Consider the following 57,276-nt stretch of genomic DNA (forward strand, 5'->3'; position numbering starts at 1 on the left):
CGAGCGTGGGCGCCGCCGAGGCGACCCGCAGCACCCGGGTCACCAGCGCCGTGCCCGCGCCGAAGGACAGGGCCCCCTGGACCGCCGCCGCCGCGAACAGCGGCAGAGTCGAGGAACTGGTCACGGCCAGCGACGCCCACCCCAGCGGGAGGGCGCACAGCAGGAGCACGAGCCCGCGGCCGAGCCGCCCGTCGGTGGCGCGTCCCGCCGCGGTGACGCCGAGGAAGGCGCCGGCGCCGAAGGCCGCGAGGAGCGCGGGCACCGCGCCCTCGGGCAGGCCGGTCACGTCGGTGGCGATGACCGCGAGGTAGGCGAAACTCGCGAAGGTGGCCGCGTTGACGAGGGCGGCGAGCAGGAGGGCCTGCCGCACCCGCGGCGCCCACAGCGCCCGGACCTCCCGGCCCAGCCGCGGCACCCCCGCCCCACCCGCGCCCCCCGCACGACGCGCGCCGTCCGGATGCCTCGCCTCGGTGGGGGCGGAGCGGGAGACGAGGGCGAGCGCCGGCAGGCACAGGGCGGCCACGGCCCAGAACGCGGCCCGCCACCCCCAGCCGTCGCCGAGCAGCGCCCCCGCCGGGACCCCGGCGACGCAGGACAGCGTCACGCCGGAGAGCAGGACGGCGGTGGCCCGGCCCCGCCGGGCGGCGGGGACCAGGGCGGTGGCCACGGACATCGCGACCGCGAGAAACCCGGCGTTGACGACCGCGGCCACGACCCGGGTGCCGAGGAGCACGGCGAAGTCGGTGGTGAGCGCGCCGGCCACGTGCACGAGGACGAAGGCGGCGAGGAAGCCGGCCAGGGCGCGGCGCCGTGGCCAGCGGGCGCTCAGCGCGGCCGCGGCGGGGGCGCCGACGATCATGCCGGCGGCGTAGGCGGAGGTGAGGCTCGCGGCGGCACCCACCGGGACGGACAGGTCGCGGGCGATGCCGGGCACGAGGCCGGACAGCATGAACTCGGAGGTGCCCTGGGCGAAGACGGCCAGGGCGAGGACGTAGAGGAAGGCAGGCAAGGCTGGCTCCGGCGAGGCGGGGGCGGGCGTGGACGCCGCGCGCTGCCCGCCGGCCCGCGCCGTCAGGAGGGCACGGCGGAAGCCGGAAGGGGGCCGAGAGGACCCGAGGGCGTTCGAAAGGGCCGAAGGAGCCGTGAACGAGCCGGGCAGACGCGCGGGGCGTGTCCGGTCACCGGAGGCGGGAGCGGCCGGGCGGTGGGCCGCCCGAGGCCAGGCCGCGTCGTTTCAGAGAACGTCGCGCCGCCGCGGGACCGGCGGCCGGGCTCTGTCCGACTCGGGGCTGTTCATGGGCCGCACGGTAGGCGCCCGGGCGGCGCCGGGGCAAGTGGATTCTGCGGAACGGGACGGTGGCAGGCGCGGCACCCGGCCGACGGCCGGCGGCAATGTGCGGTGGATCGGCGGCGTCCGACCCCTTCCCTTCCAGGGGGTTTCGGGTCACCCTTCCTTTAAATGGTGCACGCGGTTCCCAGGTCACGGAAGGTGGCCCGGCTCACGAGGCCCAGGTGGGAGCGTGCGCGGCACGGCGGGCGAGGTCATTCCGCCCGTACCGGCCATTTCCGGGAGGAATTGCCTCCCTCGGCTCGGCACTACCGGCAATGGGAACCGGGTAGTAGTGTTCCTTTTATTACAGAACTGATACTCGACCAAACCGAAGATGCGTTCCCAACCCCGATGGCATCTGCAAGTATGTGACGAGCCGTTGGGTATCGGCAGGTCCACAACCGGCATGACGCATGGTCCGACGGCGCGTCAAAAGGGGTGAATTTTCCATGACGAGCAGATGCCCTTCGAGGTGCGACAGCCTGCGGGTCCCCCGCGGATGTCATGGCGCCGAAGGCGGTGCGCCGCTTCGGTGATCGCCTGAGGGGTCAGGCTCATGGATGGCTTCGCGGGGCTTCGCCGGATTTCGGCGGGGCCCTTCTCCGTGTCGCCACCTCGGCGGGAATTCACCCGGGCCCCTTTGCCGGACGCCCACCCGGCCGGCCCCCGGGGTCGCGCGGCGCGCGGCCCGGCCCGAACCCGGGCCGGTCGCGGCGGCGCCGATCGGGAATCAGGCACCCCGCCGCCCGGCGGGCCGGAAAACGGAAATCCGGGGGATTCCGGGGGACATCGGGGAAACCCAGGGAAACCCGAGGGAACCGGCGGCAAGCGACCCGGGGCAATGCCGGGGAGGCCGTTGATGCCCCTCCGGCGGAGCCTGCGAAACGGGGAATGAACGGGCAATATCGAGAGGAATGCAGTGGGAGTGAAGGACCTGGTGGCGCGGCAGTCACCGGCCGAGGCCGAGGCGCCGGCGGACGGCGTCCTGGTCGACGCCCGCGTCCTGGCCGAGGAGGCGGAGAGGTGGCTCGGTGACCCCGAACTCCCCGCCAACACCGTGTCGTTCGCGCGGGCGCTCGAACTCGACGAGCGGGAGGAGCTGCCCGCGGACGGCGTGCGGCGGCTGCGCGCCTTCGGCTTCCACCGGTACTTCGTGCCCGCCGCGCACGGGGGCGCGCTGCGCTCCTGCGAGGAACTGCTGTGGCTCTCGCGGGTGGTGGCGCGGCGGAACATGAGCGTCGCCGTCAGCGAGAGCACCCAGCTGTGGATGATGCTCGTGTGGATCGGCGGCGACGCCGCGCAGCGCGCGCGGGCGCTCCCGCCGCTGCTGCGGGGCGAGGTCGTGCCCTGCCTGGCCTACTCGGAGCCCGGCCACGGCGCCGACCTGGCCGCCAACGAGTTCCTCGCCCTGCCCGAGGGCGGCGAGTACGTGATGAACGGCAGCAAGTGGCCCATCAACCGGGGCGCCTCCTCCACCCACGTGGTGCTGCTCGGGGCGACGCGGGCGGACGCGGCCCCCGACGACGTCTCGGCGCGGCGCAGGCAGTCCCTGTTCCTGGTGGAGAAGGCCGCCGTGGCCTCGGGCCGGGTCGAGGGGATGCCGCGGGTGCCGACGTACGGGCTGCGCGGCTGCGACATCAGCGGCGTCTCCTTCGAGGAGGCCAGGGTGCCCGCCTCGGCGCGGCTCGGCGCGGAGGGCGAGGGCCTCGAACTGGCCCTGCGCGGGCTGCTGGTGACCCGCACCTTCTGCACCGGCCTGTCCCTCGGCGCGGGCGACACGATGCTGCGGACGGTCGGCGGCTTCCTGTCGCGGCGGGTGCTGTACGAGGGCCCGGCCAGCCGCATACCGTACGTGGCCGAGTCGCTGGCGAACGCCTACCTCAGCCTGCTCGTCGCGGAGTGCGTCAGCCTGGTGGCGATGCGCGGACTCCACCTGTACACCGAGGAGTTCAGCATCTGGGCGAACCTCGCCAAGGTCGAGGTGGCCCGGCTGGTGGACCACAACGGCAAGGTCCTGGCCCGCACCCTGGGCGCCAGGTACTACATGCGGGAGGCCGAACACCAGGGCGTCTTCCAGAAGATGCTCCGCGACGCGGCGATCGTCTCGGTCTTCGACGGCAGCGAGCCGGTGTGCCTGGACAGCGTCGCCCTCCAGCTCTCCAGCATGGTCAAGGCCCGCCGCAGGCCGCGCGAGGAGGACTGGAGCGCCCTGTACGACCTGCGGGCGGCGCTGCCGGAGTTCGAGCCGGCGCGGGTCGCCGTCTTCGGCCGCGGCAGGGACGCCACCTTCGCGAGCCTGCCCGCCCTGTGCGAGCGGCTGGCGGCGCTCGCCCCCTCGCCCGGGTGCGGCGAGGAGCGGCTGGCGGCCCTGCGGTCGCTGGCGGAGCGGCTGCGCGCGGACGTGGAGGCGCTGTTCACGCGGGTGGCGGAGGCCAGGCGCCGCCCGGCCGGCCGGGCGCCCCACCCCGCGGCGGCCCCCGGGGAAACGGCGGCCACGGCAACGGCGGCACCCGCAGCGGCGGCACCGGCGACGGCCACGGCAACGGCGGCCGCGGCGACGACGAAGACGACGTCGACGCGGCTGATCAGGCTCGCCGAGGAGTGCTGCGCGCTGCACGCGAAGGTCGCCGCCCTGGGGATCTGGCTGTACAACCGGGACCACCTCGACGCGTTCTTCGCCGAGGGCGGCTGGCTGCAGGCCGCGCTCGCCCGCGAGCAGGTCCACACCTACGAACTCGGCGAGCTCGACGAGGAGATCGCCGCGCGGCTGTGCGCCCGCCTCCAGGCCCAGCACGAGGCGGGCGAGTTCTTCTCGCTGCGGCCCGTGCGCCAGGCGGCGCCGGGCGCCCGGGAGGAGAGCGGCATCCGTCAGGGGCCGCCGGGCGGTCCGCACCTGCCCTGAGGGAGGGGGCCCGCCCCGCCGGGTCCGGCCCGCCCTCCCGCTCCGCCTCCGGGTTCCCTTGCCCCTTGCCCCTTGCCCCTTGAGTGACTTCCTTCGAGACACGCCCATTCGGAAGGTTCTGCTACCGACATGAGTGACCAGGCCCAGACGATAGACGACGTACGCGACGTGCTGATCAAGGCGATAGCGAGCGAGGCCGGGTACGCGCCCGCCGAGCTGCCCACCGACCGGCCCTTCACCGAGTTCGGCCTCGACTCCATGGCCGCCCTCTCCGTGGGCATGGAGATCGAGGAGACCTGCGGCCTGTCGGACCTGCCCGTCACGCTGCTGTGGGACCACCCGACCGTGGACGCGCTGACCGAGGCCCTGTGGGCCCTGATGCAGGGTGAGCTGACGGCCACCGCCGCGGAAGGGCAGTGATGGCGGAGGAAACCCAGTCGCCCGCCGCGGCCCCGGCGGTGCGCGTCCCCCACATCTCCTCCCAGCAGGTCGGGCTCTGGTTCATCCACCGGGCCGACCCCGGCTGCGCCGCCTACCACCTGGTGTTCTCCGCCCGGATCACCGAGGACGGCGGCCTCGCGGCCAAGGCCGCGGGCGTACTCGCCGACCTGGTGCGCGAGCACGAGGCGCTGCGGATCTGCTTCCGGCCCGGGCCCGAGGGCGGGCCCGAACAGTGGGTGCAGGACAGCGTGCCGCTCGACGTCGAGACCCACGAGGCGCGCGGCCTGGGCGCCGACGAGCTGAACGCGCGGATCAGGGCCGACAGCCGGGTGCCCTTCGACCTCGGCCGGCCCCCGCTGTGGCGGGTGCGCCTCTACCGCACCGGCGCACGCGAGTGGGTGCTGACGGTCGTCATGCACCACATCGCCTTCGACTTCTGGTCCCTGGCGCTGCTGCTCACCGAGGCCCGCCGGCGCCTTGAGGTCACCCCGGGCACCGCGGGCACCGCGGGCACCCCGGGCGCCGCGGAGATCGACGGGTCCGCGTTCCGGGCGTACGCGGAGCGGCAGGACGCCTTCCTGGAGTCGCCCGAGGCCAGGGCGCTGCTCGCCGCCGAGACCGCGCGCCTGGCGGACGCGCCGCCCAGCCTGGACCTGCACGGCGACCTGCCCCGGCCGCCCGAGCCCAGCCACGAGGGCGGCTCGGCGGCCTTCTCGCTGTCCGCCGCCGCCAGCGAGGCCGTCAGGCGGCTGGCCCGCGAGACGGCGAGCACCCCGTACATGGCGCTGCTCGCCGCGTACGTCGTCTTCCTCGGGCGGCTCAGCGGCCGGCGGGACGTCCTCGTCGGCACCCCCACCTCGGGCCGCCTCCAGCGCCGCTTCCGCAACGCGCTCGGCAACTTCGTCAACACCGTCGTGGTGCGCGGCGAGGCCGACGAGGAGGCGACGTACCGCCAGCTGGTGGCCGCCGCCAAGGAGCGGGCGCTGGACGCGATGCGCGGGCAGGAGATCCCCTTCCCGCGGCTGGTCAAGGAGCTGGCGCTGCCACGCGACCCGAGCCGCACCCCGCTCTACCAGGCGGGCTTCGCCTGGGACCGCCTGCCGCTCAGCCCGGAACTCGGCCAGTTCTTCCTGCTCGAACCCGACCTCGGCACCGAGGTGCGCATCGCGGGCGCCGTCCTGCGGCCCCACCCGCTGCCGCAGCAGGAGGGCCAGGCCGACCTGTGGGTGGAGATGGGCGGCGAACGGGACGGCGGCTACGTCGGCGTGCTGCGCTTCACCACGGACGTGTTCACGGCCGAGACGGGCCGCGAGCTCGCGGCGGCCTTCGCCGCGACCGTGGAGACCCTCGCCGCCCGGCCGGACGAGCCGGTGCGCACCCTGCCCCGCGGGGACGCCGGGCAGCTGGCGCGGCTGAACGCCTGGGGCACGGGGCCCCGGCGGGAGCTGCCCGAGGACACCCTGCCCGGCCTGCTGCGCGCGCAGGCCAGGCGGACGCCGCAGGCCACCGCCCTGGTGGCGGACGGCGAGGAGTGGAGTTACGGGCGGCTGCTGGGCGCGGTGCGGGCCGTGGCCGGGGCGCTGCGCGCGGCCGGGGTGCGCCGGGGCGACCGGGTGGGGGTGCCGGCCGACCGCGGGGCGCCGCTGGTGGCCGCCCTGCTCGGGGTGCTGGAGGCGGGTGCGGCGTACGTGCCGCTCGATCCCCAACTGCCCGCGGACCGGCTCGGGTACATGGCCGAGGACTCGGGCGCCAGGCTGCTGCTCACCCAGGAGTCCCTGCGCTCCGCCGTGCCCGGCGGGCTGCCCGTCCTGTGCCTGGAGGAGGTCCTGGGCGGGGCCCGGGGCGGAGCCGGCGGCACGGGCGAAGGCGCCGGGACCGCCGGGGCGGGCGAGGGCGCCCCGTGGGACGGGGAGCCGGCGCCCGTCACGCCCGCCGACCTGGCGTACGTGCTGTACACCTCGGGCTCCACGGGCCGCCCCAAGGGCGTGGCCATCCCGCACGGCGCCCTGGTGAACCTGCTGCTCGCCATGCGGGACGACACCGGCTTCTCGGCGGACGACGCGATGCTCGCCGTCACCACCGTCTCCTTCGACATCGCCGGTCTTGAGCTGTACCTGCCGCTGGTGGCGGGCGGGCGCGTCCTGCTCTGCGACAGCGCGACCGCCGCGGACGGCGCCGCCCTCGCGGCCCGCATCGCGGACTCCGGGGCCACCTGGATGCAGGCCACCCCCACCTCCTGGCGCATGCTGCGCGAGGCGGGCTGGGCGGGGCACCCGGGGCTGAACGTGCTGTGCGGCGGTGAGGAACTCCCCCGGGAGCTGGCCGAGTTCCTCGCCCCGCGGGTGGCGAGCCTGCGCAACGTGTACGGCCCGACGGAGACCACCATCTGGTCCACCTCGGGCCGCGTGGCGGCGGGGCGCGGCGTGGACATCGGAGCGCCGATCGCCAACACCCTGCTGTACGTCCTGGACGAGTACGGCCGCCGCGTGGAACCCGCCTTCCCCGGCGAGCTGTACATCGGCGGGGACGGCCTGGCCCTCGGCTACTGGGACCGGCCCGAGCTGACGGCGGAACGGTTCGTCACCGGGCTGCCGGCCGCGCCGGAGCAGCGCCTCTACCGCACCGGCGACCGCGCCAGGTGGACGGGCGACGGGCGGCTGCTGCACCTGGGCCGCCTGGACAACCAGGTCAAGCTCCGCGGCTACCGCATCGAACTCGCCGAGGTGGAGGCCGTGTTGCAGGCCGCCGAGGGAGTGTCCGCCGCCGTCGTCGTGGTCAGGGAGGACCGGCTGGTCGCCTATGTGGTGGCCGAGCCCGGCGCCGAGCCGAAGCCCGCCGAACTCAGGGCGCTGGCGGCGCGCTCGCTGCCGCCGTACATGGTGCCGGGACTCGTCGTCCCCCTCGCCGAACTGCCGCTGACGGCCAACAAGAAGGTCGACAGGAAGCGGCTGCCCGCGCCGAAGGACGCCGGGCTCGACCGGTCCGCGCCCTTCGAGAAGCCGCGGGACGCCACCGAGATCACCCTCGCCAGGATGTGGACGGAGCTCCTGGACCTGCCCGAGGTGGGCGTCCACGACGACTTCTTCGAGGTGGGCGGCCACTCCCTGCTGGCCGTCAGGCTCGCCGCGGCGATCCGCGCCGAGTGGGACGTGGACATCCCGGTGGCCACCCTGCTGCGGCACGGCACCATCGCCGAACTCGCCACCGTGGTGCGCCAGGGCGGCCAGGAGGCGGCGCGCGGGCCGATGGTGACGCTGCGCCGGGCGGACGGCGGGCGGCCGCTGTTCCTGTTCCACCCCTTCGGCGGCACCGTCTTCTGCTACGTCGAACTCGCCAGGCACCTGCCGCCGGGGCGGCCGGTCATGGCGGTGCAGGCCCCGGGCCTGGACGCGGAGGGCGAGGCCGAGGTGAGCGTGGAGGAGATGGCCGCCCGCTACCTCGGCCACCTCAGGGAGGTGCAGCCGGAGGGCCCCTACGCCCTGGGCGGCTGGTGCTTCGGCGGGGTCATCGCCTTCGAGGCGGCCCGCCGGCTGCGGGAGGCCGGCGAGGAGGTCGATCTGCTGGTGGCGATCGACAGCCGGGCCCCGATCCCGGAGAACATCCCCGAGTCGGCGGACGACGCCACGCTGCTCTCCTGGTTCGCCCGCGACCTGGCCGTGCCCTACGGCAAGGAACTCGACATCCCCGCGGACGAGTTGCGCGCGCTGGGCGGGGACGCGGCGTTCGACCACATCCTGGCGCGGGCCGCGGCCGCCGGGGTGCTGCCCGAGGACGCCGACCGCGCCCAGGTGCTGCGCTACTTCGAGGCGTACCTGGCGAACGGCATCGCGCTGCAGACCTACCTGCCCGAGCCCGCCGACGTGGACCTGCTGCTGCTGCGCGCGGTGGACGAGCCGGCCGACTACGGCCCCGCCCTCGGCTGGGACGGGCTGGTCAAGGGCGCGCTGCGGATCGTGGACGTCCCGGGCGACCACAACTCGGTGATGTACCCGCCGCACGCCGCCGTCGCCGCCGGGGCGATCGCCCCGCACCTGCCGGGCCCGCCGGGGGAGGCGCGGCAGGCGGGAGGCGGCGCGGGAAGTGCCCCGGAAGGAGCGGGAAGTGCCCCGGAAGGAAGAGAAGAGCCCCGGCAAGCACCGGAAGCACCGGAAGGAACCCAGAGGGACGATGAACGACGATGATTGAGGCCACACACGAGTTCCGGCTCCCGGTCTCGCCCGAGGAGGCGTTCCGGTGGCTCTCCGACCCGGCGCGGGACCCCGAGTGGCAGTCGGCCTGCCAGGAGACGCGGCTGCTCAACGGCCCGGCCCGGCCCGGCTGCCACTACGAGATCGTCTTCCAGATGGTCGGCAGGCGGCTGGCGTTCTCGGTGGAGATCACCGATTTCGAGCCTGGCAGGCACTCCAGGTTCGCCGTGCTCGACGGTCCCTTCCGCTACGTCGGCAGCTACCGTTACGCCGAGCAGGAGCCGGGGACCACGCAGGTGCGCTGGACGTTCGACGTGGACCCGGGGGACTACTTCGGGATCATGCCGAAGTCGCTCCTGAAGAAGGTCCTCGTGACCCAAGTGAAGAAGGATTCCCGCGCGCTGGCCGAACGGCTGGCGCAGGCGTCGCCGACGCAGCCCTGACCCCCGACCCCCACGACCGTCCAGAGGTCTGAGCCGCCGGGCCCGCGGGCCCGGCGGCCAGCCGGAGGAACTCATGTTTCATTGGGCTTCATTCGTAGTTCGTCACCGCTGGCGAATCATCGCGGCCAGCATCGTGTTCGTCGTCGCCGCCGGGGCGCTGGGCGCCGGGGTGGCCGACCACCTGCTCTCCGGCGGCTATCTCAACCAGGACTCCTCGTCCGCCCGCGCCGACCGCGACCTCGCCGAGCGCTTCGACGCGGGCTCGCCGAACCTGGTGCTGCTGGCCGACGCCGGCGAGGGCGGGGGCGGCGCGGGCAACGCGGTCGACTCCCAGGCCGCCCGCGCGGCCGGCGTCGAGCTGGCGGAACGGCTGCGCGCCGAGGACGTCGTGGAGTACGTGCAGTCCTACTGGGACCAGGAGGGCGGCAACCCGGCGCTGCGCAGCGAGGACGGCGACAAGGCGCTGATCCTCGCCCGCGTCGCCGGCGACGAGACCGAGGCCAAGGAGCGGGTCGAGGAGCTGCACGACGACTACGTCTCCGACGAGGGCCCGCTCGCGGTGTCCATCGGCGGCCAGGCCCAGGTCGACAACGAGGTGGACGACCAGTCGGCGAAGGACCTGGCGCTGGCCGAGATCGTCGTGATGCCGATCACGCTGATCATCCTGATATGGATCTTCGGCAGCCTGGTGTCGGCGTTCCTGCCGCTGGTCATCGCGGCGGTCGCGGTGGTCGGGACCCAGTTCATCCTGCTGGCGCTCACCTACCTCACCGACGTCTCCATCTTCGCCATCAACCTCACCACCGGCCTCGGCCTCGGCCTGGCCATCGACTACAGCCTGCTGATGGTCAACCGGTTCCGGGAGGCGCTGGCGCAGCAGGCCGCCGACGGCGAGGAGGCGGACGTGGAACGCGCCCTCGCCCAGACCATGGCGACGGCCGGGCGCACCGTCATCTACTCCTCGATCACGGTGGCCTGTTCCCTGGCCGGCCTGATGGCGTTCCCGACCTTCTTCCTGCGGTCCTTCGGCTACGCGGGCATCGCGGTCACCGCCCTGTCCGGGGCGGCCTCGATCGTCGCCCTGCCGGCCGTGCTGGCCGTGCTGGGCACCCGCGTCAACCGGTGGCAGGTGCCGCTGCTGAACCGCAGGGCGGACAGCCGGCGGGCGGCGGGCGCGTTCTGGGCCTCGTGGGTCGGCCGCGTGATGCGCCGCCCCGGCTGGTTCGCGGTCGGCGCGCTCGCCGTGACCGTGGTCCTGGCCCTTCCGGTGCTCGGCATCAAGTTCAGCCTCGCCGACGACCGGGCGCTGCCGAGCGACGCGCCCGCCAGCGAGGTCTCCCAGACCCTCAGGGACGAGTTCGCGGTCCAGCAGGTGAACAACCTGACCGTCGTCGCCCACGGCGCCGAGGGCGCCTCGCCCGACCTGGTGTCCGCGTACGCGGAGGAACTCTCCCGGGTGCCAGGCGTGCTGAACGTCGAGGCGCTGACCGGCTCCTTCGCCGAGGGCGAGCAGACGGCCCAGGCGACCGCGGAGTCCGCCCGCTTCGCGGCCCGCGAGGGAGAGGGCTCCTACCTGGTGGCCGAGGTGGAGCCCGACCCGCTTTCGGGCACGAGCCGCGCCATGGTGGCCGAGGTCAGGGCTCTGGACGCGCCCTTCGACGTGGACGTCTCCGGCACCGGCGCCCAGTTCGCCGACACCCTGGCGGACGAGCGCGACGGGCTGCCCTGGGCGCTCGCCGTCATGATCATCGCCACGCTGATCATGCTGACGCTGATGACGGGGAGCCTGGTGGTGCCCGTCAAGGCCGTCCTGCTCAACGCGCTGAGCCTGGCGGCGGCGTTCGGCGTCATCGTGTGGGTCTTCCAGGAGGGCCATCTGCAGTGGCTGGTCGGCGACTTCCAGGTGACCGGCTACGTCGTCTCCAACATGCCGCTGCTGCTGCTGTGCGTCTCCTTCGGCCTCTCCATGGACTACGAGGTCTTCCTGCTGTCGCGGATCAAGGAGGAGTACGACGCCACCGGCGACAACGCCAGGGCGGTCTCGGCCGGCATCTCCAGGACGAGCCGGGTGATCACCTCGGCCGCGCTCCTGATGGCCGTCGTCTTCCTGTCGTTCGTGACCTCGGGCGTGGTCTACCTGAAGCTGATCGGCCTGGGCACGGCGCTGGCCATCCTCATCGACGCGGTCCTCATCCGCGGGGTCCTGCTGCCGGCCGTCATGATCCTCATGGGCCGGGCGAACTGGTGGGCGCCGAAGGCCGTCAAGCGGCTGGTGGAGGCCATCGGCCTGGGCGAGCGCGAGCGGCCCGCCCTGGCCGGCGCGACGGCGGGCGGCGCCCCGGCGGACGCCCCCGCGGGCACCGCGGCGGAGAGCGGCGGTGCGGAGGCCGGCCGGGCGCAGGCCCCGGAGCCCGAGGCCGAACCGCAGGCCGCCGAGGCCGCCGAGGCCGCCGAGGCCGCCGAGGTCGCCCAGGGGAGCGAGCAGAAGACCCCCTGAGCCCGCCCCGGCACCGGCCGGCCGCGGCCCCCGCCCCGTCGGGCGCGGGCCGCGGCCGGTCCCGGGGCCGCGACGCGCCCGCACCGGCCGCGGCCCGCGCACCGCACGAAACAGGAGAGCAGATGGAACGGGGAACACCCCTCTCGTCCGCCGCGTCCGCCCCGCCGCCCGGCGGCCCGCGGCCCGCGTACCGGAAGGTCGTCGTCACCGGCCTCGGTGCCACCACCCCGCTCGGCGGGGACGTGGCCGCCACCTGGGAGGCGCTGCTGCGGGGCACCAGCGGCACCAGGCTGCTTGACGAGCCCTGGGCGCAGGAGGTGCCCGTGCCGCTGGGCGCCCCGGCGCTCGTGGACCCGAAGCCGGGACTCACCCACATCCAGCGGCGGCGGCTGAGCCGCGGCAGCCAGCTCGCGGTGACCGCCGCGGCCGAGGCCTGGCGCGACGCCGGCCTTGAGGGCGCGGAACTGCCCCCGGCCCGGGTCGGGGTGGCCGTCTCCACCGCCTTCGGCGACGTGCCGGTGCTGCTCGACTCCTGGGAGATGCTGAAGGAGAAGGGCGCCAGGCGCATCCACCCGCTCGGGGTGTCCATGCACATGGGCAACGCACCGGCCGCCGCGGTCGGTCTGCTGGTGCACGCCCGCGCCGGCGTGCACGCCACCGTCAACGCCTGCTCCTCGGGCACCCAGGCCCTCGCGCTCGCGGCCGACACGATCCGCCTGGGCCGGGCCGACGTGGTGGTGGCGGGGGGCGCGGAGGCGCCGCTGCACCCGCTGGTGCTCGGCGGGTTCGCGGCGATGCGGGTGCTGTCCACCCGGGTCGGCGAACCGGCCGCCGCCTCCCGGCCGTTCGACGCGGACCGCGACGGGATGGTGCTCGCCGAGGGCGCCGGGATCCTGGTCCTTGAGGCCGAGGAGCACGCCAGGGCCCGCGGCGCCAGGTGCTACGCCGAGCTGGCCGGGGTCGGCATCTCCTCCGACGCGCACCACACGGTGCAGCCGGAGCCGCACGGCGAGGGCAACGTCCTGGCCCTGCGCGACGCGCTCGCCGAGGCGGGCGCCGCGCCGGGCCAGGTCGCGTACGTCAACGCCAACGGCACCGCCACGGGCCCGGGCGACACGGCCGAGGCGCACGCCCTGCGGGCCGTCTTCGGGGCGGAGGGCGGGCCCGCGGTGTCGGCCCACAAGTCGATGCTGGGGCACAGCATCGGGGCCGCGGGCGCGGTCGAGTCCGTGGCCACCGTGCTGTCGGTGCACCACGGCCTGGTCCCGCCCACCCCCCACTTCGAGCGCGCGGACGAGGGGGCCGCCCTCGACATCGTGCGGGGGGCGCCGCGGAAGCTGGCGGGCGGCGAGATCCTCGCGGTGAAGAACTCCGCCGGTTTCGGCGGCCACAACGTGGCGCTGGTCTTCCGCACGGCGCACGACGGCCCCGCCCCCGCCACCCGCGCCGGCTGAACCGCCCCGCCGGCCGGTCGCCCGGCCGCTCCTCGACCGCCCCCGGCCCGTGCCCGCTCCTCGGGCGGCGGGGCCGGCCGGGCGGCGGGCGCGGCGGGGGCGCTCGGGCGCGGCGGGATCGTTCGGGCGATGGGATCGTTCGGGCGATGGGATCGTTCGGGCGGCGGGATGGTTCGGAGGCCGGGGCCGGGGGCCGGGGCCGGTCAGGCGGCCGGGTCCGCGGGGGTGACCTCGATGTTGGTCAGGCCGCTGCCCGCGCCGGTCACCGTGTTGTCGGCGGTGACGACCTGGGGCGCCGCCGCGCAGCGGGACTGGTTGGTGACGTGGATCGCGTAGCCTGCGGCCCCGCCCAGGTCCGAGTCGTTGGCGCGGAAGGTGTTGCCGCAGCCGTACCCCTCGACGGCCGTATGGGTCTGGTAGCCGTCGAGCAGCGCGCCCTCGCCGCCGAAGCTGCCGGTGTTCGACTCGATCAGGTAGCCGTCGCCCTTGACGTCCACCCAGGAGTCCGCGTAGTTCTCGCCCGACATGCCGTCGCCGACGAAGGTGTTGCCGCGCAGCACCCCGTCCCTGGTGCCCTCCTTGACGTCGACGTGCTCGGCGGCGACCCCGGGTCCGAAGGTGTTCCCCAGCACCTGCACCCGGTCGCTGCGGTCGGGTCCCGTGCCCCCGTCCTCGCCGAAGTCCCCCCAGTGGCTCACGGCCGAGCCGATGTAGACGCCCTCGCCGTACTGGGGCTGCGTCAGGCCGGTGTCGTGGATGAAGGAGTCGCGGATGACGCCGTCGGCGCTCCCGGACCTGAAGTGGACCGCCTCGGTGCCGGTGTGGGAGACCTCGACCTCCGCGATGAGCACGTGGTCCGCCTCGTCCAGCACGATCCCCTTGGGCGCGCCCGACACCGTGAACCCGGTGAGCGTCCAGTGGTCCGCCCCGTCCAGGTGCAGGCCGTAGCCGCTCGCCGCGGAGAGCACCGCCTCCCGCGGTCCGGTGAGGGTGATGGGCTCCTCCTCGGTGCCGGAGGCGGTGGCCGTGAACGGCCCCGCGTACTCCCCCGGCGCCAGGCTGATCGTGTCGCCGGGTTCCGCGCCGGCGAGGGCCGCGGCCAGCTCCGCGGCGTCGGCGACCTCGACCGTACGGGCCGCCCCCGGCTCCGGCGCGGCCTCCTCCTCCGCCTCCTCCGCCGCCTCCGCCGCCTGCGGGGCCTGAGCGGCGTGCACGGCCTGTGCCGCCTGCGGGGCGTGCGCGGCGTGGGCCGGGAGCGCGGGGGCAAGGAGCGCGGCGGCCGCCGCGGCGAGTACGGCAAGGGCCCTGCGGATGCCGGGAGTTGACACGATCTCTCCTCGGATGAGCGGGTCGGCGCGCCGCGGCTGCCCACGAGGCGCCCCGGAGCCTGCCTGCTCTTTGTAACGCTCCCGGGCGCTCCCGCCAAGCAAGGGTGTAAGCACGCCCACGAGGAAGGGGGCTACCCCGAGGTGAAAGAACGCACCAGAAACCGCAGCGGGCCGGCGGAGGCCGCGAAGGACCCCAGGGCCTTCGAGGAGTTCTACCGCAGGCACGTGGACGCGGTGACCCGGTTCCTCTCCCGCCGGGTGGACGATCCGCACACCGTGGCCGACCTGACCGCGGACGTCTTCCTCGCGGTAATCGACTCCGGGCACACCTACCGCAGGCAGCTCGGCGACGAGCGGCTGTGGCTCTACGGCGTGGCCCGCAACATCGCCTCCTCGGAACGCCGCCGTGCGGCCCGCGAGTCCGACCTGGGCCGGCGCATCGCCGGGCACCGCCTGCTGGAGGCCGACGACATCGCCAGGCTGGAGGACCGGCTGGCCACCGAGAGCGCGGGACGGCAGGCCCTGGCCTCGCTGGCCGGACTGCCCGAGGGGGAACGCGCCCTCATGGAGCTGATCGCCGTCGACCAGCTCACCACCGCCGAGGCCGCCAAGGCGCTCGGCATCAGCAAGGTGGCCGCCAGGGTCCGCCTGCACCGGGCGCGCAAGACGCTGCGCGCCGCCGCCGAGGCGCCCGCGGGCGCCGCCGACGCCCACCGACTCACCATGCCGAGGAGTGCCTCATGACCAGGACCTTCGAAGACCGCCTGCTGACCGAGCTGAAGCGGGAGGTGGTGCTGGCCGCCGCAGAACGGCAGGAGGCCACCGCGCGCCACCGCCTCCTCACCCCGGCCAGGGCCGGGTTCGGCCTGACGGCCGCCGCCGCGGCGGCCACCGCCTTCGTCCTGCTGCCGGGCGGCGGGGCCACGGCCGCCTACGCGGTGGAGCCCACCGGAAACGGCGGCGTCGACGTGACGATCGCCGACTGGCCCGAAGGGGAGGACGGCGTCCGGGACTTCGCCGACCAGCTGGAGGCCAACGGCATCGCGACCGTCTACAACCCGCCCGAGGGCTACCTGTGCCGGCCGCTGGAGGGCAGCGACGGCGGGGCGGCGCCCGAGCTGCCCGAGGCGCCCGACGGTGCCGAGACCTTCGGCTTCGCGGGCTACGCCGGCGGGGCCGAGGTGATCGGCCCGGTGTTCGCCAGGAACCACCAGGGCGAAGGCCCCGGCGAAGGGGACGGGGCCGAGGGGGGCACCCACAGCCGCAGCGAGAGCGGGGACGACGACGGGGAGGGCTCGAACCAGACCGGCCCCGAGGACTTCGTGTACCACCTCCACGAGGGGGACACCGTGATCCTCTCCGAGGACTCGGGCCAGGGCTCCATCACCTTCATCGACGGGGCCTGCCTCCCGGTGGACGCCGCGTGACCGCGTAGCCGCCGGCTCCCCCGCGCGGCCATGGGCGCCCCCGGCACCCTCGCCGCCACGGGAGCCCCCGCGCACCCACGGGTCCCCACGGGTGCCCACGGGTCCCCATGGGTGCCCGCCGCCCCGCCCGGCCGACCGCCGGGCGGGGCTCCGGCGCGCCACGGCGTGCCCACGGACGCCCGGTTTCGACCGTTCGGTACCGGTAAGGAGCGCGTTATGGACCATTCGCGCGCACCCGTACTGGAAGCGCTGGCCGCCTACCACCAAGGCGGGCAGCTCCCGTTCACGCCGCCGGGGCACAAGCAGGGGCGCGGCGCCGACCCCCGGGTCACCGCGGTGCTCGGCGAGGCCCCCTTCCGCTCCGACGTGCTGGCGATCAGCGGGCTCGACGACCGCAGGTCCACGCACGGCGTGCTGAAGGAGGCCCAGGAGCTGATGGCCGATGCCGTGGGCGCGGAGCACACCTTCTTCTCCACCTGCGGCAGCTCCCTCTCCGTGAAGGCCGCGATGCTGGCGGCGGCGGGCCCGCACGAGAAGCTGCTGGTGGGCAGGGACGCCCACAAGTCGGTGGTCTCCGGCCTCATCCTCTCCGGGGTGCGCCCGATCTGGGTGGAGCCGCAGGGGGACCCGGAGTTGCGGCTCGCGCACCCCCCGGCCCCCGCCGCGTTCGAGGCCGCCTTCGAGGAGCACCCCGACGCCCGCGGCGCCCTGGTCACCTCCCCCACGCCGTACGGCACCTGCACCGACCTGGCCGCCCTCGCCGCCCTCTGCCACGCCAGGGGCAGGCCGCTGCTCGTCGACGAGGCATGGGGCGCCCACCTCCCCTTCCACCCGGACCTGCCGGCCTGGGCGATGGACGCGGGCGCCGACGTGTGCGTGACCTCGGTGCACAAGATGGGCTCCGGGCTCGAACAGGGCTCGGTCTTCCACCTCAGGGGCGACCTGATCCGGCCCGAGGTGCTGAAGGCACGCGCGGACCTGCTGGGCACCACCAGCCCCTCGGTCCTCGTCTACGCGGCACTCGACGGCTGGCGGCGGCAGATGGTGGAGCACGGCCGCGCCCGCTACGACGCGGCCCTGGCGCTCGCCGCCGGGACCCGGGCGCGCCTCGCGGAGATCGAGGGCCTGCACGTGCACGGCCGCGAGGACTTCTGCGGCCGGGGCCGGGCGGCGGACCTGGACCCCTTGCAGATCATCGTGGACGTCACCGGCCTGGGCACCGGCGGCTACCGCGCGGCCGACTGGCTGCGGGAGACCCACGGGGTCAACCTCCACCTGGCCGACCACCGCCGGATCAGCGCCCAACTCACCCACGCCGACGACGAGAAGACCACGGACGCGCTGGTGCGGGCGCTGTCGGACCTGGCGGCGCACGCCCCCGGGCTGCGCCCCGCGCCGGCCGTCGAGGTGCCGGAACCCGCCCGGCTGCGGCTGGAACAGGTGGTGCTGCCGCGCGACGCGTTCTTCGGCCGCGTCGAGCAGGTGCCGTGGCGGGAGGCGGCCGGGCGGATCGCCGCCGAGATGCTGACGCCCTACCCGCCGGGCATCCCGGCCGCCCTGCCGGGCGAACGCCTCACCCCCGAGGTCGTCCGCTACCTGCGCTCGGGCGTCGAGGCGGGCATGGTCGTGCCGGACGCCGCGGACCCCGAGGTACGCAGCGTGCGCGTGCTGCGAGAGGACTGAACCCCGCCCGCCTCCCGGCGGACCCGCACCGTTCGGCGTCGTCCTCGCGCCCGGCCGGGGCCGTCACGGCGCCGGGACGCGGGTGCAGCGGGTGAGTTCGACGACGAGCTGGTTCGCGACGAACCAGGGCGCGGCCCGGTGGCCGTAGGGCAGGTGGTCGTCCCCGCTCGCGGCGAGCCCACCGCGCGGGCCCGGCACGAAGAAGCCACCGAACGCCCCCCACACGCGCGGCTTCCGCGACCGCACGAACACCGGCTCGCCCAGGTGCGGGCAGTGCGCCACCGCCAGGTGCGCACACGGCGCGCACACCGGCGGCTTCGTGCACAGCAGCCCCTCCGGCCAGCCGGGCACCTCCTCCGCGGCCCCCGGCCGCCGCAACGCGAACAGCCAGCCCCGCCCGTTGCGGTCGGCCGGGCCGCCGCAGACCTGACAGAGCCGCTCAAGCATCGCCCGCCGCTGCCGCACCGGATGCATGCACCGGAACTCCGGCTGCCCGCTGCCGGGTTCCTCCGTCAGCCGGGCCCACAGCACCCCGTGCCGATCCCGGTCCCCGGCCCGCTCGTCACGGTAGGCCAGCCCGCGCCCCTCACCGCCGACGGTCAACGCCTCGTCCGTGACGACGAGTTCCCCACTCCACCGCACGGCCCACGGCACGGGCAGCCCCCGCGGCCCCCAGGTCAACGGCGTTCGGGGGCCCCCGCCGAGTGCCCCGGACCCCCGTTCGTCTCCCCCGCTCACCGGCCCCGCCCCTCCCCCGCGGGCCACCGCATGTGGCACTCGTGCGTGCAGGGATCGAACGCGATCCCGTTCTCCGGCTCGGGCGGCCGCTGCTCGTGCTGCGTACATTCCACGCAACGGCGTCCCGCGCACTGCGGGGAGATGTAACGGCCCGCGGTCGAGGCGGGCGCCTGGTCGTGCTTGCTCATCAAGGTCAGCTCCTCGGGAAAACGGAGTGACCGTGACGCTAAGCGTATGGTCGATTACCCAGCAATGGCACTCTGTGGCCCTCCGGAGGCGAAGTGCCACGAAGGGTCACAGCGGCAAGCGCATCGTGTCCGCGAGTCGCCGCATGTCCCCGGTCAGGGTGCGCCGCTTCGCGATGATCTGCGCCAGCACCTCTTTCGCGTATCGCTGGTGCGGCAGCCACTCCGGCGCGTCCCGCTCGACCAGGAGCAGCGTCTCCATTGCGTCCGCGTGCTGACGCACCAGCACCTGGGCGTGGGCGACATCGAGCAGGTGCCGGTTGCGGTTGCCCACCGTCGGCGGCAACTTCTTCGCTCCCACCTGCCGCGCCACCCGGAGCACCTCCTCCGGCCGCTCCTCGACCATGGCCTGTTCGGCCCGCTGCATCCCCACCGTCAGCCGCGTGTACCGTCGGATGAACCCGGCCCGGCTCAGCGTCTTGCCGGGGCGCGGCGGCGGCATCGTCACGGCCGCGGCGGTCGCCAGGCGGAGTGCCTGCGCTGCGTCGTCCGGCCGCGAGTCCCTGCTCGCGGTCGCGGCGGTGCGCAACAGCAGCCAGCCCCAGGCGCTCAGATCCTCGGGCGTGGCCCGGGACAACTTGGGCTCCAAGGTCTCCGCCCACCGCGCGGCGAGCCTGCCGGCCTCCTTCAATCGGCCACGCCTCAAGAGGAGCCAAGTGGTGTTGTTCGCGAGCGCGGCGGCGTGCAGTTCATCCGGCAGTTCGGCCTGCGCGAGCCCGAACGCCACCTCGGCGGCAGCGTAGTTCCGGGTCTGGGTCATGAGCCGCCCGGTGATCTGCATGACCTCCATGCGCAGCGGGCGACCTCGATCGGTGAGCCCCGCCAAGGCGTTGACGTCCTGGATCAAGCCGGGCAAAAAGGCGGCGATGGCCGCGAGGTTGCCGCTGGTGTAGTGCGCGATGGCCAGGTCGAGGCCCGCGCGCACCCCTTCGACGGTGGGTGCCTCGTCGAGGTCCCGGGAGTCCGCCACGTCCGGGTCGAGGGCGGCGTGGACGGCGGCCCAAGGAGCGGCGCGATCGCCGTCGGCCGGGTCCGCGTCCGTGGCCTCCGCGCTGATGAGCAGGGTGGTCGGGACGTGGAGGGCCGCGGCCAGCCGCCGGGCCGTCTCCAGCCGGGTGTCGTGCCGTTCCCCCTGCTCCAGCTTGCGGATCAGCGAGAGGGAGACGCCGGACTCGGCGGCGAGGGTTCGTTGCGACAGCCCCGCGCGCTTGCGCGCCTTTTGCAGCCTGTCGCCGAAGGTGGCGGGCATGGCGGTATGGGCTCCGTTCTGCTGCGACACCAAAACGGTACCCCCGACCACACTGAGCGCCCAGCGAAACGGCCTCGCCACCACCCTGGCGAGGGCAGTTGGCTTGCCGCCTGCTCAGGTCATCGCCGGTCCGGTGAGGGCGAGTTGCCCGATGAGGGCGAATTCCGCCTGGTCGACGGGTGCGCCCGGGCACATGGCGGGCACCGGGTCGCGTGCCCGGCCGCCGGAGCGTCCGGGGCCGCCATCGCGAGCAACGCGCCGCACCCACACCGCGCCCAAGGCGGCGAATCCGCGACCCCGGCCGCCGCGTCGGCCATGCGGGCACGGCGAGTTCGTGGGCCTCCTCCGCGCGCCCCGCCCGCCGCGGGCGGCGGGCCCTGCGTCATCGTCATGGTCGGCTCCTCCGGAAAGTGAAAGGAGAGGCGACCATGACGCTAAGAGATCAGCCGACTACAGGTCAATGACATTCCCGACCCGGCGCAGGGGAAGTACCACACAGTGTCACAACGGAAGGCGCACTACCCCGGCGAGCTGACGCATCTCCGGAGTGAGAGTACGCCGCCGCTCCACGATGGACCGCACGATGTCCCGGGCGTACCGCTGATGCGGCAGCCACTGCGGGGCGTTGCCGTAAATGCTCATCAGCGTCTCGACGGCAGGCCCGTATCGGCGCGTTCGCGTCTGCGCGTTCGCCACGTCGAGCAAGTGCCGGTTGCGTGAGCCGCTGGTCGGGCTCATCTGCTCGACGCCCACCTGCGCCGAGAGACGCAGCACATCGTCGGGGCGGTCGCGGACCATGGCGTACTCCGCGCGTTGCATCCGCACGGCGCTGACGCTGAACGTGTGGATGAAGCCCAGTTGACGCAGCTGGTGAGGACGTCCCGCCGCCACCGCCGCGGCCTCCGCCAGCCGCAGCATCCCCTTCGCCTCGTCGGGCCGGTTGTCACGTCCGGCGGCCGCGGCGCCACGCAGCAGCAACCAGCCGTAGAGCGACAGCTCGGTGGGGGTGGCTCGCGGAAATCGCGGCTCGATCTGGTCGGCCCACTGCGCCACCAGCTCAAGCACCTCCTCCACCCGGCCGCGCCGCAGGAGCAGCCAGCACCGCAGATCAACCGCGGCCACCGCGAAGGGGGTATCGGGCGCATAGTGCATCGCCCGGCTCAGCGCGGTATCGGCCACGGCGTACTGCCGGGTCTGGGTCATCAGCCGGCCGGCCATGGTCAGCGCCCGCACGCGCAGGGGGCCGCCCTGTGGCGTGATCTCGGCCAGCGTGTGCGAGTCGCGGATGAGTCCGGGGAGGAGAACGGCGAGGGCGTCATAGTCGGTGCTGCGGTAAGCGCGCACCGCTGCTTCGGCCAGTTCCTGGACGCCTCGGAGGGTCGGCGCCTCAGCCACGTCGGTGGCCGTGTCCGTCAGGGCGTCCTGCACACCATGCCACTGCGGGGGCGTCGAGTGGCCGTCCGCAGAAGGATCGTCGACGGCAGGCTCGGTGAGCAGGGCGGTGGTCGTCGTGTCGAGGACGCGGGCGAGTCGGTGCAGGGTCTCCATGCGGGTGTCCCGGCGCTCGTCCTGCTCGATTTTGGTGATGAGGGAGTAGGAGACGCCCGAGTGGCGCGCGAGTTCACGCTGCGACAGACCGGCGCGCTTGCGTGCCTCGCGCAGCCTGTCGCCGAGAGAGGCAGACATAGTGAGGTGACTCCTTGTCTCGGCCAGACACCTCGAAACGGTACTCCTGACACAACGTCGGGAACAGCGAATGCCCTCGCCACCACCCTGGGGTGGGCGTCGCCACCGCCCTGGGGTGGGCGTCATGCCCAGTCGGCCAGGACGTCGGCCACTTCCGGGACGTCGTCGTGCTCGCGAAGCCTCCGTACCAGCAGTTCCCCTCGCGCCGCGGCACGGGCCGACGGCACGGTGGCCGACAGCTCCAGCATCTGCCTGGCCACGCCTGCTGCTTCTTCCGGCTCGTTGGCGTCCAGCAGGGCGATGGCCAACCAGGATCGGTAGAGCGCGAGTTCGCGGGTGTGGGTCGCCGGGTAGCTGTGCAGCACCGTCCGCAACAACGGCACGGCGTGAAGGGGACGGCGCGCCTCCGTGTACACACGGGCCTGCATCACCGTGCGCTCGGCGTGGCTCACCCAGTACAGCCACCGCCGGTTGTCGTCCTCGCCCGGCTCGAACTCCTCCAGGTCCTCGATGGACTGCTCGACCGCCCGCAGCGCGGTCTGCGTATCGCCCAGGCGTACCGAACACCAGGCGATGCGATCCGAGGCCACCGACCGGGCGCGCGGCGGCGCCTCCTCGCCGGACTCGCCTCGCAACGTGTGGGCGATCTGTGCTCCCAGCGCGGTGTTGCCGCGGTTGGTCTCGTAGTAGGCCAGCGAGCCACGGAGGTGCCCCAGCAGCGGGCGGTCGCCCGCCTCCTTGGCCGCCGCTGCGCCCAGCCGGTAGAGCCGCGCGGGGTCGGCCCCCGGCAGCCCTTCGGCATCCGAGGCCACCCAGCCCGCCAGCTGTGCCAGTTCGGCGATGCCGGTGAGCAACGCGCGGCCGACGGCCCCGGTGTGCGCGGAATGGGTGTAGAGCTCCTTCGCCGCCTTCAGCTCCCGCATCACCGGGGCGACGAGATCGCCCCCCGCCACCACGTCGTCGGCCAGCCTGAACGCGTGGCAGCGGCGCAGGATCAGGTCTGCCTCGCGCATCCCGACGCGCCGCCCTCTCTCGGTGGCCGGAGGCGCGAGCGATTCACCCTCCGGGAGGAGAGAGGTCAGCACCTCGTCAACCGGCGCGGGCCGACGCTGCGCCTGCGCCCCGCGTGCCGCCCGAGGCGGGGAGTCCGCGACCCCGGCCGCCGTATCGGATACGCGGGCACGGCGAGTTCGTGGGCCCTCTCCGCAGCTCCCGCCCGCCGCGGGCGCCGGTTCCTGCTGCATCTTCATGGTCGGTTCCTCCCGAGGACACCACGCTATGAGTCCGACCGACCACGGCTCAATGCCAATCCCGGCCAGGCGCAGCGGAACAACAGCCGACCGGTGCGGCCGTGGCCTTGGCTGCGGGGAACGTCCCCCATCGTCACGCGGGACGGCGCGCTCAGACCTGAGCGGCCATGAATCCGGTAGCCACCAGGCACGGTCTCTTTCCTCAACGCCATCGGGAGCGCTCATGCCCGACTACACCGTGCCGTCAGGCCACTGGGAAAAGGTCGAATACCACTGGCACCCGTATGCCTGGACCCTGCGCGAGCACCCGCCCGCGGCTCCGATCGCCACCTACCTCGCCAGCCGCAAGGCTGACGGCCCTGCCTTCGGGGCCGGCCAGCGCGACCAGGCGATCGCGTGGTTGCGGAAAGCGATGGACGAGCAGCCGATGCCGCCGCACTCGGTGCCCGAGTGGCGCCGGGAAGACCCGACGGGCTGGGTCATCGAGTGCGCCGAGACGCGTCTCGCGCAGCCTGCCGACGTGATGTTCGGCTACACCTCGGTGCACAACAACTACGCCTGCCGCGCCCTGTTGCTGTGCCCTCGCCCCGACATCCCCTGCCCCACCGGCAGCCGGTAACCCTCGCGCCCGTGGCCCGCCGCGGTCGAGGCGGCGGGCCGGGGCGGCGGGCGCGGAGCGCAGGTGCGGGGTCAGGCGGCCACTGCGACCGCGGCGACGGCCGGGACGCGCAGGCCGCGGCGGGCCGTGGCGACGGCGGTCACCACCGTTGCGGCGACGGCGACGGCCACGATGCCCAGCCAGATCCACGGGGCCTGCCCCGGCAGGGCCTCGTCGGCGCGGACCAGGGTGAAGGGCACGAGGCCCGCCAGGCCCGCGGCCGTGCCCAGGAGCACGCCGGTGACCGTCAGCAGCGTGGCCTCGGCGCCGACCATGCCGATCACCTGCCGCGGGGTGGCGCCGGTCAGCCGCTGGCGGCCGAACTCCCGCACCCGGTAGGCGGTGGCCGCGTACAGGCTGTTGATCAGCATGACGCAGGCGAAGACCACGATGATGCCGACGACGATCAGGTTCAGCGTCTCCATGTTCTTGTCCTCGACCGACTTGGTCAGGCCGGACGCCTCGATCGCGTCGCTCTCGACCGCCTGCATGCACAGCGTGGCCGTGGCGATGCCGGTGAAGAGCACCAGCGGCATCAGTATTCCGGCCAGCCGCGCCGCGTTGCGCCGCAGGTTGAGCACCGCCAGGTAGCCGCTCGGCCCGGCGAGGGCCGCGAACGGCCGCCCCAGGCAGGCGAGCAGCGCCCGCAGCAGGGCCGGCGAGAAGGCCGCAAGGCCGATCGACAGCAGGATCGCGCCCTCGGCGGCGGGCGCCATCAGTATCGGGTCGGTGGCGTCCAGCGCGAAGGTCGTGGAGACCCCGGCCGCGCCGCCGAGCAGCGCCAGGGCGCCGCCGAGGGCGCGCAGGCGGGTGCGCGGGGCGCGCCGCCCGGCGCGGGTGGCGCGGCGCACCGCGAGGAACGCGGCGCCCACCGAGGCGAGCAGCGTCACCCCGAAGCCGGCGGAGAGGGCGATCGGCCCGAAGGCGTAGTCCACGTCCCGCGCCACCTGCCCGCTGTCGTGGAACATCCCCAGCAGCACCCGGCCGCCCAGCATGGCGGGCAGGATGGCCAGCACGGTGGCGGCCAGCGCCACCACCGCGGCCTCGCCGACCACCATCCGGCCCAGCTGCCGCGGCGTCGCCCCGGTGCGGCGCAGGAGTTCCATCTCCTCCTCTCGCTGCCGGACGGTGACGGTCAGCGTCGAGGCGATGGCGAAGAAGACCAGCAGGGTGCCGTAGCCGCCGACCACGCCGCCGGACAGGTTCAGCGTCTCGGCGCTCGCGTCGTCGATGCCGGGCGCCGCCGCCGTGTCGTGCAGGGAGTTGAACGTCATGGTGATCGCCGCGCCCAGGAACGCGGCCAGCAGGGTGCCGGCGAAGCGGCCGGGCCGCTGCCGCAGCGAACGCATCGCAAGCAGGAACATCCCTCACACCCCCGCGCGGAACTCGGGCCGGCCGGCGGCGTACACCTCGTCGCCCAGGTGCGCCAGGCGTTCGGCGACCGCGTCCACCGTCGGGGCCGCAAGGCTCCCGGCCAGGCGGCCGTCGGCGAGGAACAGCACCGCGTCGGCGTACGAGGCGGCGACCGGGTCGTGGGTCACCATGACCACGGTCCTGCCGTGCCGGCTCACCGCCTCACGCAGCAGCGCGAGCACCTCCCGGGCGCTGCGCAGGTCGAGCGCGCCGGTGGGCTCGTCGGCGAAGATCACGCTCGGCTCGGTGACCAGGGCCCGGGCGATGGCCACCCGCTGACGCTGCCCGCCGGAGAGCTGATCCGGCAGGTGCCCCAGCCGGTCCCCGAGACCGACCTGGCCCAGAATCTCGCGCGCCCTGGGCAGGTTGACCCGCCGCCTGGCCAGCCGCAGCGGCAGCGTGGTGTTCTCCAGCACGGTGAGCGTCGGCAGCAGGTTGTACTGCTGGAAGACGAAGCCGATCCGCAGCCTGCGGAAGACCGCAAGCTGTGCCTCGTCCCCGGCCGTCACCTCCTCGCCGTCCACCACGACGATCCCGCTGTCCGGCCGCTCAAGCCCGGCCGCGCACTGCAGGAGCGTCGACTTGCCCGAGCCCGAGGGGCCCATCACCGCGGTGAAGCTGCCCGTGGGCAGGCTCAGCGTCACGTCGTGCAGGGCGGTCACGGTGCTCTCCCGGTCCCCGGCCTCCCCCGGCTTCCCGGCGTCCTGGCCGCCCGCCCGGTACACCTTGCCGACCTTGACCAGCCGCAGCGCCTCCGCGCTGGGGCCGTGCCCCCGCTCCCGGTTCCTTCGGAACATGGTCTCCCTCGTCTTCCTCGCCGCCCGCCTCTTCGGCGCCCGCCGCATCGGGTCCTGTGCGCCTCCTGTGCGCCCTGTCCTCGACGCTACGGAGCGCGGCGGGCCGCGGCACTGGGCTCACGGCCCGAACCGGGGGTGTCGCTACGTACACCCCCGGCGGGGGGGCGCGCTCCCGAGGGCGCGCACGGGGGTGGCCGGCGGGGACGAGGCGGGCTGTGGGGAGGGTGGTCCGGGCGCCCTCGGGGGCCGGAGGGGGGCGCCCGGACCGGTCGGTGCCCGGCTCAGGAGGCCGGGAGGATCTCCAGGGCGTTCAGGTGTCCCGTCTCGCCGGAGATCAGGACGTTCAACTGACCGTCGGAGACGGTGATGCCGCTGAACGTCTGGACCGCGGCCGTGCCCGAGGCGGGCGCGAGCCGGCCGGAGACCGCGTTCTCGAAGGTGAGGTTGGTGCGGGCCGAGCCGGTGGCGTCGCCGACGTTGACGCGCACGTCGTACACGCCGTTCGGCAGGTCGGCGCGGAACTCGTACTGGCTGTTGAACAGGGCCACGAAGTCCCGCTGGAGCGCGTTCATCGCGCTGCCGCGGTCCCGCTCGATCGGGGTGGCGCCCACCAGCCCGAAGCCGCGGGCCGCGGTGTAGGTGGTGGCGGCCGTGACCTGCGTGTAGGAGGAGGCGACCGGCCCGGAGGAGGGGCCGAGGTCGTACACGTCCGCGGTGGTGCCGAGAACCTGGGCGGAGAGCGGGAGCCCCTCGCCGGCGAGTTCCCTGGCGACGAGGCGGGCCATCTGCAGCGCGCCGTAGGTCTGGAAGTGCGTGTTGTCCTGGGTGCCGTCGGGGCGGTTCGGGTACTCCCCGGGATCGGTCCACAGGAAGACGTCCTTGGCCGCCTCGGGGCCGATGGAGTCCAGGTAGGCGCGGCTGGATGCGGAGAGGTCGATCAGCGGGACGCCCTCCTCCTGCGCCACCTCGACGGCCTTCTGCACGTACGCGGCGAAGGAGACGTTGAACTTCCCGGTGGCCGTGTCGTAGTCGCGGCGCGAGACCGGGGTGACGATCACCGGGGTGGCGCCGCGGGCCAGGGCCCCGCCGATGTAGTCGTTGCGCAGGTACTCCTTGTAGTCCTCGGGCGAGGTGTAGCGCTCGGGGATGCTGGCCGAGGCGTCGTTGTGGCCGAACTGCACCAGGAGATAGTCGCCCGGCTGGATGACGTCGAGGATCGCCTGGAGCCGGCCCTCCTCGACGAAGGTGCGCGAACTGCGCCCGCCGATGGCGTGGTTGGAGACCGTGACCGCGTCGGAGAAGTAGCGGTCGAGGACCTGGCCCCAGCCGGTCTGCGGCGCGTAGGAGGAGGTGTAGGTCTGCGCGGTGGAGTCGCCGGCGATGTAGACGGTGGGCCCGGAGGCGGCGGGGGCCGCGGCGGCGGAGGTGGGCAGCGCCACCAGCGCGGCCACCGCGGCCACCGCGGCGGCGAACACGGCCGGCAGCGCGGCGGCGGCCTTCCGGAGGGCGCCGCGGATTCCCCTCGGGGTCGGCGCGTGCCGCGGGGTCTCGCGGGGCGTTCCTTTCATTGCTCGCTCCTGTGTGCTGGGTCGGAAGGGCTTCGGAGGGCACCCGAAGAGCGGTGCGGAGGGGTGGTGCGGGGGGTGGTGCGGGGGCGTGCGGGGGTGGTGCGGAGCAGTGCGGGGGTGGTGCGGGGTGGTGCGCGGCTCTGGCGGCAAGGGCTTGCGCGGGCGTCGAATATGAATCGATTCATCACCTATGCACGCTTTGGCAAGCGCTTGCACCTACTCGCCACTATGACCGCGCACGCGCCCGGCGGCAACGCGCGGGCCGCCCCGGAGCGCCGAACGGTCGTCCCGCGCGGCGAACGGCCCGCCCGGCGGTCGCCGTACGGCGCGATCCGCCGCGCGGCGACCGCCGGGGCGGCGACGGGCCGGCCGCCGGGCCCCGGCGGCCGGTCGGGTCCCGGGGCGGGCCGGGCGCGGGTCAGTCCGGGACGGGCAGCGCCTCGCGCTCGCCCGCGCCCCCGGCCGCCCCCGCTCCCCCGGCCGCCCCGGCTCCCCCGGCTCCGGCCGCCCCGGCGGCCCGTGCCGGGGAGCCTGTGGCGGGCAGGACGATGAGGGCGAGCAGGACGGCGGCGAGCAGGAGCGCGGCGCTGAGGGCGAAGCCGAGCGCGTACCCGTCGTTGAGGGTGGCGGGCGTGAGTGTCCGGCCGGTGCGCTCGTGGGCGGCGGTGCCGAGGGCGGCGAGTCCGAGCGAGGCGCCGATCTGGCGCGAGCTGTTGAGCAGTCCCGAGGCGGTGCCGCTCTCGTGGGGCGCGACGCCCGCGGTGGCCGTGGAGACGACGGGCCCCAGGCAGAGGCCGAAGCCGACGCTGGCGACGATCGAGGGCCCGAGGACGTCGGCGGCGAAGGAGCCGTCCGGGCTGATCAGGGCGAACCAGGCGAGCCCCGCGGCGGTGGTGAGCGCGCCGCAGATCAGGAGGGTGCGGGGGGCGAATCGGTACCCGAGCCTGATGGCGAGCACGGAGCCGGCGACCACCCCGAGGGCGAAGGGCAGGAACATGGCCCCGGTCAGGGCGGGGCCCTTGCCCAGGACGCCCTGGAGGTAGAGCGAGGCGAAGTAGAAGGCCGAGGCCATGGCCGCGCCGATCAGGAGGTTGCAGGCGTTCGCGCCGGCGACCGTGCGGTGGGCGAACAGGCCGGGCCGCACGAGCGGTTCGCGGGTGGTGTGCCGCTCGGCGAAGGGGAACGCGGCCAGCAGCGCGGCGGCGAGCGCCAGGGTCGTCAGGGTGACCGGGGAGGTCCACGGGTACCGGTCGGTGCGCACCACGCCGAACACCAGCAGGCTCATGCCGCCGGTGGCCAGGACGGCGCCGAGCACGTCGGGGCGGCCGCCGCGGGCGGCCGGCGGCTGGGCGGCAACGCCGCGCCTGGCCAGGGCCAGGGCCCCGGCGGCCATCGGCACGTTCACCAGCATCACCCAGCGCCAGCCGGCGTACTCGGTGAGCAGGCCGCCGACGAGGACGCCGAAGGCGCCCCCGGCCGCGTTCGCCGCGCTCCAGATGCCGAAGGCCCGCACGCGGGCGCGGCCGGTGGGGAAGGTCGCGGTCAGCAGCGCCAGCGCGGCCGGCGCCAGGGCGGCGGCCCCGACGCCCTGGGCCGCGCGGGCGGCGAGGAGCTGTCCCGGCTCGCGGGCGAGGCCGCCGGCGAGCGAGGCGAGGCCGAACAGGCCGAGCCCGAGCAGCAGGACGCGCCTGCGGCCGTAGCGGTCGGCGGCCTTGCCGCCGAGCAGCAGCAGCCCGCCGAAGGTGAGGGCGTAGGCGTGGATCACCCAGGTCAGGCCGACCGGGTCGAAGCCGAGGCCGGTGGCGATGCGCGGCAGTCCGACGTTCACCACCGAGAGGTCGAGCGACACCATGAACTGCACGACGGCCACGGTGGCGAGCGTCAGCCCCGGCCGCCCTCCCGTGCTCTTTCCCATTCCGAACTCCCTTTCCGGCGCCGTCTTCCCGACTTTTCGAACGCGTTCCGAAAGTAGCACCGGATCGGACCGCTGTCGAACGCGCACGGCCGGGCCGTGACCGTTTCCCGGCGGGGGGCGGGGGGACGGCATGATGGGGCGATGGCCCCACCGCCCCCACCGCCCGCCTCCTCCGCCTCGTCGGCCTCCTCGGCGTCGCCGCCGCCGCAGGGCCGCACCGGCCGCCCCCGCCTCACCTCCAGGGCGCAGATCCTGGCGGCGGCGCGCCGGCTCATCGACCGGGACGGCTGGGAGAAGCTGACGATCCGCCGGCTCGCCGCCGAGGCCGGCATCGGGGCCACGACCCTGTACCACCACATGCGGGACAAGGGGGATCTGCTGATCCTCCTGCTCAACGACTACGTCGACCGGCTCGAACGCCCCCCGCTGCCCGAGGAGCCGCGCGCGCGCATCCTCGCGTCCGCCACCGCGCTGCACGACGCCCTGGCCGCCTGGCCGTGGGCCGCGGAGGTCGCCACGACCGACGGGTTCGTCGGGCTCCTCGACGAGTCGGCGCTGTGGATGGTGGAGGGCATCGTGTCCGGGGCCGTGGGGCACGGCTGCACGCAGGCCCAGGCCGTCGGCCTCTTCCGGGGCGTCTGGTACTACACCGTCGGCGAGATCCTGGTGCGCGCCCACTCGGCCGGGCGGCGGGCCGCGGGCGGGCGGCCCACCGGCTTCGGCAGCCTCGACGCCTCCCGGGTGCCGCACCTGGCCGCCATCGGCGCGCGGTGGCCCGAGTTGGCCGCCCGCGACACGTATCCCGAGGGCCTGCGCGCCCTCGTCGACGGGCTGCTCGCGGGGGCCACGCCCACCCCCTCCGGCGAGGCGGGCCGGGCGCGCGGCGACGCGGGCTGAGCCACCGGCGGTGCGCGGAGGCCGCACGGGCCCGCGGCGGCGCCCGGCCCGCCCGGCCCGCGCGGGGCCCCTTGGCAGCCCCCAATAATTCATATTTAATGGCGGCGCTGGTCCCCTTCGGGACCCCCGGCCCGGAGGTCCCCCCGCCTGGAGGTCCCCGTGCCCGCTCTGCCGCCCCTCGCCCAGGCCAGGTTCGAAGGCCGCTGCATCCTCGTCACCGGGGCCGCCTCGGGCATCGGCGCCGCCACCGCGCGGTGGCTCGCGGCCGAGGGCGCGGGCGTGCTGGTCACGGACGTGGACGACGCGGGCGGCGAGGCGGTGGCCGAGGCGATCGGGCGGGACGGCGGCGAGGCCGCCTTCGCGCACTGCGACGTCTCCGACGAACGGCAGTGGCAGCGGGCCGCCGAGGCCGCGACCGCGCGCTTCGGCCCGGTCTCCGGCCTGGTCTCCAACGCCACCACCGTCACCCTCGCCGCCGCGGACCGCACCCCGCTGCCCGACTGGAACCGGCAGCTCGACGTGGGCCTCACCGGCGCGTTCCTCGGCTTCCGCGCCTGCCTGCCCGGGTTGCGCGCCACCGGCGGCAGCGCCGTCCTCGTCTCCTCGGTGCACGCCCTCGTGGGCCTGCCAGGCCGCCCGGCCTACGCCGCGGCCAAGGCCGGACTCACCGGCCTGGCCAGGCAGTTGGCGGTGGAGTACGGGCCCGAGGTGCGGGTGAACGCGATTCTCCCGGGGCCGGTGCTCACCCCCGCCTGGGACGGGATCGGCGAGGAGGACCGCCGCAAGAGCGCCCTCCAGACCGCGGCCCGCCGCCTCGGCCGCCCGGAGGAGGTGGCCCGGGCGATCGCCTTCCTGCTGCACGAGGACGCCTCGTACGTCACCGGCGCCTCCCTCGTCGTGGACGGCGGCTGGAGCGTGCTGAAGACCAGCTCGTGACCGGCGCCCGCGCCCGGGAAACGGCGCACCCCCCGCCCTCCGCGCCCCTGCCCCGCGTTCCGCACGCCCCCCTGCGCATCCGCCCCTCGCGGCCCGCGCACCGCGCCCGTCGAGCCTGGAGCAATCCGTCGTGAAGATCACCCGTGTCGAGACCTTCTCCGTGCCGCCGCGCTGGCTGCTGTGCCGGGTGGAGACCGACGAGGGCCTCGTCGGCTGGGGCGAGCCCGTCGTCGAGGGCCGCGCCGCCACCGTCCGCACCGCCGTGCACGAGCTGGCCGAACTGCTCGTGGGCAAGGACCCGTTGCGCATCGAGGACCACTGGCAGCTGATGACCAAGGGCTCCTTCTACCGCGGCGGCCCGGTGCTCTCCAGCGCCGTCGCCGGGCTCGACCAGGCGCTGTGGGACCTCGCGGGCAAGGCGCTCGGCGTGCCCGTGCACGTCCTGCTCGGCGGCCCGGTGCGGGAGCGGGTGCGCGCCTACTGCTGGGTGGGCGGGGACGAGCCTGGCGAGGTGGCCGACGCGATCCGCGCCCAGGTGGAGGCAGGTTTCACCGCGGTGAAGATGAACGCGAGCGGCCGGATGAACCGCCTGGCCACCGTCACCGACCTGAACCTGGTCGTCGGCCGCGCCGAGGCCGCCCGCGAGGCCCTGGGGCCCGACCGCGACTTCGCCGTCGACTTCCACGGCAGGTTCGCCCTCGCGAACGCCCGGAAGGTGCTGCCGCTGCTCGCGCCCACCAACCCGCTGTTCGCGGAGGAACCGCTGCTGCCGGAGTACACCCCGCTGCTCGGCGGGCTCGTCTCCGCCTCGCCGGTGCCGCTGGCCACGGGCGAGCGGCTCTACTCGCGCACGGAGGTGCTGCCCGCGCTCCAGGCCGGGATCGCCGTCCTGCAACCCGACCTCTCGCACGCGGGCGGCATCTCGGAGGTGCGCCGCATCGCCGCGCTCGCCGAGACCTTCGACGTGCCCCTGGCGCCGCACTGCCCGCTCGGCCCGGTGGCGCTGGCCGCGAGCCTGCAAATCGCCTTCGCCACGCCGAACTTCCTCATCCAGGAGCAGAGCATCGGCATCCACTACCACACCGGCGCGGAACTGCTGGACTACGTGGTGGACCGCGAGGTGTTCCGCTTCCACGAGGGGCACTTCCGCCGCCCCACCGGCCCCGGGCTCGGGGTGGAGGTGGACGAGCGGGCCGTGCGGCAGGCGGACGGCCGCGAGCCGGACTGGCGCGGGCCGATCTGGCGGCACCCCGACGGCTCCTTCGCGGAGTGGTGAGGAGCGGGCAGGGACCGGGCGGGGCAAGGACCCGGCGCGTAGCGGGAAAGGCAGGAACCGGCCAGGGCGAGGACCTGGGAAGGCAACGGAAGGGCACCATGGACATCACCGCCTTCGAGACGCGGCTGCGCGAGGAGCGGCTGGCCGCCGTGGTCCGCGGCCGGGACGCCGCGGCCGCGCTGCGGGCCGTGCTCGCGCTCGCCGAGGAGGGCATCGGCCTGATCGAGGTCTCGCTGACCACCGCGGACGCCTGCCGGGTGATCGCCGACGCCGTCCGCGAGACGGCCGGCGCGGCGCGGGTGGGCGCGGGCACCGTCCTCACCCGCGAGGACCTGCTGCGGGCCCGCGAGGCCGGCGCGGAGTGGATCGTCACCCCCGCCCTCTGCGCGGGCGTGACCGCGGCCGTGGAGGCCGAACTCCCCGTGCTCGCGGGCGCGTTGACGCCGACGGAGGTGGTGGCGGCCCGCGCGGCCGGGGCCACGGCCGTCAAGCTGTTCCCCGCCTCGGCGGTGGGCCCCGGCTACGTCAGGGCGCTGCGCGACCCCTTCCCCGGGCTGCCCCTCGTCCCGGTGGGCGGCGTGGACGCCGCCTCGGCGCCGGACTACCTGGCGGCCGGCGCGGTGGCCGTCGGGGTGGGCGGCCCGCTGCTCGGCGACGCCGCAGAAGGCGGCGACCTGGCCGCGCTGCGCGAGCGCGCCCGCGCCCTCAGGGCGGCCTGCGCGGCGGGAGGCGCGCGGTGAGCGGCCCGGCGGGCGTGGACGTGCTCACCTTCGGCGAGGTCATGCTGTCCGTGCAGGCCGAGGGGCCGCTCGCGGTGGGCGGCGGGGCCAGGCTGACGCTCGCCGGCGCCGAGGCGAACGTCGCGGTGGGCCTGGCCCGGCTCGGCCACCGCGCGCGCTGGGCCGGGCGCCTCGGCGCGGACGAGCCGGGGCGGGTGGCGCTGCGGGCCCTGCGGGGCGAGGGGGTGGACGTCGCGCACGCCACCCTCGACCCCGGGGCGCCGACGGGGGCGATGCTGCGGGAGGCCCGGGTGGCCGACCTCGCCAGGGTGCACTACTGGCGGGCGGGCTCGGCCGCCTCCAGGCAGCGGCCGGAGGACCTGGCGCCCGCCCTGGCCGCCGGGGCCAGGATGCTGCACCTGACGGGGATCACCGCGGCGCTGGGCGAGGGCCCGCTCGCCTGCGTGCGCGAGGCGGCACGGCACGGCCACGCCCACGGCTGGACCGTCGTCCTCGACGTCAACCACCGCACCCGGCTGTGGCCGGCCGAGGCGGCCGCCGCCGCGCTGCGGCCCCTGCTGCCCCACGTGGACGTGCTGATCGCCTCGGAGGACGAACTGCCGCTCGTCGCCGGTCCGGAGGCGGCGGCCGAGGAGGAGCAGGTCGCCTCCCTGCTCGGCTCCGGGGTGCGCGAGGTCCTGATCACCCGGGGCGGCCGGGGCGCGGACCGGTACGCGCGGGAGGCGCCCGGCGGGGTGCACGCCGCGGCCCCGGCCGTGCCGGTGCGGGACGTGGTGGGCGCCGGGGACGCCTTCTGCGCCGGGTACCTGTCGGGGCTGCTCGACGGGCTCGGGCCCGCGGAGCGGCTGGCGCGGGCCACCACCTGCGGCGCGTTCGCCGTGGCGACCTCGGGCGACTGGGAGGGACTCCCCCACCGCGACGAACTGCCCCTGCTGCACACGCCCCCGGGCACCACCCTGCGCTGACCGGCCGGCGCCGGGCGGCCGGTCCCGGGCGGCGAGTCCCGGGAGGCGGGTGCGGGGGCGCGCGAGGGGTGGGGGCGCGGGCGCCGGGAGCGCGGGCGCCGGGGCGCGAGCCTCAGCCGCGGAAGAGGGCGTTGCACTCCCGCTGGAGCGCCACATCTCCCCACATCGCGTGGTGCGGCGCCGCGTTGGAGCACACCAGGGTCCCGCGCGCCCCCACGCGTGCGCTCTCCGCCACCGCGCGCCGGCAGAACTCCGCGCCCACCGGCCCCTCCTCGAAGGTGCCGAACCGCGGCGTGTACCCGATCCAGCCCTCCCCGAAGACCAGCGGCACCCCGGCCCCCAGGGCCCAGTCGGCCGCCGCCGCGATCCACTCGTGCAGCCGCTGCTCCATCGCCACCCGGTGCGCGCCGTAGCGCGCGTACAGCCAGGCGTCCCACTTCGCCGGGTCGCACCAGTCGTGGACGTACACCTCGCGCGGCCCCACGATCGTGGCCGCGAGCCGCCGGCGTTCGGCCTCGGGCGGCGCCCAGTCCGCCAGGTCGGGGGCGCCCGGCCGCAGCAGCGCCCGGCGGGCCTCCTCCTGCGGGAAGAGCCGCTCCTCGTCCCGCAGCGCAAAGGTGCCGATGAGCTCGTCCAGCACGCCGTAGACGTACGGGTGGAAGACCGCGACATCCACGCCCGCCGGGATGCCGCGCAGCGAACCCACGGGTACCCCGGCGTAGTTGACGGTCACGGGCAGGTCGGGGTGGCGCTCCTTGAAGCGCGCCACGCCGCGCGCCAGGCGCGGGCCGAGCTCCACCACCGGGTCCTCGCCCGGCAGCCCGTCGGCGAGGTGGCCCGCCTGGACCTCGTTGTGCAACTCGGTGAAGGCGATCCGGTCGTGGAGGCCGCCGTGGGCGGCGAGGAAGTCGACGAGGTCGGCGAGCGCCTCGGCCAGCGCCTCCGGCCTGCGCTCGGGCGCCACCGCCGTCAGCGCGTCGAACCAGTCGCGGTCCCGGCAGAAGGAGGGGCTCTGCTGGTACTCCCAGCTGGAGAGGATGACGAAGCAGTCGTGCCGCCGCGCCGCCTCGAACAGGGCGAGCAGCCGGGCGCGCCCGTCGATCTCCGTGTTCCCGGCCACGTCGTACCAGCGGACCCGCTGCCCGTAGGCGCCGCCGAGCGGCCCGAGCCGCAGCCGGGTGGTGTCGAGGCCCGAGCCGAAGAGGAGGAACGGCATCGCGCAGATCCGGACCGTGTTGTAGCCGCGGTCCACGGCCTCGGCGAAGGCCAGGTCCAGGTCGGCGAAGGGCTCGCCTGGCCCGCTGCGGGTGTACCAGGTGAAGTCCCACAGCGAGATGGTCAGCTTGTCGGGCAGGTGGCCGGGCAGCGGGGTGGGCACGGTGCGGGGGCCTTTCAGTCGGCTGCGGACGGTGAACGGTGAGCGGGGCGGCCGGTGGGCGGGGGCCGGTGGGCGGCGCCGTCCCGCGGCGCGGGGTGGCCCAGGCGGAGCCGGAGCCGGTGCAGGGGATGGAGGGAGACCCGGTCCACGCGGGCCGTGGTGCGGGCCGCGTCGAGGCCCGCCCGCGCCGAGGGGTCGACGTACACCTCGCTCCCGGCCGCCAGCGGCAGCACCCGCAGCTCCACCCCGTGCACAAGCGCCTCCTCGGCGTGCGCCCGCAGGCCGATCTCCCAGTCGGGGCCGTACCAGAAGTGGTCGGCGACCAGCCGGCCCGCCACATAGGCGCGGGCGGCGTCGCCGGTGTAGCGGACGCGCAGCAACGCCTCGCCCTCGGCGGCGAAGGTGTCGGGGGGCAGGGTGACGTGGTGGACGGCGGCGTGCGCGAAGTCGGCGTCCGTGGGCGCCGAGGCGCGGCCCGCCGGGCCGCCGGTGCGCGCCGGGGCCGCACGCGCCCGCTCGCGCAGGCACGCCACGCGCGGGGCGCCGGGGGCGGCGGGCGCCCGGAGCGTGAACCGGGTGAACGCGCCGTCGGCGCCGCCGGGTTCGAGGGTGGCGGGGCCGAAGGCGGCCGGCGCCGCCGGGGCGGGCAGGAAGCGGAGTTCGACCTCGGCGGCCTCGGTGTGGACCCGCACCTCCCCCGGCTCGCCGCCGCCTTGGCCCGCCCCGGGGGCGTCCTCGACGAGCAGGCCGGCGCAGAGCACCAGGCTGTCCGCGCCGCCGGCGCGCAGCCGCTGGACCAGCGGGACCTGCGCGGCGGCGAGCACCAGCAGCCTGGCCCGGCCGCCGGGCCCTGCGACGTCGAACAGCGCGCCGGTGCCGGGTTCCGTGACGGTCACCACCGTGCCGTCCGGCGTCTCCTCCCGCCGCGCCAGGCCGCCCTCGGGCAGGCGGAGGCGGGTGCCGGCGGGGAAGCCGAGTTGCGGGGTGATCCCGGCGGTGGCGCCGAGCACGGTCAGCGGCAGGCCGTCCACCGTCAGCCGGGTCACCGGCTGCGCGCTCGCCCAGTCGAGCCTGACGCCCCCGCCCAGGTCCAGGCCGACCGGCCACACGAAGTGGGCGCCGGTGGGCACGGTCACCGGGGCCGCCGGGAAGGTCACCGTCCGGCCGGGCAACTCCACGGTGAACCGCACGCCGTGGTGGTCGGGCAGCGGCTCGTGCGGCTGGTGGTTGTTGACGAAGACGAACGCCCGCTCGCCGCCGGAGCGCACCGCCCAGCGCAGCGTCTCGCGGTCGTCCAGGCCGGCGGGCCGCTCCTCGGGCAGGGCGGAGGGCAGGGTGGCCAGCTCGCCGCCCCACTCCCGCAGGAAGAGGTGCTGGGCGCGCAGCGCCGCGAAGGAGGGCCGCACCTGGCCGAACTCCCCGAGCGGGGCCTGGAAGTCGTAGGTCACGCGCGGCAGGTCGTTGGGGTAACCGGTCGCGTGGGACTCCTGGTTGGGCAGCCGGAGCCCCTGCCGCTGCGAGCAGCCGTGGTACAGGTAGTAGCCCTGCCACACCGAGCCGCTGCCCAGCTTGGTCAGCGCCAGCGCGGCCACGTCGGCGGCCGGCACGAGGGGGCGGCGGTGGTAGGCGATGGCCATGCCGCCGCCGAGTTCGCAGGTGGCGAAGGGGTGGCGGGCGTCGTCGGGCCCGCTGCCCGCGGGCGTGGCGTCGCGCAGGTCGGCGCCGATGGCGTGGTCGTCGCGGATCGGCGTGAAGAAGTAGTGCCGCCGCATCTCCCGGGCCCAGCCCGCCGAGGCGTCCGCCCAGAACGCCTCCGGGTAGCCGCCGTACAGCGGCAGCAGCACGTCCCTGGGCAGCTGCGCGTTGCCCCAGGCGGTGGCGGTCCACAGCGGGGCCCGCAGCCCCGCCTCCTGGGCCAGCCGGCGCAGCGTGGCCAGGTGGCCCGGCTGGTCGTAGAGCTCGTTCTCGATCTGCACGGCCACCAGCGGCCCGCCCTCCTGGCAGGACAGGCCGCGCAGTTCGTGGGCGATGCGCGCGTAGTAGGGGCGGACCAGCGCCAGGTAGGCGGGATCGTCGGTGCGCGGGCGGCAGCCGGTCTCCGCGAGCCAGTCGGGGAAGCCGCCGTTGCGGCACTCGCCGTGCGCCCAGGGCCCGATGCGGGCCACGGCGGCCAGGCCGAGTTCGTGGCACAGCAGCAGGAAGCGCCGCACGTCCAGGTCGCCGTCGAAGCGGTGGACGCCGCGGCACTCCTCGTGCTGGTTCCAGAACAGGTAGGTGGCGACGGTGTCCAGGCCGCCGGCCCGCATCTTCAGCAGCTCCTCGCGCCAGTCCGCCGCCCGGTAGCGGCTGAAGTGGAACTCGCCCATCACCGGCAGCCAGGGGCGCCCGTCGCGGGAGAGCTTCACGCTGTCCACCTCCACCGTCCCGGCGGCGCCGGCGGGGCCGCCCATCGCCAGGTGGCCGGTCAGGGGCGGGAGGGGGACCCGTCCTCGCGCGGTCGGCATGAGCGGCTCCCTGCGGTTCGGCGGCGGTTCGGCGGCGGTCGGGCGGCTCGGTCGGCGGTGGGTTCATCGTCGGGGCGGCACCCCGGGCTGTCAAGATGTATTCATAAATAATGGACAGGCTAGGATGAGGGGCACGCGAGGGGCCCGGAAGAGGCCGTGAACAGGCCGCAAGGCCGAAAGAGGCCGGGGAAGGGGGGCCGGGATGGCGCCCTACTCGAACCGCGGGGTGCACGGGCAGGTCGTGCACCACCTGGGGGAACGCATCGTCCGCGGCGCGTACGCGGAGGGCGACACCCTCGACGTGCGGGCCCTCGGCCGGGAACTGGACGTCAGCCTCACCGTGTTGCGGGAGTCGCTGAAGGTGCTCGCGGGCAAGGGGCTGATCGACGCCAGGCAGAAGCGCGGCACGTTCGTCCGCCCCAGGGCCGCCTGGAACCTCCTGGACCCCGACGTGATCCGCTGGCGCGCCGAGGGCGGCGAGTCGGAGCAGCTGATGCGCGACCTCGCCGAGGTCCGCGCCATCATCGAGCCGGCCGCCGCCCACCGGGCCGCGCTGCGCCGCACCGAGTCCGACCTGGCGGCCCTCGACGCCGCCTTGGCCGCGATGGAGGAGGCGGGCGGCGACTGGGCGGCGGCGGCCGAGGCGGACGCCGCCTTCCACCGCGCCCTGCTGGCCGCCACGGGCAACGAACTCCTGGACCGCCTGGAGCTGCTGCTCGAACCGGGGCTGCGCGAACGCGACCGACTGGTCCACTCCCACCCGGCGGCCGACGACCCCGCCCCCAGCCACCGCGCGGTGCTCGACGCGGTCCACGCCCAGGACGCCCCCCGCGCCCAGGCGGCCATGGTCGAGCTGCTGGCCAAGGCGGCCACCGACGTCGACCTCCTCGCCCCCGGCACCGCCGCGCCCCCCGGCGCCGGGTCGAAGCCCACCGCCTGAGCGCGGCAGGCCGCCGCGCGGGCCCGCGCCCGAGGTCGGGCCGTACCCGCGCCTGGCGAACCGCGCCTTCAGCGCTTCACCCCATGGGGTTCCCTGTGCGCGACGCCCCCTGCGCGTCCGGTACGCGCGCGCCACCACGCCGGAGAAACGCCGCAGAAGCAGGGCTCTGACCTGCACATACGACGAACATGAGCCTTGGCTTGTCAACTTTCATGGGGCGGTGTATATAAAGAAGCAACGAGCATCTCGTCACAGGTCGCAGACGGAGGGAGATGACCGCGATGCTCATGCGTACCGACCCGTTCCGGGACCCATTCCGGGAGTTCGACCGGCTCGCCGACCGCCTCTTCGGGACGGCGTCCGCGCCGGTGGGCATGCCGATGGACGCCTACCGGTCGGGCGAGGAGGTGGTGGTCCACTTCGATCTGCCGGGCGTGGACCCGGAGAGCATCGACGTGGACGTGGAGCGGAACGTGCTGACGGTGACGGCCGAGCGCACCTCGCCCGCCCCCGAGGGCAGCCAGGCCCTCGCCACCGAGCGCCCGCGCGGGAGGTTCAGCCGCCAGCTGTTCCTCGGCGAGACGCTGGACAGCGAGCGGATCGACGCGGCCTACGACGCCGGCGTCCTCACCCTGCGCATCCCGCTGGCCGAGCAGGCCAAGGCCCGCAAGATCCCGATCAGCGGCGGCAAGCGCAAGGCGCTCACCCGCTGACGCCCGCCCGGCCCACGGCCCCGCCGCCCCGGTGGGGCCGTGGGCGGCGGGGCCGCCGTACGCACGGGGCGGCGGCGTGGCGCATCCGGGCCGCGGGCGGGGGCGGGTCAGGCGTCCAGGTCGTCGTCGAGGAGGGCGAGGTCCGGGGGCACCAGGGTGGTGGACTCGACCAGGCCCTTGAGGAGGTTGTGCAGGAGGTTGTTGTCGCAGGGCCCCGCCTCGTCCTCGCGCATCAGCTTGTAGGGGAAGGTGCCCTGCTGTTCCAGGCGCCGGCGCAACTCGCCCATCTTGCGCTCGATCTTGCGCCGGTTCCAGCTGGGGAACGGCAGGTAGGCGAGCACCGCCTCCGCCTCCTTGTAGGCGCGCGGGCGCGGGTCCGGCTCGTACCGCAGGTACTCCTGGCCGATGATCACCAGCAGGACGCGCTCCTCCTCGGTGATCTCCCAGCGTTTCGGCGGGATGGTGGGGGCCCCGGGGGCGGGCTGCCCGCGGCGCGGCTCCTCGCCCGTCACATACAGCTCGACCAGGTGCTCGCGGTCCCCCGAGCCCTTGACGAACAGCGGCGTGTACCCGCCGGCCAGCGGGACGGGGTCGGTGCTGGTGTGCAGCATCCTGCCCTGCGGGAGCCGCACCAGCTGCTGCCCGAGGTTCCGCAGCCACCAGTGGCCCTGCCGGTAGGTGAGTTCGCCGTGCCTGCGGCTCACCCGCATGTCGTCGTGCCCGACCCGCAGGTGGACCTCGGGGTCGACCCGCGGATCGTTGCGGCCGAACCTGACCACGCGGTTGTGCTCGGGCCGCACCTCGATGCGCCCCGCGGTGGACAGGGCGTGCAGCGTCCCCGGCGGCCCCTCGGCGCCCCCGCCGGCCAGGCTGTCGCGATGCCTCATGCGTGCTCAACTCCTTCGTCCCTCGGGACCCCTGTCTTCCGGGTCTTCCCGGCCCCAGGGTGCGCCCCTCCGTTCGGGACCCTCCCCGGCCCGGGGCAGATCGGGTCGGGTCAGGAGCCGAACGCCTCCAGCGTGGCCGCCGCCGCCAGGTCGCCGGCCATCTCGCACAGCTCGTCGACCGGCCGTTCGCCCTCGACCACGAGCTGCACCACCTCCGCCTTGGTGCTCCCGTGCCACGGGTAGCTGCGGTACGGCACGCGGACCACGCAGGTGTCCTCGCCCTCGTCCTTTGGGCTGACGTACGCCTCGTGGCCGTGCAGCCTGGTGAGCCGGCCGTCGCCGCCGCCGGGCGGGACGCCCTGGTCGAAGCGCAGCTCGACGTCCGTCTCCTCGCTGGTGCTCGACCAGCGGCAGGACCAGTTCCCGAAGCCGATGTCCGGATCGGCGGCGTCCACCCCGGGCACGGCGCCGGCGAGCGCCCCGGGGTCGAGCAGGGTGCAGGCGTCGCGCCGCCCGAGGGAGCCGGCGGGCAGGTCGCGCCGCGGCAGTTCGCGTCCGGCGGCCACGGCGTCCCCGAGGGCGTCCACGGCCAGGTCCGCCGCCACGTCCGCCATCTCGCACAGCGGCATGTCGCCCGGCTCGCTCTCGTAGTCCGCGCCGATCCACAGCACGAAGCCCTCGGTTCCCGGCGGCACGAGGGCGCGTTCGCAGGCGTCCTCCTCGGGCTCCGGCTCCACCACGCCCACGCCGCGCTCGGTGCGGGCGGGGGCCATGTCCGCGGAGAGCTCCTCCTCGTCGTAGAAGACCTTCACGTCCACCACGACGTCCTGGCCCGCCGGGTACACGAGCACGTCGCAGCGGTCGAACCCGCCGTAGGCCGGGTCGAGTTCGGCCTCCCCGAACCGGGTGAACGCCGCCGCATCGGTGAGGCCGCACGGGTCCACCTCCGCGGGGTCGCCGAGCAGCGGCCCGCCCGGCGTGCCCTCGGGGGCGGGGGAGGAGCCGGACGACGAGGGCGCGGCGGAGGAGGCGGAGGGGCCGGGCGCGGCGATGCCGACCTGGCCCCCGCCGCCGTCCCGGGCCGCGGTGAGCCAGGCGCCGAGCCCGAGGGCGGCGGCCAGCGCGACCGCGACCGCCACCCGCCGGCGGACCGCCCGGCCCGCGCCGCGGCCGTCCCGCGCCAGCAGCCGCTGCGCCGTGGCGGCGGACGGCCGCCGGCGCGGGTCCCTGCCGAGCATGGCGGCGACCGTGCCGGTGAGCGGGCCCAGGTCGCTGTCGCGGCGCACGAAGCCGCGGGCGGCACGCCAGCGTTGCAGCCGCACGTCGGTGGAGTCGCCGTAGGGCGTCCTGCCGAGCACCATCTCGTGCACGGTCGCGCCCAGGGAGAAGATGTCGGAGGCCGGCAGCGGGGCGTGCCCCTTCTCCACCTCGGGGGCGGCGTAGCCGGGGGTGCGCGCCGAGGGCCCGCGAGTGAGGGTCCGCCCGTCGAGGCTGATGGCGGTGCCGAAGTCGGCGAGCTTCGGGACGCCGCCCTCGGTGATCACGATGTTCCCCGGCTTCACGTCGCCGTGCACGATGCCCCGGTCGTGCACCGCGGCCAGGGCCCCGGCGATGGCGGCGCCGATCTCCGCCGCCCGGGCGGGCGGCAACCTGCCCTTCTCCTTGAGCAGTTGGGCCAGGCTGCCGCCGGTCGCGTACTCCATGACCAGCCAGTACTCGGGTCCGGTGCCCGGCTCAACGCCCGTTGTCCCCGCAGCAGCCGACTCGGCCGCGGTCGCCGACGGGCCGTCGGCTGCGGAGCGCTGCCCGGCGGGCGCCGGTTCCCCGTCCGCGGCGGGTTTCCCGGCCGCCGCAAGCTCCCCCGCCGCCGGTTCCCCGGCCTCCGCAGCCGCCGGCCCGGCGTTCGGCGGGTCGCCGGCCACGTCGAAGAGGGTCACGGTGTGGGGGTGGGCGAGCGAGGCCATGATCGTGGCCTCGCGGCGCAGCTGCGCCAGCACCTCGGGGTTGTCGGCGTCGAGGGCGCGCTTGAGCGCCACGGTTCTGTCGAGGCGCTCGTCGCGCGCCTTCCAGACCTCGCCCATCCCGCCGTGCAGGGGCTCCTCGACGATCCGGTACCGCCCCCCGACGAGCCTGCCCACGCTCACCGTGTCCTTAGCCACCACGCATCCCCGATACGGTCCGCAGCCGTGTCCGCACTCTCGACACTCTCGACCCAGCGGACAGTACTGCACGGGGCACGGCCGCACCCGGCGATCGGGAAGCTGCGCCGCCGTCACGTGCGCCCGGTGCGTGCGCCCAGCACGAACGGGCGTGCTGACGTGGGGATTTCACGCCAGGCGCACGCCGCGCGCGTGACGTGAAGATGCGGTGTCAGGAGACCGGCGCCCCCTACCCGTCATGGCTTACGCCACGCCTCCCGCCGCGCCTCGCCGGCCGGCTCCCCGCACGACTCGGCGCACGACTCGGCGCACGGCACGGGTGCGCGGCACAGGTGCACGGCACGGGTGCGCGGCACGGGTACGCGGCCCGTTGCGCGGCCCGTTGTGCGGGGGCGTTCAGGGCGCGCCCCCGGGCGGCGGCCCCTCGTACCCGGGCAGGGAGGAGGAGTCGATGCCGACCTCGTAGCCGATGCCCGGGTCGTACCGGTTCTCGCCGACGTGCGCGCCGGTGGAGTGGAGGGCGAGCCCGATCGCGTGATCGAGCGGGGTGGGGAAGGTGTTCCCGGTGACGGTGACCTCCTGCACGTCCTCGAACATCAGCGCCTGGGAGGCCAGGCGGGTCTCGCAGTAGTTGTCGCGGACGGTGATCCGGGCGGTGGTGCCGCGGCCGTCGCCCTCGCCGTCGTTCGGGCCCTCGGCCATCAGGCACATGTTGTCGACGTCCTCGCAGCGGTTGCCCTCGATGAGCACGTCCCGGCTGGGCGGGGTGTCGTCGGCGAAGGTCTGCATGCAGTCGGCGTGCCGGTCCCCCGCGTTGCGCGTGCCGCGCACGGTGTTGCCGAGGATGCGCAGGTCCCGGCCGAAGAAGCGGATGCCGTCCCCGTCGCCGCCCCGCGGCCGGATCACGGTGCTGTCCCGCAGGGTGAGGTCCTCGCCGGTGAGTTCGATCCCCGGGGCCTCGGGCCGTTCGGCGCGGAAGCCCTCGACGACGACGTGGTCGGCCTCCACGGTGAGGCCCGCGACGGCCGCGCCGTGCCCGGCGTAGGTGACGGGCGCCCCGGCCGCACCGCCGTGCCGGAGCACGAGCCGCCGGCCGGTCAGGTCGCCGGTGAAGCAGACGACGTCCCCGGGGCGCGCCGCGGCCGCGTCGGCCGGGCCCGCCACCCGCAGCGTGCACTCCTCGCCGCGGGCCTCCTGCCGGGCCGTCGCGTGCTCGCGGGCGGCGACGGCCTGCCGGGCACAGCAGACGACGAGCACGAGGGCGGCCAGGCCGAGGAGGAAACGGCGGCGATCAGCCGGTGGCAGGTCCATGGGCCGGACGGTAGACCGCGGGGTCCGGGGAGGGTCCCGGCCCGGTGAGCGGCCGCTCGAACCACAGGTGGTTGTGCGGGTCGGCGGAGTAGCGCGGGATCTCGCGGTAACCGCACCTGCGGTAGAGGCCGATGGCCTCCCCGAGCACCTCGTGGGTGCCGAGCCGCACCGTGTGGTGGCCCAGCTCCGCGGCCTCGGCCTCAAGCGCCCGCAGCAGCCGCCTGCCCAGCCCGGCGCCCCTGGCCTGCGCGGCGACCCACAGGTGCCGCAGCTCGGCGACCCCGGGCTGAAGGGTGCGCACCGCCCCGCAGCCGACCGGCCGTTCCTCCTCGAAGGCCGCGAGGAACCTCCCCCTGCCCGCCGACAGCTGGTCCGCCGTCAGCAGGTCGGAGACCTCGAAGCCCTCGGGAAAACGCGCGGCCAACTCGGTGGCGTAGGCCGTCAGGCAGTAACGCGCCTCCGCCGAGGCCGGGTCGAGCGGGCGGAGCTCGATCACGGCCAGCCGCAGCAGGCGTTCCGCCTTCGTCAGGGCGCCGGTCAACTCGGCGCGCTGTTCCGGCGGAAGCGCGGACAGCAGCCGCTCGGCCACCTCGTCGGCGCGGCGCTGCTGCTCGGCGCGCTCCCGGCGGCCGCGCGCCGTCAGCTCCACCACGCGGCGGCGCCGGTCCGCCGGATCGCGGCTGAGCCGGACCAGGCGCTGGGCCTGGAGGGCGGCGAGCATGCGGCTGAGCTGCCCGGCGTCGATCTCCAGCCTGCGGCGCAGCTCGCCGAGCCCGGTGGCCTCTCCGAGCTCGAACAGCAGCCTGGCCTGGCCGAGCGGCCTGGCCAGGCCGAGGTACCTGTCCGAGAGAACGCCCGTGCGGGCGGTGAAGTAGCGGCTGAAACGGCGGAAGGCGGTGACGTCGGCGCGTTCGGTCAGGTGGGAGGACATGCGGGCAGTCTGGCAGTTCCTTGACTTTCGTCAAGTAATTTTCCGGCGGGCGGGACCGCGGCCGTGGCCCGCCCCGGGACGGGCCGCGGCCGGTCCCCACGCCCCGGCCGATCCCCGCCGTGGCCCCGGGGGCCGCCTCAGTGGGTGACGCCGCGCACGAACGCCGCCCAGGCGCCGGCGGACACGGTGAGCACCGGCCCGCCCGCGACCTTGGAGTCGCGGACGGCGACCCGGCCGCGCGCCGCGCCGCGCGGGGCCCATTCGACGCAGTCGCCGCCGTCTCCGTTGCTGTGGCTTGACTTGATCCACTCCGCCCGCGCGGGCTCGGGGTTGCCGTTCATCGGGACTCCTTCGGGAGACTTCGGCCCCTCGCTGGAGGGGAAGGGAGGTGCGCGAGGCGCGGCGGACGGCTGCCGGGGTGCCGCCGAGGCGAGGGGCGCACGACGTTCGCCCCCAGCGCGAGGGCACGAGCCGAGGCGCTCGATCGTGCCCCGCGCGCTGGAGCGTTCACTCAGCGCTCCTACCCGGCCGCCCGGCGAAGATGCCGTCCCGCGGGGAGCGCGGGACGCCGCCGCCGGGAGCACGGGACGGCATCGCCGGGAGCACGGGACGGCATCGCCGGGGGTCAGGCGGGGGCGCCGTCGGCGGGCAGGGCCTTGCGCACCCCGCGGAGGAACGCCGCCGTCTCGCCCGGCGGCAGCGCGTAGGAACGCAGCAGGTCGTAGGCGCGCAGCCGGGCACCGACCTTCTCCGGGTCCTCCAGGAGGGTGCCCGTGGCGATGCTCTCCTCGTAGGCGTAGGTGGCGCCGCTCTCCAGGCTCAGCAGGGTCAGCGTCCCGCCCATCAGCCCGTGTTCCCCGTGCTCGAACGGCAGCACCTGCACGACGGTGTGGCGCGTGTGCACCAGGTCGAGCAGCGCGTCGAGCTGCGCCCGCATGACGGCGGGCCCGCCGACCGCGCGCCGCAGCGCGGCCTCGTCGAGGATCACCGAGTAGTCCGGCGGCTGCGGCTCGCGCAGCCGCATCTGCCGGCTCAGCCGGGCCTCGACCAGCTGCTTCACCTCCGCGTCCTCGGCCTTCGGCATCGTCGCCCGGAAGAGGGCCTCGGCGTACCCGGCGGTCTGGACGAGCCCGGGCACGAGCAGCCCGGCGTAGGACCTGATGACGGTCGCCTGCGCCTCCAGTTCCAGATGCCGCCGGTACTGCTCGGGATGGATCTCCCGGCGCGCCAGCTCGTAGAGCCGGGTGAAGTGACCGTCGGTCTTGAACACCCGGTCGAACTCCTCGGAGAGGCCGGGCGGCGGCATCGACTCTGCCGTCTCGATTCTGGCCAAGTGGCTCTTGCTGCACGGAACCTCGCCCGCCAGCCGCCCCAGGGACATCTGGTGCGCCTCGCGGTACCGCCGCAGATCTGCCCCGTAGAAGTGCCGGGCTGAGCGGTCCGGCGTCAGCTCGCCTGCCTGGAATGTCATGGCCCTCCTGTCTCACCCACCGTCACGGGACGCTCTCCCTCTGTCCCGTGCGCACTCGCCGCGCAACGCTAGAGACACGCAAGGTAGTTGAGCAAACCGGAAGGGTGAGGGCACGGATGCGGGCAAAACCGGCGGACCGGCGTCCCCGCGCCCGCGAGGGCGGCCGGCGGGCCCCAGGGGGTGGCAGGCGCGGGCGGGGCGCGGCGGGCGGGCCGGGCCACCGGCCGGGAGGCCAGGCCACCGGCCGGGGGGCCGGGGGCCGGGCGGGGCCTCAGGCCACGAGGCCCACGCCGCCGTCGCTCTCGATGACGGTGCCGGTGAGGTTGGGGTTGGTGGCGGCGAACACGACGGCCTCGGCCACGTCGTCCGCGGTCGCTATCCGCCTGGTGGGCAGGCCGGCGGCGAACCCGGCGAAGGCCGCGTCCCGCTCCTCGCCCGCCATCGTCCACCAGGGGGTGTCCACGTAGCCCGGGGAGACGGCGTTGACCCGGATCGGGGCCAGCTCCGCGGCGAGCGGCTTGACCAGGCCCTCGACCGCGGCGTTGAGGGAGGCGACACCGGCCGTGCCCGGGAGGGCGACCCGCGCGGTGATCGCGCTGACCAGGGTGACGGACGCGGCCTCGGCCAGGTGCGGCAGGGCGGCCTGCACGGCCGTCAGATGGGCCCAGAACTTCCCGTCGAAGGCCCGCCTGAGGTCGCCCAGATCGAGTTCGGCGAGGGCGCCGAGGCCCTGCCTGCCACTGAGGGTCAGCACCAGCCGGTCGAGGGGGGCGAGGGAGGCCACGAGCGCCCGGACCGCCTCGGCGTCCTGGGCGTCGAGCCGGTGGCCGGTGGCGCCGGGAACCTCCGCGAGGGCCGCGTCGAGCCGCGCGGCGTCGCGCCCGGCGAGGTGCACGTCGTCGCCGCGGGCCAGCAACTGCCTGGCGGTGGCGAGGCCGACGCCCGAGGTACCGCCGATGACGAGGGAGACAGGCATGGGGAGCGCCTTTCCTATTACGAACCGTTGCGTCTCGTAAAGAGTAACGCGCGCCGGCGCTTTTACGAAACGCAACGTCTCGTAAATCACACAGCGCGCACCGGCCGCCATGCCACCCGGCGGACCACCCCACCGCGCGGCCCCGCCTCAACTGCCCTCTATTACGGGCGGGTTGGCGGTGAGGATCCGGAAGGGAGGGCGGCGAAGGAGGCGAAGGCGACACGGCGGCAGGCCGGTGGGCGCAGAGGGGCCGGAGGGCGCAGGGCGCCGGAACGGAAGGGCGCCGACGTGGAGGGGCGCGGCCGGGGGCGACAGGCGGGCGCGCCGGTGAACGACCGGTGGGCGCGCCTTCGGCGGCGGGCAGGCACGCCGGCGGCGGGCGGCGGCACGGGACCGGCCGGAGCGCGCCGAAGCGGCACCGCGCCGAACCGGGGCCAGGCCGGAGTGGGGCCACGCCCGGCCGGGGCCGCGCGCTCCTGACCGCGGCCCGGCGGGGCCCCGGTCGTCAGCCGCCGCAGTCAGCCGCGGTCGGCCGGAGGCCGCGGCGGGGTGGCGGCGGCCCGTCGGGTGGCGCGGCTCAGGGGGCGCCGGGGGCGGGGCCGGAGGGCGGGAAGGACCGCACGTAGCGGCGCTGCCAGGGGGTTTCTACGGCCTTGGGGTGGTAGTGGGCGCGGACGTAGGCCACGGCCTGCGCCGGGGGCACCCCGTCGAGGACCGCGAGGCAGGCCAGGGCGGTGCCGGTACGGCCCCGGCCGCCCCCACAGGCGAGCTCCACGCGCTCGGCGCCCGACCGGGACAGGGCCTCGGCGAACAGCTCGCGGGCGCGGGCCCGGTCCCTGGGCAGCCGGAAGTCGGGCCAGCACAGCCAGCGGGACTCCCAGCCGGTGGCGGGCGGCGGCTTGCCGAGCAGGTAGACGCCGAAGTCGGGGGCGGGGCCAGGCGGCAGCGGGTGGCGCAGGCCGCGGCCCCGCACCCGCCGGCCCGAGGGCAGCGTCAGGACGCCGAGGTCCGAGGGCTCCCACGCGGTATGCATCCGGCCACCGTAGCGCGCGATCAACCGCCGGGCGACAGGCGGATGTCCACCAGGCCGTCGTGCACCGCGGCGACGTGCACCAGGAGGCCGTTGAGGTAGGCGTCGTAGCCCGGCCCCACGGTCGCGGAGACGTAGTTGCTCTCGTCGCCCGAGAAGAACTCCACGCCGTCCTGGGCGACCTGCCGCACCTGAAGCGTCTCGATCCCGCAGGAGCCGTCGAGGGGGATGTCGGTGTCCTCGGCGACGGTGACCTCGCAGGAGTTGTGGTAGCAGGCCCCCAGCTCCTCCGCGCTCGCGGCGCTGGGGGGCGCGGAAGTCGGCGAGGGGCCGGAACCGCCCGTCGCGGCGCCCGCGTTCCCCCCGTCCCCGCTCTCCCCTTCCGCGGCGTTCGCGGCGCCGCCCTGGCCCGTCTCCCCCGGCTCGCCCCCGAACTCGATCCGGTTGCCCGAGCCGCAGGCGGCCAGCAGCACGGCGAGGCCGAGCAACCCGGCCCCCTTCCCCACGCGTTGCACCCACACAGCCGCTTCCCCGCTTCCCCGGCGCCCGCCGCCGGCCGTCCTTTCCCGCCTTCCTACCCCACGCGGCTCGGGAGGGGTCCCGAGCCGGGCCAACCCCTTGCCGCCGGCCGCGAGTTCGGAACGGGCCCGGAAGCCGCGCGGCGGGTTCGGGGCCGAGGGGCGGGCAACGAGCGGACGCACGGATCTTGACACCCGCGAGCGGCCCTTCTTAGGTTCCTCAGCGAGCATACGTATGAGGAATTACGTACGAACTTTGGCCTGCCCGCGATCGGAGGCGTCGATGCCGCCCACCCCCTGGCCCACCAACCGAAGGAACTTCCTCGCTCTCACCGCGGGCGGCGTGGTCACCGGCGCCACCGCCCTGCAGGCGGCCCCGGCCCAGGCGGGCACCGCGCGCCCGGCGGACGCCGAGGCCACGGCGCCGGCCGGGCGTGCCGGGGAGCGGCCCGGGCACGACCTGCGCCTGTGGTACGACGCACCGGCCGCCGAGTGGCTGGAGGCCATCCCGATCGGCAACGGCCGGCTCGGCGCCATGGTCTACGGCGGCGTCGAGAGCGAGGAACTCCAGCTCAACGAGGACACCGTGTGGGCGGGCGGCCCCTACGACCCGGCGAACCCCGAGGGGCTGGCCGCGCTTCCCGAGATCCGCCGCCGCGTCTTCGACGGCGAGTGGATCGGCGCCCAGGACCTCATCGCCGAGAAGTTCGAGGCGACCCCCGTGCGGCAACTCCCCTACCAGCCGGTGGGCAGCCTGAAGCTGGCCTTCCCCGCGGGAGGGGCGGCCACGGACTACCGCCGGGAGCTGGACCTCACCACCGCGGTCACCACCGTGCGGTACACCCGCGACGGCGTCACCCACACGCGGGAGGTGTTCGCCAGCGCGGCCGACCAGGCGATCGTGCTGCGCCTGACGGCCGACCGGCCGGGGTCGGTGGCCTTCTCCGCGACCTTCGAGACCCCGCAGGCGGGCAGCCTGTCCTCGCCCGACGCGCTGAGCGTGGCCCTGGACGCGACCACCGAGACCGTGTACGAGGTGCCGGGCCGGGTGAAGTTCCGTGCGCTGGCCGGCGTGCGGGCCGAGGGGGGCACGGTCCGCAGCGCGAGCGGCGTGGTCGAGGTGACGGGCGCCGACGCGGTCACCCTCTACGTCACCGTGGGCACCAACTACGTCACCTACCAGGACCTCTCGGCGGATCAGAACGCCAGGGCGGTGGCCCCCCTGGCCGGCCTCGACCGCCGCTCCTACTCCCGGCTGCGGGAGCGGCACATCGCCGACTACCGGGAGCTGTTCGGCCGGGTGGACCTCGACCTCGGCTCCACGCAGGCGGTGGACCTCCCGACGAACCGGCGGGTGGCGGCCTTCCAGGGCGGGGACGACCCGCAGCTGATCGCGCTGTTCTATCAGTTCGGCAGATACCTGATGATCTCCTGTTCCCGGCCGGGCACCCAGCCCGCCAACCTGCAGGGCATCTGGAACCCCGACCTGCGTCCCTCCTGGGAGTGCAAGTACACCCTCAACATCAACTTCGAGATGAACTACTGGCTCACCGGGCACGCCAACCTGCTGGAGTGCCTGGACCCGGTGTTCACCATGCTGGAGGAGCTGTCGGTGGCCGGGGCGGAGACGGCCAGGCTGCAGTACGGGGCGCGGGGCTGGGTGTGCCACCACAACACGGACGGCTGGCGCGGCACGGCGCCCATCAACCAGCCGGTGTCCGGGATGTGGGTGTCGGGCGGCGCCTGGGTGTCGCTGTTCATCTGGGAGCACTACCTCTTCACCGGGGACCTGGAGGCGCTGCGCCGCCGCTACCCGGTGCTCAGGGGCGCCGCCCTGTTCTTCGCGGACTCGCTGGTGGAGGACCCCACCACCGGCTGCCTCGTGACCAATCCCTCCAATTCCCCCGAGCACGAGCACCACGAGGACGCCTCGGTGTGCGCCGGGCCGACGATGGACGAGCAGATCCTGCGCGACCTGTTCCGCGTGGTGGCCGAGGCCGCGGAACTCCTCGGCGTGGACGAGGACTTCCGCGCCGAGGTGCTGGCCCTCCGCGAGCGGCTGGCGCCCACGAAGATCGGCGCGCAGGGGCAGGTGCAGGAGTGGCAGCAGGACTGGGACGCCACCGCTCCCGAGCCCGACCACCGGCACATCTCCCACCTGTACGGGCTCCACCCGAGCAACCAGATCACCGACCGGGACACCCCCGAACTCGCCCGGGCGGCGCGGGTGACCCTGGAGCAGCGCGGCGACGACGGCACCGGCTGGTCCCTGGCCTGGAAGGTCAACTTCTGGGCCCGGCTGCACGAGAGCAACCGCTCCTACACGCTGCTGACCGACCAGCTCACCCCGGAGCACACCGCGCCCAACCTCTTCGACCTGCACCCGCCCTTCCAGATCGACGGCAACTTCGGCGCGGTCTCCGGCGTCACCGAGTGGCTGCTGCAGAGCCACACCGACGAGGTGCAGCTGCTGCCCGCGCTGCCCGACGCGCTGCCCGACGGCAGCGTCAGCGGGCTGCGCGCCAGGGGCGCCTTCGAGGTGTCGCTCAGCTGGCGGGAGGGCGCCCTGCAAGAGGCCACCATCCGCTCGCTGCGCGGGGCGCCGATCCGGCTGCGCACCCCGGGGCCGGTCCGGGTGACGGCCGACGGCGGGCGGGTGGACGCGGAGCGGCCGGAGAGCGGGCTGACGGTCTTCCCCACCCGCGCCGGCACCACCTACGTGGTCAGGCCGGCCCACCGGGCGGGCTGAGCCTCCCCCTCTGGCGCCTCGTCAGTCGACGGGGCGCCAGGTGGGCCCGGCGCCGTCCCGGACGACGCGGCCGAAGGGGACGTCGGCGAAGTGCACGCCGAAGCCGATGGTGCGCGGCTCGGCCAGCTCCGCGGCGAGCCGGTGCCGCTCGGCCGCGCCCTGGCCCCCGTCGTGGTCGGGCGCGGCGGCCCAGTCCAGGTGGTCGAACTGGATCGGGGAGTGGACCAGGTCGCCGAAGGCGATCAGCCGCCAGTCGCCCGCGGTCAGCACGTAGGCGGCGTGGCCCGGGGTATGACCGCGAGTGAGCCGGATGGTGACGCCGGGGAAGATCTCCTCCCCGTCGGCGACGGTGCGCACCAGGGGAGCGAGGGCGTCGAGCATGTCGGGGGTGGTGCCCCAGGCGGCGGCCGACTCCCGCCCGGCCCACTCGGGCCCGGACAGCACATGGCGGGCGCCGGCGAACGCGGGCCGGCCGCTTCCCGGGGCCGGGTGCCAGGACCAGCCGATGTGGTCGGTGTGCAGATGGGTGTACGCAACGGTCTCGATCTCCTCGGGCTTGCGGCCCAACCGGGCCAGGCTGTCGAGCAGGGAGCCGCCGCGGATGTCCCCGACCGGGCCGCCGGGCGTGCCCCGCAGGGACTGCGGCCCGAAGCCGGTGTCGATCAGCAGCGCCCGATCTCCTCGCTCAACCAAGAGACCACCCAAGCTCCCCACAAGGTTGCCCGAGTTGTCGAGATATTCCGGATGGGCCTCCCACACCTCGGCGGTGCTGCCGGGCAGCCAGCCGCGCGGGGAGAGCTGCACGGCCCCGTCGGGGACATGGCTCACCCGGACGTCGCCGAGCGTCAGCGACCTGAGGGTCGCGGGGAGGTGAAGCCGTTCTTCGTGTGTAGGCATGCCGCGAGAATATGCGTAGAGCTTGAATCATTCAAGCTAGAAGATTTCCGCCCGGGCCGCCGCGCGCGGAGGCGCCGCCAAAAAGGTTCAAGGCTGAAAATTCAGGACTTCACCGATCGCACTAGACTGACCGCATGACGATGCAGGAGCCCGCCCTCACCACCACGCGGGAGCTGTGCGGCCTGGTCGGCGAGCTCTCCCGGCAGATCGGCGACCACCTGCGCGAACGCGCCGGACGGCTCGGCCTGACCGCGGCCCAGGGGACCGCGCTGCGCGAGCTGACCGGGCCGATGACCATGCGGGAGCTGTCCGGCCGGATGGGCTGCGAGCCCTCGAACGCCACCTTCATCGTGGACAAGCTGGAGGCCCTCGGCCTCCTCGAACGCCGCCCGCACCCCAGCGACCGCCGGGCCAAGCAGCTGGTGCTCACCCCGGAGGGTGCCGCCCTGCGCGAGAAGCTGATGGCGCTGCTCGTCCGGGACTCCCCGCTCGCCGAGCTCAGCACGCAGGAGCAGGCCCAGCTGCACGACCTGCTCAGCCGCGCCGTGCTGCCCCGCTGACCCGCCGCCGCGCCGTGCTGCCCCGCTGACCGCCGCCGCGCCGTGCTGCCCCGCTGACCCGCCGGAAGGGGGCCCCTCAGGCGCTGCGGGTCAGCCAGTCCCGCAGGTCGGCGGGCAACGGCTCCACCGCCGCCCGGTACAGCGCCAGCTCGGCCTCGGCGGCCACCTCGCGCCACTGGCCATTGCGCCCCTTGTGGAAGAACTCGAAGGAGGCGAGGGCCGAGCCGGAGACCCCGCCCGCCAGCAGCCGCCTCCGCTCGGATCGCATGCGGCCGAACGTGCAGGCCCGCACCAGCTCCGGCCAGCGCCGCTCGTCCACCGCCAGCCCGAGGAACGCCGCCACCCGGCGCATCTGGCCGTCCAGGTCGTCCCGCAGCTCCTGGTAGTGCAGCAGGCAGACGTTGGGCTCCCGCCGCCACTCCCACCAGGAAAGCGCGTGCGCGGTGGGCGAGTTGTACGGCCACCCGTTCGTCTCCCAGGGGAAGGCCCCGCGGGTGAAGTACGCGCGCCAGAACTCCCGTGCGTCCTCCGGGACCCTGGGCTGCGCCGCCGTGCCCGGCGGGCCGTGCGGCGGCAGGTCCGCCAGCCAGTTGAGGCCCCGCGCGTGGTGGTGCGCGGACATCGCCGTGTCGCGTGGGTCGCGCGCCACCACCAGGTAGGACACCTCGGAGTGGAAGGGCAGGCCGTCCAGCGGCAGGTGGGACTTGAGGAACCGCCGGTGGCGCTGCGCGCCCAGCAGCCGCAGCACCTCCCCGCGGGGCGTGAACGTCCCGTCCAGCCAGGGACTGACCTCGCCGAGCGGCCCCGGCAGCCCCACGTCGCCGAACACCAGCACGGACACGATCCGCTGCGTCCACGTCGTCCCGGCCTTCGGCGGGGTGCACACGACGATGTCGCCGGGTCTGGGCTCGTAGTCGTCCCAGCGGGTGCTGTCGAGGAAGAAGCTCCGGTAGACGCGCTCGGGTCCTTTGATCATGCCCACGCCGACAGTGTGCGTCCGGCCCCGCGCGGCCATGCCGGAAGTGCGGCAGGTTCACCCCGGCACGGGCCCGTCCCGCCCTGCCGGGGGCGCGGCGCTGACCGCACGTCAACTCCGCTCCCGGCCGGGCGGGCGCGCGGCGCCCCGCCTCACAGCGGGGCCGAGCGGGCGAACGCGCCGTCGTGGTGGAGGAGGGCGGGCTCCGCGGCCCGCGTGGCACCGGCCTCCACCTCGCCGACGACCAGGAGGTGGTCCCCGATGGGCCGCCGCAGGGTGATGCGGGCGGTCAGCCAGGCCGAAACGCCTTCCAGCAGCGGCACGTTCCCCGCACCCGGCCGCCAGTCGGTGCCGGCGAACCTGTCGATCCCACTGCGGGCGAACTTCTCGGCGAGACCGGCGTGCCGGGGCGCGAGCAGGTGCGCGGCGAAACGCTCCGCCGCCAGGACGGCGGGGGCCGCCGACGCCGACGCGCCGAGGTAGAACGACACCAGGGCCGGGTGCAGGGACACCGAGGTGAACGAGGTCGCCGTGAAGCCGGCGGGTCCCGGCACGGTGATCACGGCGACGCCGAGGGCCTGCCTGCGCAGGGTGCTGCGGAGCACGTCCGCCGGGCCCGGCGCGGCCTCCGGGTCCGGGGCCGCCTCGGGGACGGGGTTCCGCCCGGCGGCGCGCGCGTCCTGTGGGGTGGTGAAGGACCGGTCGGTGGGGACGCTCATGCGAGGGTTCTCCTTCATGTCCGTGGCCGGTTCATGTCCGTGACCGGTTCATGTCCGTGGCCGTGTCCGTTGCGGGCCGCGGCGGCGGGTGCCGCCCGGCGGCCGGGGGTGCGGGCGGTCGGGGTGGACCGAGTGGACCGAGTGGACTGGGTGGACCGAGTGGACTGGGTGGACCGAGCGGATGGGGCGGTCGGGGTGGACAGGGTGGTCGGGACGCGGGGCGGGGGCGACGGCCCGGGCGGCGGGGGTCACCCGGCCAGGCCGCGGGAGGGGGCGGCGTGCACGGTGAGCAGCGGCGGCCGGCCGGGGCCGCCGCGCGGGCGCTCCGGCCACCGCACGACGGCCGAGGCGAAGGCCCGGTGCGCCGGGTCGTTCAGCATCTCGTGCAACGCGCCGCGTACGACGGCGAGTTCGGCGTGGGGCAGCCGGGCCGCCAGGGCGCGGGCGGCGGCCCGCCGCGCCCGGCCGGCGCGCGGCGTGGGGTCGGGGGTGTGGGGGATCGCGTCACGGTGGATGCACGCCTTTCCCGGCCGTGCCCGGGGGACAGCGGGCGGGCACGGCCGCGGGACGCCCCGTCGGCGGGAACGGGGCGGGAGACGGGGAGGCTGAGAAGGCGGGAGGCGAGAAGGCGGGGAGGCGAGAAGGCGGGGATCGCCGCGGCGGCGCACGGGAGGGTGCCCGCGCCGGGCGGGGGTGGCGGCGCCGGGGGCGGCCGGTGGGGGAGGCGGGGCCGCGCGCCGCTGCGGGGCGCGGGGGCCGGGGAGGGGCGGCGGCGTTGCGCCCGGCGGGGGGACGGAACCGGCTCAGCGGGGCGTGCCCGCCGCCTGCCGCCGCGTTCGCCTGCGGGGGCCCGGGGCGCCGGGGCGGCGTCCTCGGGGCGCGCCGGGGGCTCGCGTCCGGGGGGTCAGTGACACAGAGCGCTGGCGGTGCGCCGGTAGTCCACGTAGCGGCACACCACGGCGGGGTGCGTGGGCAGCATGCGCCCATCGTGGGGGCCCGGCGGCGCCGCTGTCAATGGATACCTAAAGATGTCTCATGGGCTGAGACCGGCCGGGGAACCGCCCGCCGCCCGCCGGCGCGCGGCCGGTACCGGCGCCTCAGCCGACCGCAACGGAGCGGCGGGTCCTCGTCCTCGTCCTCGTCCTCGTCCGCGTCCTCGCCGACGAGGAGGCCGAGCACCCGGCGCCGGACCACCCGCCCGGCGAGCACCCGCGCCGGCCGCAGGAACCGGGCTCGGAGCCCCAGGCTCACGGGCAGCCCGGGGGCGGTGAACTCCGTGACGCGCGGGAGTGCGGTCACGCCGAGGGCACCGGGTCGAGCGCGCCCTCCCGCCGCCGCCCCCCGCCCGCGGCCCCGGCCAGCTCGCCGATCGTGACCGCGCCCAGCAGGTCACGCGCCGCGGCCTCCATCGCCCGCCACAGCGCGGGCAGTTCGCGTGCCGCCCCCGGGTAGGCGAGTTCCCCGAGCGGCTCGCCGCGCAGCGACATGAAGCGCCCGTCGACCGCGGCCGTCACCTCGGCCACCGTGATGTCCCCGGCGTCGCGCCCCAGCCGGTACCCGCCCTCGCAGCCGCGCCGGCTGCGCACCAGTCCCGCGGCCCGCAGCTCGCGGAAGACCGACTTGAGGAAGCGGAACGGGATGCCCTGGGCGGCGGCGATGCTCTCGCAGGTCAACGGGCGGCCGGTGTCGGCGGCGAGCTCGACCAGCGCCCGCACCGCGTAGTCGGCCTTGGCCGAGATCTGCATCCGTCTCGCCTCTCCCTCGCGCCTTCGCGGCTCGCGCCGCGCCACGGAAACCGCCGCGGGCCCCGGGGAAACGCGCCCCGGCACCCGCGCCGCGCCGCCGCCGGGGCCGCTCGTCCCGCGGCCCCCGGGGGCAATGGATACATCGTGACATCCTTTCGCGGCCCGCTCCACGGCCGGCGCCACGCCCCCGGCCGCGTCCGCCGCCGCGCCCCCTCCGCCGGGTTCCCCCGGCGCCCCGGGTTCCGCCGCCCCCTCCGGCGCTCCCGCTCCCCCGCCGGCCGCTCCCGGCGCCGCCCCCGACGACTCGGGCGGGCCCCGAGGAGGTCCGGCCGCGCACCTCGCCGGGCGACGGCGCCTTCGTCCCGCCCTGCGTCCCGCGCCGCGCACGCGCCCACCGGCGTTCCGTTTGCGGGTGCGAGCGCCGGGTACCCGTGCGGATCCGGACAACTCAGGAGGTGACGCACGTGCCTGGACGCAAGGAACTGCCGTCGACTCTCGAGCGTTCCCCGAGCTCCGCGCAGCGGACCTGGATCAAGGCGCACGACTCCGCCGTCGCCGAGTACGGCGAGGGCCAGCGCGCGCACCGGGTGGCCTACGGCGCGCTCAAGCACACCCACGAGAAGGTGGGCGACCACTGGGAGCGCAAGGAGAGCGGCCGCAAGCAGCCCTCCGACCCGCGCTCGGCCAGGCCGCGCCGGCGGGGCGGCAGGAGCGGCGAGGGGGTCGACGAGCGGGCGAGCAAGGAGCACCTGTACCGGGTGGCGAAGAAGCTCGGCATCCAGGGCCG

46 protein-coding genes (2 of these 46 running past the window's edge) are annotated in these 57,276 nt (G+C 75.4%); 20 read left to right on the forward strand and 26 right to left on the reverse strand.

The window, feature by feature from the left end:
• Positions 1-1,009, reverse strand: partial view of a Cmx/CmrA family chloramphenicol efflux MFS transporter gene (locus D7294_RS18140; protein WP_120681014.1) — the 5' portion only. 191 nt of this gene lie to the left of the window's left edge; 1,009 of the gene's 1,200 nt are visible here — the first part of the coding sequence; its start codon is at positions 1,007-1,009; the stop codon falls past the left edge of the window.
• A 1,240-nt stretch (positions 1,010-2,249) separates the two neighbouring features.
• Between D7294_RS18140 and D7294_RS18145 the strand changes: the two genes are divergently transcribed.
• From D7294_RS18145 to D7294_RS18170, 6 genes are all read left to right on the forward strand, one after another.
• Positions 2,250-4,232: an acyl-CoA dehydrogenase family protein gene (locus D7294_RS18145; protein WP_241562451.1), complete on the forward strand. Its 1,983-nt coding sequence runs from the start codon at positions 2,250-2,252 to the stop codon at positions 4,230-4,232.
• A 129-nt stretch (positions 4,233-4,361) separates the two neighbouring features.
• Complete coding sequence (locus D7294_RS18150; protein WP_120681016.1) at positions 4,362-4,652, forward strand: acyl carrier protein; 291 nt, start codon at positions 4,362-4,364, stop codon at positions 4,650-4,652.
• Positions 4,652-8,854, forward strand: coding sequence for a non-ribosomal peptide synthetase (locus tag D7294_RS18155; RefSeq protein ID WP_120681018.1), 4,203 nt, complete (start codon positions 4,652-4,654; stop codon positions 8,852-8,854). Before D7294_RS18150 ends, D7294_RS18155 begins: the two co-directional genes overlap by 1 nt.
• Complete coding sequence (locus D7294_RS18160; protein ID WP_120681020.1) at positions 8,851-9,303, forward strand: SRPBCC family protein; 453 nt, start codon at positions 8,851-8,853, stop codon at positions 9,301-9,303. Before D7294_RS18155 ends, D7294_RS18160 begins: the two co-directional genes overlap by 4 nt.
• A gap of 133 nt (positions 9,304-9,436) precedes the next feature.
• Positions 9,437-11,800, forward strand: coding sequence for an MMPL family transporter (locus tag D7294_RS18165; RefSeq protein WP_158674648.1), 2,364 nt, complete (start codon positions 9,437-9,439; stop codon positions 11,798-11,800).
• Positions 11,801-11,922: 122 nt separating this feature from the next.
• Positions 11,923-13,254 (forward strand): beta-ketoacyl-[acyl-carrier-protein] synthase family protein, encoded by a 1,332-nt coding sequence (locus tag D7294_RS18170; RefSeq protein WP_120681024.1) that lies wholly within the window; start codon positions 11,923-11,925, stop codon positions 13,252-13,254.
• Between the two features lie 203 nt (positions 13,255-13,457).
• Here the strand turns inward: D7294_RS18170 and D7294_RS18175 are convergent, their stop codons facing one another.
• Positions 13,458-14,582, reverse strand: a complete 1,125-nt coding sequence (locus tag D7294_RS18175; RefSeq protein ID WP_241562452.1) for a right-handed parallel beta-helix repeat-containing protein — start codon at positions 14,580-14,582, stop codon at positions 13,458-13,460.
• 141 nt (positions 14,583-14,723) lie between these two features.
• On the opposite strand from D7294_RS18175, the gene D7294_RS18180 reads away from it, so the two are divergent.
• The 3 genes from D7294_RS18180 (at position 14,724) to D7294_RS18190 (ending at position 17,692) form a co-directional block, all read left to right on the forward strand.
• Positions 14,724-15,326, forward strand: coding sequence for an RNA polymerase sigma factor (locus D7294_RS18180; protein WP_120681026.1), 603 nt, complete (start codon positions 14,724-14,726; stop codon positions 15,324-15,326).
• Positions 15,323-16,009, forward strand: coding sequence for a hypothetical protein (locus D7294_RS18185; RefSeq protein WP_120681028.1), 687 nt, complete (start codon positions 15,323-15,325; stop codon positions 16,007-16,009). The genes D7294_RS18180 and D7294_RS18185 overlap by 4 nt, the downstream gene beginning before the upstream one ends.
• A gap of 216 nt (positions 16,010-16,225) precedes the next feature.
• Entirely contained in the window at positions 16,226-17,692 is a 1,467-nt protein-coding gene (locus tag D7294_RS18190; RefSeq protein ID WP_120681030.1) for an aminotransferase class I/II-fold pyridoxal phosphate-dependent enzyme, read from the forward strand.
• A 63-nt stretch (positions 17,693-17,755) separates the two neighbouring features.
• Here D7294_RS18190 and D7294_RS18195 read toward each other — a convergent pair whose 3' ends face one another.
• From D7294_RS18195 to D7294_RS18215, 4 genes are all read right to left on the reverse strand, one after another.
• On the reverse strand, positions 17,756-18,346 hold the full coding sequence (locus D7294_RS18195; protein ID WP_147450858.1) for a hypothetical protein: 591 nt from the start codon (positions 18,344-18,346) through the stop codon (positions 17,756-17,758).
• A 378-nt stretch (positions 18,347-18,724) separates the two neighbouring features.
• Positions 18,725-19,924, reverse strand: a complete 1,200-nt coding sequence (locus D7294_RS18205) for a helix-turn-helix domain-containing protein (protein ID WP_120681036.1) — start codon at positions 19,922-19,924, stop codon at positions 18,725-18,727.
• Between the two features lie 501 nt (positions 19,925-20,425).
• A complete protein-coding gene (locus D7294_RS18210; protein WP_120681038.1) occupies positions 20,426-21,610 on the reverse strand; it encodes a helix-turn-helix transcriptional regulator in 1,185 nt (394 codons plus the stop codon).
• A 122-nt stretch (positions 21,611-21,732) separates the two neighbouring features.
• The gene (locus D7294_RS18215) at positions 21,733-22,623 is read right to left on the reverse strand and encodes an NsdA family TPR-like regulatory protein (protein ID WP_120681040.1); all 891 of its coding nucleotides are present in this window, start codon (positions 22,621-22,623) and stop codon (positions 21,733-21,735) included.
• Between the two features lie 460 nt (positions 22,624-23,083).
• Between D7294_RS18215 and D7294_RS18220 the strand changes: the two genes are divergently transcribed.
• Positions 23,084-23,479, forward strand: coding sequence for a hypothetical protein (locus D7294_RS18220; RefSeq protein WP_120681042.1), 396 nt, complete (start codon positions 23,084-23,086; stop codon positions 23,477-23,479).
• 71 nt (positions 23,480-23,550) lie between these two features.
• On the opposite strand, the gene D7294_RS18225 is transcribed toward D7294_RS18220, so the two are convergent.
• The 4 genes from D7294_RS18225 to D7294_RS18240 all read right to left on the reverse strand — a co-directional run bounded on the left by D7294_RS18225 (position 23,551) and on the right by D7294_RS18240 (position 29,211).
• On the reverse strand, positions 23,551-24,882 hold the full coding sequence (locus D7294_RS18225) for an FtsX-like permease family protein (RefSeq protein WP_120681043.1): 1,332 nt from the start codon (positions 24,880-24,882) through the stop codon (positions 23,551-23,553).
• 3 nt (positions 24,883-24,885) lie between these two features.
• Positions 24,886-25,728, reverse strand: coding sequence for an ABC transporter ATP-binding protein (locus D7294_RS18230; RefSeq protein WP_120681045.1), 843 nt, complete (start codon positions 25,726-25,728; stop codon positions 24,886-24,888).
• 281 nt (positions 25,729-26,009) lie between these two features.
• Positions 26,010-27,296 (reverse strand): rhamnogalacturonan acetylesterase, encoded by a 1,287-nt coding sequence (locus tag D7294_RS18235; protein WP_206619523.1) that lies wholly within the window; start codon positions 27,294-27,296, stop codon positions 26,010-26,012.
• Positions 27,297-27,714: 418 nt separating this feature from the next.
• Positions 27,715-29,211 (reverse strand): MFS transporter, encoded by a 1,497-nt coding sequence (locus D7294_RS18240; RefSeq protein ID WP_120681047.1) that lies wholly within the window; start codon positions 29,209-29,211, stop codon positions 27,715-27,717.
• A gap of 141 nt (positions 29,212-29,352) precedes the next feature.
• Here D7294_RS18240 and D7294_RS18245 point away from each other — a divergent pair, with 141 nt between their 5' ends.
• The 5 genes from D7294_RS18245 (at position 29,353) to D7294_RS18265 (ending at position 34,025) form a co-directional block, all read left to right on the forward strand.
• On the forward strand, positions 29,353-30,108 hold the full coding sequence (locus D7294_RS18245; protein WP_120681049.1) for a TetR/AcrR family transcriptional regulator: 756 nt from the start codon (positions 29,353-29,355) through the stop codon (positions 30,106-30,108).
• A 159-nt stretch (positions 30,109-30,267) separates the two neighbouring features.
• The gene (locus D7294_RS18250) at positions 30,268-31,044 is read left to right on the forward strand and encodes an SDR family NAD(P)-dependent oxidoreductase (protein ID WP_241562453.1); all 777 of its coding nucleotides are present in this window, start codon (positions 30,268-30,270) and stop codon (positions 31,042-31,044) included.
• 130 nt (positions 31,045-31,174) lie between these two features.
• Positions 31,175-32,320 carry a galactonate dehydratase gene (gene dgoD, locus D7294_RS18255; RefSeq protein ID WP_120681051.1) on the forward strand — a complete coding sequence of 382 codons (1,146 nt, stop codon included), beginning with the start codon at positions 31,175-31,177 and terminating at the stop codon, positions 32,318-32,320.
• 98 nt (positions 32,321-32,418) lie between these two features.
• Positions 32,419-33,060: a bifunctional 4-hydroxy-2-oxoglutarate aldolase/2-dehydro-3-deoxy-phosphogluconate aldolase gene (locus D7294_RS18260; protein ID WP_120681053.1), complete on the forward strand. Its 642-nt coding sequence runs from the start codon at positions 32,419-32,421 to the stop codon at positions 33,058-33,060.
• Positions 33,057-34,025 carry a sugar kinase gene (locus D7294_RS18265; RefSeq protein ID WP_422070715.1) on the forward strand — a complete coding sequence of 323 codons (969 nt, stop codon included), beginning with the start codon at positions 33,057-33,059 and terminating at the stop codon, positions 34,023-34,025. The genes D7294_RS18260 and D7294_RS18265 overlap by 4 nt, the downstream gene beginning before the upstream one ends.
• A 112-nt stretch (positions 34,026-34,137) precedes the next feature.
• Here D7294_RS18265 and D7294_RS18270 read toward each other — a convergent pair whose 3' ends face one another.
• Both D7294_RS18270 and D7294_RS18275 read right to left on the reverse strand, forming a co-directional pair.
• On the reverse strand, positions 34,138-35,403 hold the full coding sequence (locus tag D7294_RS18270) for a cellulase-like family protein (RefSeq protein WP_120681055.1): 1,266 nt from the start codon (positions 35,401-35,403) through the stop codon (positions 34,138-34,140).
• A 14-nt stretch (positions 35,404-35,417) separates the two neighbouring features.
• A complete protein-coding gene (locus D7294_RS18275; protein WP_120681057.1) occupies positions 35,418-37,907 on the reverse strand; it encodes a beta-galactosidase in 2,490 nt (829 codons plus the stop codon).
• Positions 37,908-38,109: 202 nt separating this feature from the next.
• On the opposite strand from D7294_RS18275, the gene D7294_RS18280 reads away from it, so the two are divergent.
• Together D7294_RS18280 and D7294_RS18285 are read left to right on the forward strand one after the other, a co-directional pair.
• Positions 38,110-38,847, forward strand: a complete 738-nt coding sequence (locus tag D7294_RS18280; RefSeq protein WP_120681059.1) for a FadR/GntR family transcriptional regulator — start codon at positions 38,110-38,112, stop codon at positions 38,845-38,847.
• 281 nt (positions 38,848-39,128) lie between these two features.
• The gene (locus D7294_RS18285) at positions 39,129-39,560 is read left to right on the forward strand and encodes an Hsp20/alpha crystallin family protein (RefSeq protein WP_120681310.1); all 432 of its coding nucleotides are present in this window, start codon (positions 39,129-39,131) and stop codon (positions 39,558-39,560) included.
• Positions 39,561-39,667: 107 nt separating this feature from the next.
• Here D7294_RS18285 and D7294_RS18290 read toward each other — a convergent pair whose 3' ends face one another.
• The 9 genes from D7294_RS18290 to D7294_RS18330 form a co-directional block, all read right to left on the reverse strand.
• Positions 39,668-40,447, reverse strand: coding sequence for an FHA domain-containing protein (locus tag D7294_RS18290; protein WP_120681061.1), 780 nt, complete (start codon positions 40,445-40,447; stop codon positions 39,668-39,670).
• Positions 40,448-40,557: 110 nt separating this feature from the next.
• A complete protein-coding gene (locus tag D7294_RS18295; protein WP_147450859.1) occupies positions 40,558-42,606 on the reverse strand; it encodes a serine/threonine-protein kinase in 2,049 nt (682 codons plus the stop codon).
• Positions 42,607-43,002: 396 nt separating this feature from the next.
• On the reverse strand, positions 43,003-43,917 hold the full coding sequence (locus D7294_RS18300; protein WP_194117755.1) for a right-handed parallel beta-helix repeat-containing protein: 915 nt from the start codon (positions 43,915-43,917) through the stop codon (positions 43,003-43,005).
• A complete protein-coding gene (locus D7294_RS18305; RefSeq protein ID WP_120681065.1) occupies positions 43,898-44,848 on the reverse strand; it encodes a bifunctional helix-turn-helix transcriptional regulator/GNAT family N-acetyltransferase in 951 nt (316 codons plus the stop codon). Before D7294_RS18305 ends, D7294_RS18300 begins: the two co-directional genes overlap by 20 nt.
• Positions 44,849-44,985: 137 nt before the next feature.
• Positions 44,986-45,189 (reverse strand): DUF397 domain-containing protein, encoded by a 204-nt coding sequence (locus D7294_RS18310; protein ID WP_120681067.1) that lies wholly within the window; start codon positions 45,187-45,189, stop codon positions 44,986-44,988.
• A gap of 284 nt (positions 45,190-45,473) precedes the next feature.
• Positions 45,474-46,319: a helix-turn-helix domain-containing protein gene (locus D7294_RS18315; RefSeq protein WP_120681069.1), complete on the reverse strand. Its 846-nt coding sequence runs from the start codon at positions 46,317-46,319 to the stop codon at positions 45,474-45,476.
• Positions 46,320-46,590: 271 nt separating this feature from the next.
• Positions 46,591-47,295 (reverse strand): SDR family oxidoreductase, encoded by a 705-nt coding sequence (locus tag D7294_RS18320; RefSeq protein WP_120681071.1) that lies wholly within the window; start codon positions 47,293-47,295, stop codon positions 46,591-46,593.
• A 577-nt stretch (positions 47,296-47,872) separates the two neighbouring features.
• Positions 47,873-48,328, reverse strand: coding sequence for a protein-tyrosine phosphatase family protein (locus tag D7294_RS18325; protein WP_120681073.1), 456 nt, complete (start codon positions 48,326-48,328; stop codon positions 47,873-47,875).
• 20 nt (positions 48,329-48,348) lie between these two features.
• A complete protein-coding gene (locus tag D7294_RS18330) occupies positions 48,349-48,846 on the reverse strand; it encodes a hypothetical protein (protein ID WP_147450860.1) in 498 nt (165 codons plus the stop codon).
• Between the two features lie 280 nt (positions 48,847-49,126).
• Here D7294_RS18330 and D7294_RS18335 point away from each other — a divergent pair, with 280 nt between their 5' ends.
• On the forward strand, positions 49,127-51,592 hold the full coding sequence (locus tag D7294_RS18335; RefSeq protein WP_120681077.1) for a glycosyl hydrolase family 95 catalytic domain-containing protein: 2,466 nt from the start codon (positions 49,127-49,129) through the stop codon (positions 51,590-51,592).
• 21 nt (positions 51,593-51,613) lie between these two features.
• Here the strand turns inward: D7294_RS18335 and D7294_RS18340 are convergent, their stop codons facing one another.
• The gene (locus tag D7294_RS18340) at positions 51,614-52,489 is read right to left on the reverse strand and encodes an MBL fold metallo-hydrolase (RefSeq protein WP_120681079.1); all 876 of its coding nucleotides are present in this window, start codon (positions 52,487-52,489) and stop codon (positions 51,614-51,616) included.
• 134 nt (positions 52,490-52,623) lie between these two features.
• Between D7294_RS18340 and D7294_RS18345 the strand changes: the two genes are divergently transcribed.
• Positions 52,624-53,049 carry a MarR family winged helix-turn-helix transcriptional regulator gene (locus tag D7294_RS18345; protein ID WP_120681081.1) on the forward strand — a complete coding sequence of 142 codons (426 nt, stop codon included), beginning with the start codon at positions 52,624-52,626 and terminating at the stop codon, positions 53,047-53,049.
• A 76-nt stretch (positions 53,050-53,125) separates the two neighbouring features.
• On the opposite strand, the gene D7294_RS18350 is transcribed toward D7294_RS18345, so the two are convergent.
• From D7294_RS18350 to D7294_RS18370, 4 genes are all read right to left on the reverse strand, one after another.
• Positions 53,126-54,025 carry a sulfotransferase domain-containing protein gene (locus D7294_RS18350; protein ID WP_241562471.1) on the reverse strand — a complete coding sequence of 300 codons (900 nt, stop codon included), beginning with the start codon at positions 54,023-54,025 and terminating at the stop codon, positions 53,126-53,128.
• A 152-nt stretch (positions 54,026-54,177) separates the two neighbouring features.
• Positions 54,178-54,744, reverse strand: coding sequence for a flavin reductase family protein (locus D7294_RS18355; protein WP_120681085.1), 567 nt, complete (start codon positions 54,742-54,744; stop codon positions 54,178-54,180).
• 248 nt (positions 54,745-54,992) lie between these two features.
• Positions 54,993-55,133: a hypothetical protein gene (locus tag D7294_RS31995; protein ID WP_158674650.1), complete on the reverse strand. Its 141-nt coding sequence runs from the start codon at positions 55,131-55,133 to the stop codon at positions 54,993-54,995.
• A gap of 906 nt (positions 55,134-56,039) precedes the next feature.
• Positions 56,040-56,489, reverse strand: coding sequence for an Rrf2 family transcriptional regulator (locus D7294_RS18370; protein ID WP_120681089.1), 450 nt, complete (start codon positions 56,487-56,489; stop codon positions 56,040-56,042).
• Positions 56,490-56,953: 464 nt separating this feature from the next.
• Here D7294_RS18370 and D7294_RS18375 point away from each other — a divergent pair, with 464 nt between their 5' ends.
• On the forward strand, positions 56,954-57,276 hold the 5' portion of the coding sequence (locus tag D7294_RS18375) for a ChaB family protein (RefSeq protein ID WP_120681091.1). 88 nt of this gene lie beyond the right edge of the window; the window shows 323 of its 411 coding nt (coding positions 1-323); its start codon is at positions 56,954-56,956; the stop codon falls past the right edge of the window.

This window comes from Streptomyces hoynatensis (assembly GCF_003626535.1).
In the GTDB taxonomy this organism is placed as follows: Bacteria; Actinomycetota; Actinomycetes; order Streptomycetales; family Streptomycetaceae; genus Streptomyces; species Streptomyces hoynatensis.

Excerpts from the sequence above, each read along its gene's own strand:
- D7294_RS18150 (WP_120681016.1), top strand. The coding sequence starts at position 4,362 with ATGAGTGACCAGGCCCAGACGATAGACGACGTACGCGACGTGCTGATC.
- D7294_RS18155 (WP_120681018.1), top strand. The coding sequence starts at position 4,652 with ATGGCGGAGGAAACCCAGTCGCCCGCCGCGGCCCCGGCGGTGCGCGTC.
- D7294_RS18160 (WP_120681020.1), top strand. The coding sequence starts at position 8,851 with ATGATTGAGGCCACACACGAGTTCCGGCTCCCGGTCTCGCCCGAGGAG.
- D7294_RS18170 (WP_120681024.1), top strand. The coding sequence starts at position 11,923 with ATGGAACGGGGAACACCCCTCTCGTCCGCCGCGTCCGCCCCGCCGCCC.
- D7294_RS18185 (WP_120681028.1), top strand. The coding sequence starts at position 15,323 with ATGACCAGGACCTTCGAAGACCGCCTGCTGACCGAGCTGAAGCGGGAG.
- D7294_RS18190 (WP_120681030.1), top strand. The coding sequence starts at position 16,226 with ATGGACCATTCGCGCGCACCCGTACTGGAAGCGCTGGCCGCCTACCAC.
- D7294_RS18205 (WP_120681036.1), bottom strand. The coding sequence starts at position 19,924 with ATGCCCGCCACCTTCGGCGACAGGCTGCAAAAGGCGCGCAAGCGCGCG.
- D7294_RS18210 (WP_120681038.1), bottom strand. The coding sequence starts at position 21,610 with ATGTCTGCCTCTCTCGGCGACAGGCTGCGCGAGGCACGCAAGCGCGCC.
- D7294_RS18215 (WP_120681040.1), bottom strand. The coding sequence starts at position 22,623 with ATGCGCGAGGCAGACCTGATCCTGCGCCGCTGCCACGCGTTCAGGCTG.
- D7294_RS18220 (WP_120681042.1), top strand. The coding sequence starts at position 23,084 with ATGCCCGACTACACCGTGCCGTCAGGCCACTGGGAAAAGGTCGAATAC.
- D7294_RS18225 (WP_120681043.1), bottom strand. The coding sequence starts at position 24,882 with ATGTTCCTGCTTGCGATGCGTTCGCTGCGGCAGCGGCCCGGCCGCTTC.
- D7294_RS18230 (WP_120681045.1), bottom strand. The coding sequence starts at position 25,728 with ATGTTCCGAAGGAACCGGGAGCGGGGGCACGGCCCCAGCGCGGAGGCG.
- D7294_RS18235 (WP_206619523.1), bottom strand. The coding sequence starts at position 27,296 with ATGAAAGGAACGCCCCGCGAGACCCCGCGGCACGCGCCGACCCCGAGG.
- D7294_RS18240 (WP_120681047.1), bottom strand. The coding sequence starts at position 29,211 with ATGGGAAAGAGCACGGGAGGGCGGCCGGGGCTGACGCTCGCCACCGTG.
- D7294_RS18245 (WP_120681049.1), top strand. The coding sequence starts at position 29,353 with ATGGCCCCACCGCCCCCACCGCCCGCCTCCTCCGCCTCGTCGGCCTCC.
- D7294_RS18260 (WP_120681053.1), top strand. The coding sequence starts at position 32,419 with ATGGACATCACCGCCTTCGAGACGCGGCTGCGCGAGGAGCGGCTGGCC.
- D7294_RS18275 (WP_120681057.1), bottom strand. The coding sequence starts at position 37,907 with ATGCCGACCGCGCGAGGACGGGTCCCCCTCCCGCCCCTGACCGGCCAC.
- D7294_RS18280 (WP_120681059.1), top strand. The coding sequence starts at position 38,110 with ATGGCGCCCTACTCGAACCGCGGGGTGCACGGGCAGGTCGTGCACCAC.
- D7294_RS18285 (WP_120681310.1), top strand. The coding sequence starts at position 39,129 with ATGCTCATGCGTACCGACCCGTTCCGGGACCCATTCCGGGAGTTCGAC.
- D7294_RS18290 (WP_120681061.1), bottom strand. The coding sequence starts at position 40,447 with ATGAGGCATCGCGACAGCCTGGCCGGCGGGGGCGCCGAGGGGCCGCCG.
- D7294_RS18300 (WP_194117755.1), bottom strand. The coding sequence starts at position 43,917 with ATGGACCTGCCACCGGCTGATCGCCGCCGTTTCCTCCTCGGCCTGGCC.
- D7294_RS18305 (WP_120681065.1), bottom strand. The coding sequence starts at position 44,848 with ATGTCCTCCCACCTGACCGAACGCGCCGACGTCACCGCCTTCCGCCGT.
- D7294_RS18310 (WP_120681067.1), bottom strand. The coding sequence starts at position 45,189 with ATGAACGGCAACCCCGAGCCCGCGCGGGCGGAGTGGATCAAGTCAAGC.
- D7294_RS18315 (WP_120681069.1), bottom strand. The coding sequence starts at position 46,319 with ATGACATTCCAGGCAGGCGAGCTGACGCCGGACCGCTCAGCCCGGCAC.
- D7294_RS18320 (WP_120681071.1), bottom strand. The coding sequence starts at position 47,295 with ATGCCTGTCTCCCTCGTCATCGGCGGTACCTCGGGCGTCGGCCTCGCC.
- D7294_RS18325 (WP_120681073.1), bottom strand. The coding sequence starts at position 48,328 with ATGCATACCGCGTGGGAGCCCTCGGACCTCGGCGTCCTGACGCTGCCC.
- D7294_RS18335 (WP_120681077.1), top strand. The coding sequence starts at position 49,127 with ATGCCGCCCACCCCCTGGCCCACCAACCGAAGGAACTTCCTCGCTCTC.
- D7294_RS18340 (WP_120681079.1), bottom strand. The coding sequence starts at position 52,489 with ATGCCTACACACGAAGAACGGCTTCACCTCCCCGCGACCCTCAGGTCG.
- D7294_RS18345 (WP_120681081.1), top strand. The coding sequence starts at position 52,624 with ATGACGATGCAGGAGCCCGCCCTCACCACCACGCGGGAGCTGTGCGGC.
- D7294_RS18350 (WP_241562471.1), bottom strand. The coding sequence starts at position 54,025 with ATGATCAAAGGACCCGAGCGCGTCTACCGGAGCTTCTTCCTCGACAGC.
- D7294_RS18355 (WP_120681085.1), bottom strand. The coding sequence starts at position 54,744 with ATGAGCGTCCCCACCGACCGGTCCTTCACCACCCCACAGGACGCGCGC.
- D7294_RS18370 (WP_120681089.1), bottom strand. The coding sequence starts at position 56,489 with ATGCAGATCTCGGCCAAGGCCGACTACGCGGTGCGGGCGCTGGTCGAG.